42 protein-coding genes and 5 pseudogenes are annotated in these 44,924 nt (G+C 69.1%); all 47 read right to left on the bottom strand.

Going from position 1 to position 44,924, the window contains the following annotated elements; genetic code table 11:
* Positions 1-699: Hpt domain-containing protein (locus ABB22_RS16345; RefSeq protein ID WP_211264519.1), on the bottom strand; the 699-nt coding region annotated here is incomplete at its 3' end.
* Positions 700-703: 4 nt separating this feature from the next.
* On the bottom strand, positions 704-1,330 hold the full coding sequence (locus ABB22_RS16350) for a protein phosphatase CheZ (RefSeq protein ID WP_055768954.1): 627 nt from the start codon (positions 1,328-1,330) through the stop codon (positions 704-706).
* On the bottom strand, positions 1,330-1,722 hold the full coding sequence (gene cheY / locus ABB22_RS16355) for a chemotaxis response regulator CheY (RefSeq protein ID WP_055768958.1): 393 nt from the start codon (positions 1,720-1,722) through the stop codon (positions 1,330-1,332). Before cheY ends, ABB22_RS16350 begins: the two co-directional genes overlap by 1 nt.
* A 13-nt stretch (positions 1,723-1,735) precedes the next feature.
* Entirely contained in the window at positions 1,736-2,488 is a 753-nt protein-coding gene (locus ABB22_RS16360) for an RNA polymerase sigma factor FliA (protein WP_055768962.1), read from the bottom strand.
* The gene (locus tag ABB22_RS16365; protein WP_055768965.1) at positions 2,485-3,369 is read right to left on the bottom strand and encodes a MinD/ParA family protein; all 885 of its coding nucleotides are present in this window, start codon (positions 3,367-3,369) and stop codon (positions 2,485-2,487) included. The genes ABB22_RS16360 and ABB22_RS16365 overlap by 4 nt, the downstream gene beginning before the upstream one ends.
* On the bottom strand, positions 3,356-5,059 hold the full coding sequence (flhF, locus tag ABB22_RS16370; protein ID WP_055768967.1) for a flagellar biosynthesis GTPase FlhF: 1,704 nt from the start codon (positions 5,057-5,059) through the stop codon (positions 3,356-3,358). The genes ABB22_RS16365 and flhF overlap by 14 nt, the downstream gene beginning before the upstream one ends.
* 160 nt (positions 5,060-5,219) lie before the next feature.
* Positions 5,220-7,328 carry a flagellar biosynthesis protein FlhA gene (gene flhA / locus ABB22_RS16375; RefSeq protein WP_055768970.1) on the bottom strand — a complete coding sequence of 703 codons (2,109 nt, stop codon included), beginning with the start codon at positions 7,326-7,328 and terminating at the stop codon, positions 5,220-5,222.
* Positions 7,325-8,455 carry a flagellar biosynthesis protein FlhB gene (gene flhB, locus ABB22_RS16380; protein WP_055768973.1) on the bottom strand — a complete coding sequence of 377 codons (1,131 nt, stop codon included), beginning with the start codon at positions 8,453-8,455 and terminating at the stop codon, positions 7,325-7,327. Before flhB ends, flhA begins: the two co-directional genes overlap by 4 nt.
* Before the next feature lie 80 nt (positions 8,456-8,535).
* Positions 8,536-10,608: a putative bifunctional diguanylate cyclase/phosphodiesterase gene (locus ABB22_RS16385; RefSeq protein WP_055768976.1), complete on the bottom strand. Its 2,073-nt coding sequence runs from the start codon at positions 10,606-10,608 to the stop codon at positions 8,536-8,538.
* A gap of 170 nt (positions 10,609-10,778) precedes the next feature.
* A complete protein-coding gene (gene fliR / locus ABB22_RS16390; RefSeq protein ID WP_055768979.1) occupies positions 10,779-11,570 on the bottom strand; it encodes a flagellar biosynthetic protein FliR in 792 nt (263 codons plus the stop codon).
* An 8-nt stretch (positions 11,571-11,578) separates the two neighbouring features.
* Positions 11,579-11,848: a flagellar biosynthetic protein FliQ gene (locus ABB22_RS16395; RefSeq protein ID WP_055768984.1), complete on the bottom strand. Its 270-nt coding sequence runs from the start codon at positions 11,846-11,848 to the stop codon at positions 11,579-11,581.
* Positions 11,849-11,965: 117 nt separating this feature from the next.
* The gene (fliP, locus tag ABB22_RS16400) at positions 11,966-12,748 is read right to left on the bottom strand and encodes a flagellar type III secretion system pore protein FliP (RefSeq protein WP_055768987.1); all 783 of its coding nucleotides are present in this window, start codon (positions 12,746-12,748) and stop codon (positions 11,966-11,968) included.
* A gap of 2 nt (positions 12,749-12,750) precedes the next feature.
* On the bottom strand, positions 12,751-13,191 hold the full coding sequence (gene fliO, locus ABB22_RS16405) for a flagellar biosynthetic protein FliO (RefSeq protein WP_200911368.1): 441 nt from the start codon (positions 13,189-13,191) through the stop codon (positions 12,751-12,753).
* Positions 13,188-13,541 carry a flagellar motor switch protein FliN gene (gene fliN / locus ABB22_RS16410; protein ID WP_055768990.1) on the bottom strand — a complete coding sequence of 118 codons (354 nt, stop codon included), beginning with the start codon at positions 13,539-13,541 and terminating at the stop codon, positions 13,188-13,190. The genes fliO and fliN overlap by 4 nt, the downstream gene beginning before the upstream one ends.
* Positions 13,534-14,550 carry a flagellar motor switch protein FliM gene (gene fliM, locus ABB22_RS16415; protein ID WP_055768994.1) on the bottom strand — a complete coding sequence of 339 codons (1,017 nt, stop codon included), beginning with the start codon at positions 14,548-14,550 and terminating at the stop codon, positions 13,534-13,536. The genes fliN and fliM overlap by 8 nt, the downstream gene beginning before the upstream one ends.
* A gap of 10 nt (positions 14,551-14,560) precedes the next feature.
* Complete coding sequence (locus ABB22_RS16420) at positions 14,561-15,094, bottom strand: flagellar basal body-associated FliL family protein (protein ID WP_055768997.1); 534 nt, start codon at positions 15,092-15,094, stop codon at positions 14,561-14,563.
* A gap of 366 nt (positions 15,095-15,460) precedes the next feature.
* On the bottom strand, positions 15,461-16,585 hold the full coding sequence (locus tag ABB22_RS16425; RefSeq protein WP_055769002.1) for a flagellar hook-length control protein FliK: 1,125 nt from the start codon (positions 16,583-16,585) through the stop codon (positions 15,461-15,463).
* Positions 16,582-17,034 carry a flagellar export protein FliJ gene (gene fliJ / locus ABB22_RS16430; RefSeq protein WP_055769005.1) on the bottom strand — a complete coding sequence of 151 codons (453 nt, stop codon included), beginning with the start codon at positions 17,032-17,034 and terminating at the stop codon, positions 16,582-16,584. The genes ABB22_RS16425 and fliJ overlap by 4 nt, the downstream gene beginning before the upstream one ends.
* Positions 17,031-18,440, bottom strand: coding sequence for a FliI/YscN family ATPase (locus ABB22_RS16435; RefSeq protein WP_055769008.1), 1,410 nt, complete (start codon positions 18,438-18,440; stop codon positions 17,031-17,033). Before ABB22_RS16435 ends, fliJ begins: the two co-directional genes overlap by 4 nt.
* Complete coding sequence (locus ABB22_RS16440) at positions 18,437-19,084, bottom strand: FliH/SctL family protein (protein ID WP_055769011.1); 648 nt, start codon at positions 19,082-19,084, stop codon at positions 18,437-18,439. The genes ABB22_RS16435 and ABB22_RS16440 overlap by 4 nt, the downstream gene beginning before the upstream one ends.
* Entirely contained in the window at positions 19,081-20,067 is a 987-nt protein-coding gene (fliG, locus tag ABB22_RS16445) for a flagellar motor switch protein FliG (protein WP_055769013.1), read from the bottom strand. Before fliG ends, ABB22_RS16440 begins: the two co-directional genes overlap by 4 nt.
* Positions 20,068-20,080: 13 nt before the next feature.
* Positions 20,081-21,721, bottom strand: coding sequence for a flagellar basal-body MS-ring/collar protein FliF (fliF, locus tag ABB22_RS16450; protein ID WP_055769016.1), 1,641 nt, complete (start codon positions 21,719-21,721; stop codon positions 20,081-20,083).
* A 13-nt stretch (positions 21,722-21,734) separates the two neighbouring features.
* Positions 21,735-22,097 (bottom strand): flagellar hook-basal body complex protein FliE, encoded by a 363-nt coding sequence (fliE, locus tag ABB22_RS16455; RefSeq protein ID WP_055769019.1) that lies wholly within the window; start codon positions 22,095-22,097, stop codon positions 21,735-21,737.
* A 233-nt stretch (positions 22,098-22,330) separates the two neighbouring features.
* Positions 22,331-23,800 carry a sigma-54 dependent transcriptional regulator gene (locus ABB22_RS16460; protein ID WP_055769022.1) on the bottom strand — a complete coding sequence of 490 codons (1,470 nt, stop codon included), beginning with the start codon at positions 23,798-23,800 and terminating at the stop codon, positions 22,331-22,333.
* Positions 23,793-24,176, bottom strand: a complete 384-nt coding sequence (locus ABB22_RS16465) for a response regulator (RefSeq protein ID WP_055769024.1) — start codon at positions 24,174-24,176, stop codon at positions 23,793-23,795. Before ABB22_RS16465 ends, ABB22_RS16460 begins: the two co-directional genes overlap by 8 nt.
* A 13-nt stretch (positions 24,177-24,189) precedes the next feature.
* Positions 24,190-25,596: an RNA polymerase factor sigma-54 gene (gene rpoN / locus ABB22_RS16470; RefSeq protein WP_055769027.1), complete on the bottom strand. Its 1,407-nt coding sequence runs from the start codon at positions 25,594-25,596 to the stop codon at positions 24,190-24,192.
* A gap of 270 nt (positions 25,597-25,866) precedes the next feature.
* Positions 25,867-26,499, bottom strand: coding sequence for a response regulator (locus ABB22_RS16475; RefSeq protein ID WP_055770273.1), 633 nt, complete (start codon positions 26,497-26,499; stop codon positions 25,867-25,869).
* Positions 26,500-26,584: 85 nt separating this feature from the next.
* Positions 26,585-27,169 carry a PilZ domain-containing protein gene (locus ABB22_RS16480; RefSeq protein WP_055769030.1) on the bottom strand — a complete coding sequence of 195 codons (585 nt, stop codon included), beginning with the start codon at positions 27,167-27,169 and terminating at the stop codon, positions 26,585-26,587.
* Positions 27,166-27,474, bottom strand: coding sequence for a hypothetical protein (locus ABB22_RS16485; RefSeq protein ID WP_055769033.1), 309 nt, complete (start codon positions 27,472-27,474; stop codon positions 27,166-27,168). The genes ABB22_RS16480 and ABB22_RS16485 overlap by 4 nt, the downstream gene beginning before the upstream one ends.
* 5 nt (positions 27,475-27,479) lie before the next feature.
* A complete protein-coding gene (gene fliS, locus ABB22_RS16490; protein ID WP_055769037.1) occupies positions 27,480-27,899 on the bottom strand; it encodes a flagellar export chaperone FliS in 420 nt (139 codons plus the stop codon).
* A gap of 100 nt (positions 27,900-27,999) precedes the next feature.
* Positions 28,000-29,370: a flagellar filament capping protein FliD gene (fliD, locus tag ABB22_RS16495; protein WP_055769041.1), complete on the bottom strand. Its 1,371-nt coding sequence runs from the start codon at positions 29,368-29,370 to the stop codon at positions 28,000-28,002.
* Positions 29,371-29,753: 383 nt separating this feature from the next.
* Positions 29,754-30,053, bottom strand: a pseudogene (locus ABB22_RS19050) (flagellin); the annotation flags it as partial.
* 144 nt (positions 30,054-30,197) lie between these two features.
* Positions 30,198-30,743, bottom strand: a pseudogene (locus ABB22_RS19055) (flagellin hook IN motif-containing protein); the annotation flags it as partial.
* Positions 30,744-31,016: 273 nt separating this feature from the next.
* Positions 31,017-31,646: pseudogene (locus ABB22_RS18820) on the bottom strand (flagellin N-terminal helical domain-containing protein); the annotation flags it as partial.
* A 474-nt stretch (positions 31,647-32,120) separates the two neighbouring features.
* A pseudogene (locus ABB22_RS19060) lies at positions 32,121-32,768 on the bottom strand (flagellin); the annotation flags it as partial.
* A gap of 791 nt (positions 32,769-33,559) precedes the next feature.
* A pseudogene (locus ABB22_RS18645) lies at positions 33,560-34,037 on the bottom strand (flagellin N-terminal helical domain-containing protein); the annotation flags it as partial.
* Between the two features lie 66 nt (positions 34,038-34,103).
* Positions 34,104-35,306 (bottom strand): flagellar hook-associated protein FlgL, encoded by a 1,203-nt coding sequence (gene flgL, locus ABB22_RS16510; protein WP_055769050.1) that lies wholly within the window; start codon positions 35,304-35,306, stop codon positions 34,104-34,106.
* Entirely contained in the window at positions 35,306-37,189 is a 1,884-nt protein-coding gene (gene flgK, locus ABB22_RS16515) for a flagellar hook-associated protein FlgK (protein WP_055769053.1), read from the bottom strand. Before flgK ends, flgL begins: the two co-directional genes overlap by 1 nt.
* 11 nt (positions 37,190-37,200) lie before the next feature.
* Positions 37,201-38,379 carry a flagellar assembly peptidoglycan hydrolase FlgJ gene (flgJ, locus tag ABB22_RS16520; protein WP_055769057.1) on the bottom strand — a complete coding sequence of 393 codons (1,179 nt, stop codon included), beginning with the start codon at positions 38,377-38,379 and terminating at the stop codon, positions 37,201-37,203.
* 2 nt (positions 38,380-38,381) lie between these two features.
* The gene (locus tag ABB22_RS16525; protein ID WP_235504293.1) at positions 38,382-39,497 is read right to left on the bottom strand and encodes a flagellar basal body P-ring protein FlgI; all 1,116 of its coding nucleotides are present in this window, start codon (positions 39,495-39,497) and stop codon (positions 38,382-38,384) included.
* 8 nt (positions 39,498-39,505) lie between these two features.
* Complete coding sequence (gene flgH, locus ABB22_RS16530; RefSeq protein ID WP_055769061.1) at positions 39,506-40,198, bottom strand: flagellar basal body L-ring protein FlgH; 693 nt, start codon at positions 40,196-40,198, stop codon at positions 39,506-39,508.
* Between the two features lie 23 nt (positions 40,199-40,221).
* Entirely contained in the window at positions 40,222-41,007 is a 786-nt protein-coding gene (flgG, locus tag ABB22_RS16535) for a flagellar basal-body rod protein FlgG (RefSeq protein ID WP_055769066.1), read from the bottom strand.
* A 100-nt stretch (positions 41,008-41,107) separates the two neighbouring features.
* Positions 41,108-41,857, bottom strand: coding sequence for a flagellar basal body rod protein FlgF (locus tag ABB22_RS16540; RefSeq protein ID WP_055769069.1), 750 nt, complete (start codon positions 41,855-41,857; stop codon positions 41,108-41,110).
* Positions 41,858-41,980: 123 nt separating this feature from the next.
* Positions 41,981-43,258 carry a flagellar hook protein FlgE gene (flgE, locus tag ABB22_RS16545; RefSeq protein WP_055769071.1) on the bottom strand — a complete coding sequence of 426 codons (1,278 nt, stop codon included), beginning with the start codon at positions 43,256-43,258 and terminating at the stop codon, positions 41,981-41,983.
* A 34-nt stretch (positions 43,259-43,292) separates the two neighbouring features.
* A complete protein-coding gene (locus ABB22_RS16550) occupies positions 43,293-43,967 on the bottom strand; it encodes a flagellar hook capping FlgD N-terminal domain-containing protein (protein WP_055769074.1) in 675 nt (224 codons plus the stop codon).
* Positions 43,968-43,990: 23 nt separating this feature from the next.
* Positions 43,991-44,398 (bottom strand): flagellar basal body rod protein FlgC, encoded by a 408-nt coding sequence (gene flgC, locus ABB22_RS16555; RefSeq protein ID WP_055769077.1) that lies wholly within the window; start codon positions 44,396-44,398, stop codon positions 43,991-43,993.
* Positions 44,399-44,409: 11 nt separating this feature from the next.
* Positions 44,410-44,808, bottom strand: coding sequence for a flagellar basal body rod protein FlgB (gene flgB, locus ABB22_RS16560; protein ID WP_055769080.1), 399 nt, complete (start codon positions 44,806-44,808; stop codon positions 44,410-44,412).
* Positions 44,809-44,924 lie beyond the last annotated feature (116 nt).

Genomic DNA, 44,924 nt, shown 5'->3' on the forward strand with positions numbered 1-44,924 from the left:
GTCGAGCAGGGCTTCGAACTCGTCCTCGGTGATGAGATCGTCGCCGCCCTTGCATGCCGCGGCGGGCTTGGCGGAGGCCACGACGGGCATGGCACCGGGGGCTGCGGCGCCATGCAGCTGGTCGAGCAGGGCTTCGAACTCGTCCTCGCTGATCAGGTCGCTGCCGGCCTCGGGCGCTCCGACGGCCGCCACCGGCTTGGCGCCTGGCGCGCCGCCGCCATGCAGCTGGTCGAGCAGGTCCTCGAATTCGTCTTCGGTGATGAGGTCGCCGCCGGAGGCCGCGACCGGTGCCGCCGCCACGGGAACCGGAGCGGCCGGCGCCACGTCGACGTCGAACAGCGCGATCAGCGCCGGCGGCGCGTGCTGCGGGTCGGTGCCGGCCGAGACCGCGTCGAGCATGGCCTGCAGCCAGTCCAGCGACTGCTGCGCGGCATCGAAGTGGTGCGCCTGCAGCACCGCCTTGCCCGAACGCGCCATGCCCAGGGTTTCCTCGGCGGCGTGGCACAACTCGACCATCGCGTTGATGCCGAGGAAACCGGCGCCGCCCTTGAGCGTATGGAAGCCGCGGAACACCGCGTTGAGCTGGTCGTTGTCCTGGGGCGACTGCTCCAGCGCGACCAGCTGTTCGCCGAGGCGGTCCAGGATTTCCTGGGCCTCGAGGATGAAGTCGGCGGCGATGTCGTCGGCGAAGGCGCTCATGGCGTCACAGCCCCAGGTCGGAAAGCAGGTCGTCGGCGTCGTTCTGGCTGACGGCGTGGCGGTCGATGCCTTCCAGCGCCGGGCCGGCGAGCCCGTTGCCGCGCGCCTCCTCCTCGGGCGGCGGCAGGCCGAGCGCGCCGAAGCCCTCGTGCACGCGGCGCACGATGCCGACCACGCGGCGGATGATCTGCCCGGTCAGGTCCTGGTAGCTCTGGGTCAGGGCGATCTCGGTGAGGTTGTGGCGGATGCGGTCCAGGGCCTGCTCATGCTCGACCGCCGGCAGGCTGCCCTCACGCAGGCCGGTGACCAGTTCGCGGCACTGTTCGGCCAGGTCCAGGGTGCGATGGGTGGCCTTCTCGGTCATCTCCACCACGTGGTCCAGGCGCGCGCAGGCGTCGTCCAGCTCGCCGGCATCGCTGGGAATCGTAGGCAGTTCGCCCAGCGCCTGGCCCAGCTCGCGCGCGAGCCGGCCCAGGCCGGCCATCATCGGCTGCGTGCGCAGTGCCGCCAGGGCGTCGATTTCCCGGCGCCAGCCGGTTTCATCGCCGCTTTCCAGCGCCGCCAGCGCATCCTGCAGGCGTTGCACCAGGGCCGATTTCTCGCTCGGGGTCCCGCTGGAGATGATCGTCATCAGGCGCTCGCCGCCAGCCGTTCGAAGATCTTGCCCAGCTTCTCCTCCAGGGTCTGCGCGGTGAACGGCTTGATGATGTAGCCGTTCACGCCGCTCTGCGCGGCTTCGATGATCTGCTCGCGCTTGGCCTCGGCGGTGACCATCAGCACCGGCAACGTCTTGAGCTTGGCATCGGCGCGGATCACCTTGAGCAGTTCGATACCGGTCATCACCGGCATGTTCCAGTCGGTGACCACGAAGTCGAACGGCTGGCTGTTCAACAGGGCCAATGCGGCATGTCCGTCCTCGGCTTCGGCGGTGTTGGTGAAGCCCAGGTCGCCCAGCAGGTTCTTGACGATGCGCCGCATGGTCGAGAAGTCGTCGACGATCAGGATCCGCATGTTCTTGTTCAAAAGCTGTTCCTCTTCATGGTTCGACGAGGCCGGCGTCGGCCGCCTCGAAAATCTTCAGCCGGCCGCGCAGGCGCAGCATGGCCTGGCCGTGGATCTGGCAGACCCGCGACTCGCTCACCCCGAGCACCGCGCCGATCTCCTTCAGGTTCAGTTCCTGCTCGTAGTACAGCGACAGCACCATTTGTTCGCGCTCGGGCAGTTGGCCGATGGCCTTGCCCAGTTCCTCGCCGAACTGGCTGCGCTCGAGCACCTGCTGCGGGGTCGGCCCGCCGGTGGCCGGGGTATCCAGCTCGCCCTGGTCCTCGATGCGCGACTCCAGGCTCAGCACCTGGCCGCGCGCGGCGTCCTCGATCAGCCGCAGGTACTCGGGCAGCGGCATCTCCATCGCTTCGGCCACCTCGGTGGCGCTGGCGGCACGGCCGGTGGCCTGCTCGATGCGGCGGATGGTGGCGGCGGCGTCGCGGGCGCGGCGGTGCACCGAGCGCGGCACCCAGTCGCCGCGGCGGATCTCGTCGATCATCGAGCCGCGGATGCGGATCGAGGCGTAGGTCTCGAACGAGGCGCCCTGTTCGGCGTCGTAACTGCGCGACGCCTCGATCAGCCCCATCATCCCGGCCTGGATCAGGTCGTCGATCTCGACGCTGGCCGGCAGCCGCGCCGCCAGGTGATGGGCGATGCGCCGCACCAGGTCCGAATGGCGGGCGATGCAGTCGTTGGCGCTGGCGCGCTGCACCTCGCGGTATTGGGCGGCAGCGGCGGGCTTCATGTGGCCATCCCGCGCTGGATGATGCGCTCAAGGAAGAACTCGACGCCGCCGCGCGGCTCGGTGGGCGCCTGCCAGCGGGCGGTGCGGCGGGCGATTTCCTGCAGCGCCAGCGCGGCCGGCGCCGACGGGTACAGCTTGACCACCGGCTGCTGGCGCTGCACCGACAGGCGCAGCCAATCGTCCTGCGGTACGCAGCCCAGGTAGTTGAGCGAAACGTCGGCCAGGAATTTCTCGCACACCCGCACCAGCTTCTCGTACAGCACGCGGCCTTCGTTGGGGTCGCGCGCCATGTTGGCCACGACCTGGATGCGGTCCACCCCGCGCTCGCGCGAGAGCACCTTGATCAGCGCATAGGCGTCGGTGATCGATGCCGGCTCGTCGCAGACCACCACCACGGTGTCCTGCGCGGCCTGGCAGAAGGTCAGCACGCTGTCGGTGATGCCGGCGGCGGTGTCGATGATCATCACGTCCAGGTCGCGCTCCAGCTCGGAGAACACGTTGACCAGGCCGACGTGCTCGGCCGGTTGCAGCTCGGCCATGTGCCGGCGCCCGGACGCGGCCGGCACCACCAGCAGGCCGTCGGGACCTTCGATGATGACGTCCTCCAGCGTGCAGCGCCCGGCGACCAGGTCGGCCAGGGTGTGCTTGGGCTGCAGGCCGAGGATCACGTCGATGTTGGCCAGGCCCAGGTCGGCGTCCAGCAGCAGCGTGCGCTTGCCCATGCCGGCCAGCGCCACGGCCAGGTTGGCCGAGACGTTGGTCTTGCCCACGCCGCCCTTGCCGCCGGTCACCGCGATGGTGCGCACGGGGCCGGCAGGCTGGCGGCGGGTGGCCGACAGCGGGAAGGCATTGGTCAGCTTGGCGTACTCACGCGACGGCATGGTTCAACTCCGGGTTGCAGGGCATATCGGCCGCGCGGCGCAAATCTTCAAGGCGAAGCACGAGATTGGCCGCCGAGGCCCGGTGCAGATCTTCGGGCACATCCTGCCCATCCGTCACCCATGTGATCGGCAAACGGTGATCCACGGCCACAGAAAGGGCCGAACCGAAGCGGCCGGTCTCGTCCAGCTTGGTCAATACCAGACCCTGCGGATTGGCCGCGCCGAAGCGGCGCACCACCTCGTCCATGTCCTGGAAACTGGTGTTGGCCGGCAGCACCAGCAGGGTACGGATCTGGCCGGCGGCGCGCAGCCACTGCAGCTGGGCGGTCAGGGCGCGGTCGCGCTGGCCCAGCCCGGCGGTGTCGATCAGCACCAGCTTGTAATCGGCCAGGCGCTCCAGCAGCTGGTTGAGGTTGGTGCCGCTGCTGGCTTCGTGCACGGCGATGCCGAGCTGGCGGCCGAAGCCGTACAGCTGTTCGCGCGCGCCGATGCGCTGGGTGTCGGTGGTGACCAGGGCGACGTCGCGGGCCGCATGCGCTTCGGCGAAGCGCGAGGCCAGCTTGGCGATGGTGGTGGTCTTGCCGGCGCCGGTCGGACCGACCAGCGCGATCACGCCGCCAGCCTCGATCGGATCGACCGGGGCGATCGGCAGCTTCTTGGAGATCAGGCCCAGCATCAGCCCGCGGGCGCGCGCCGGATCGGTCTCCGCCGGCATCTGCACCGCCACGTCGCGGGCCAGGCCGGCATCGAAGCCGTATTCGTCCATCAGGTCCAGCGCGTTGGCGCGCACCGGGCTGCCGCGCAGGCGCTCGTCGGTGAAACGGTTCATCTCGCGCTCGATCAGCTGGCGCATCCCGGCCACTTCCTGGCGCAGCTCGGCGAGCTGGCGGTCGTCGCGCGGCGCCGTGGCGACCACGCTCAGCGCGGGCGCGGCGACAGCGGTTTCAGGAGCGGGCGCCGGAACATTGACGGTAGCGGCGACAGCCGGGGCGACGGGCAGGATCGGCTCGACCGGCGCCTCGCGGAGCGGCGCCGTTTCAAGCGGCGCCGGCGGCGCCATCGGCGGCTCGATCCGCGGTGCCGGCGCCGGTGCCGGTTCCAGAGCGACCGGCTCCTGCAGCGGCGGATCGATCACGAAGCGGGCGCGGTTGACCGGTGCCGCGGCGGGCGGGGCCGGCTCGACCGGGGCGAAGCCTTCGGGACGGAATGCGGGCACCACCGGGGTGTCGTCCAGCGCTGCCGGGAAGGTCGCGAAGATCTGCTCCGGAAGTTCGGGCAGGCGTTCGGCGGCGGGCCGGGGCTGCGGCTTGAGCAGCGAGGAAAAGCGGCTGCCCGGGGCCAGTTCGACGCTGCTGTCGATGGAACGGCCGGTGGCGCCGACCGCCGAGCGGGCGAGGGCGGCCACGGCCGAGGCGGTGGCCACCACCGGTTCCGGCTCCGGAGTCCTGCGGCGGGTCACCGCGGCGATGATCGCCTCGGCGGCGCTGCGCGGCTTGGGTGCCGGCGGCGCCGGGCGGGCGGCCTCCAGGGCACGCTGCACGGCGGTCTCGTCGTAGTGGGCGGCCGCCACGATCTCGACGCCTTCCTCGATCCGGCGGTTGGACAGGATGACGGCGTCGGGGCCATGTTCCTTGCGCACCAGGTTCATGGCGGTGCGCATGTCGGCGGCGACGAAACGTTTGATCTTCATGCTGGAGTACCGGGAATTCGTGTGCGGGTGCGACGCGGGAGCAGTGGCGTTGGCGGTGTCGTGCATGGCGGTGCGTGCTCCTCGTCCTTCGTTTGTGGCGGTGGCCCGCCAGGTGTCCGTTCTTTGACGTCGTCCTGCGCCGCCGGTTTCCAGGCTGTCCTCAGCTGATCGTGCCGACCAGCTTCAGGCGCTTGTCTTCCGGGACCTCGCTGTAGGCCAGCACCGACAGCGAGGGGACGCTGTGGCGGACCATCCGGGCGAGGGCGGCGCGGACCGGGCCCGGTACCAGCACCACGGCCGGCTCGTTGCGCGCCTCCTGCTTGCCGACGCATTCGGCAAGGCTCTGGTGGAGACGTTCGGCGAGACCGGGTTCCAGTGCGGCACCGTTGCCCTGCGTGGATTCCTGCAAGACCCGTTCCAGTTGCGGGTTCAGGGTGAACACCGGCAGTTCCGGCGACATGCCGGCGATCTCCTGCACGATGAAGCGGCCCAGCGCGTTGCGCACGGCAGCGGTCAGCGCGGCCGGGTCCTGGGCCAGCGGCGCGTTCTCCACCAGCGCCTCGGCGATCTTGCGCAGCTGGCGGATCGGGATGCGCTCGATCAGCAGGTTCTGCAGGACGCGGGCCACCACCGAGATCGGCAGCGCCTTCGGGGTCAGGTCCTCGACCAGCTTGGGCGCGCTCTTGGCCAGGGTGGCCAGCAGCTGCTGCACTTCCTCGTGGCCGAGCAGTTCCGGGGCGTGCTCGCGGATCAGGTGCGAGAGGTGGGTGGCGATCACCGTGGCCGGATCGACCACGGTGTAGCCCAGCGATTCGGCATGGGCGCGCTGGTGCGGCTGGATCCAGGTGGCGTCCAGGCCGAAGGCCGGATCCTTGCCGGGAATGCCCTCCAGCTGGCCCATCGCGCTGCCCGGGTCCAGCGCCAGTTCGCGGTCGGGATGGATCTCCGCGCTGGCCACCGGCACGCCATGGATCAGTACCCGGTAGGTGGTGGCGGGCAGCTCCAGGTTGTCGCGGATATGCACCGACGGGATCAGGAAGCCGACATCCTGGGTGAGTTTGCGGCGCACGCCCTTGATGCGCGCCATCAGTTCGCCGCCCTGGGCCGTGTCCACCAGCGGGATCAGCCGGTAGCCCACCTCCAGCCCCAGCGGATCGACCGGGCGCAGTTCGTCCCAGCTCAGTTCGGCGGTCGGCGCCGGCTGCGAGGAGAGCAGGCCGGGAATCTCGCCCGGCGCGCCGGCGCCGGCCTCGGCGCCGGGCTTCTCGGCGTTGGCCATGTCGCGCTTCCACAGCTTCCAGGCCAGGAAGCCGAGGATCGAGGCCAGGATCAGGAAGGCCAGGTTGGGCATGCCCGGCACCAGGCCGACCAGGCCGATGATGGCCGCAGCAATCGCCAGGGCGCGGTACTGGCCGAACACCTGGCCCATCATCGCCTCGCTCATGTCCTGCGAGCGCGAGGCGCGGGTGACCAGCATCGCCACCGCGCTGGATACCAGCAGCGCCGGCAGCTGCGCCACCAGGCCGTCGCCGATCGACAGCAGGGTATAGGTGGCGGCGGCCTGGCCGAACGGCATGCCGTGCTGCAGCACGCCCACCGCCAGGCCGCCGAGCAGGTTGATGAACAGGATCAGGATGCCGGCGATGGCGTCGCCGCGGATGAATTTGCTGGAGCCGTCCATCGCGCCGTAGAAGTCGGCTTCCTCGCGCACTTCCTCGCGCCGGACCTTGGCTTCCGCGGCCGTCAGCAGGCCGGCGTTGAGGTCGGCATCGATCGCCATCTGCTTGCCGGGCATGGCGTCCAGGGTGAAGCGCGCGGTCACTTCCGACACGCGCCCGGCGCCCTTGGTGATGACCACGAAGTTGATGATGGTCAGGATCGCGAACACCACGATGCCCACCGCGTAGTTGCCGCCGATCACGAATTCGCCGAACGAGGCGATGACCTTGCCGGCGGCCTCGTGGCCGTTCTGGCCGTTGAGCAGGATGACGCGGGTGGAGGCCACGTTCAGCGCCAGCCGCAGCATGGTGGTGATCAGCAGCACGATCGGGAAGATGGTGAAGTCCAGCGGCCGCTTCACGTACACCACCGCCAGCAGCACCATCAGCGAGATGGCGATGTTGAAGGTGAACAGCGCATCGAGCACCGGCGCGGCCAGCGGCACCACCACCATCGCCAGCAGCGCCAGCACGATCAGCGGCGCGCCGAATCCCTGGCGGATCGCGCCCAGCAGGCGGCGCGCGGTGGCCGGCATGGGCTGGGCGCTCATGGGCGGGCTCCCTTGCCGAATTCGTCGATGTCGATGGCCGGCTGCTGCGGCATCGGCCCGCCGCGCCAGGCGCGCAGCTGGTAGACGTAGGACAGGATCTGGGCGACGGCCGAATACAGTCTCACGGGGATTTCCTTGCCGAGTTGGCTTTCCCTATACAAGGCGCGTGCCAGCGGCGGCGCCGAGACGATAGCCACGCGGTTGCCGTCGGCGACCTGGCGGATGCGCAGGGCCATTTCGTCCACGCCGCGGGCCACCACGGTGGGGGCGTTCATGCGCCCGGCCTCGTACTTGAGCGCGACCGCGTAGTGGGTCGGGTTGACCACGATCACGTCGGCCGTGGGCACCGCCTCCATCATCCGTCGCTGCGACATCTGCATCTGCATCTGCCGGATGCGGCCCTTGACCTCCGGGCTGCCCTCGCTCTCCTTCATCTCGCGCTTGAGTTCCTCGCGGGTCATCTTCAGCTTGCGCATCCAGTTCCAGCGCTGGTAGGGCGCATCGATCGCCGCCAGCAGGGCCATCCCCCCGGCCGTGGCCAGCAGCAGGCGCAGGGTGAAGCCCAGCCCGTCCTGGACGGCGCGCTCCAGCGGCAACTGCAGCAGGGCGCGCAGGGCGTCGAAGCCGTGCCAGATGCACAGGCCGGCCGCGGTGCCGACGAACAGCACCCGCAGCAGCGACTTGGCCAGTTCGGCCAGCGACTGCGCGCCATAGATGCGCTTGAGCCCGCTCATCGGGTTCATGCGGTTCAGGTCGGGCATCATCGCCTTGGACGACACCCGCAACCCGCCCATCAGGAGCGGCGAGACGAAACTGGCGAGCAGGCAGGCCAGCAGCAGCGGCCAGGTCGCCAGCAGCAGCCGGAGCAGCAGCATGCCGGCATGGCCGAACAGCGCGCCGGGCGTCTCGAACAGCCCCGGATCCGGGGTCAGCGCGGCCCGCATCCATGCGCGCGTATTGGCGCCGATCACCCCGGACAGGGCGTATACGGCGAGTACGCCGGCGCCGAACACCGCGGCGGTGGCCAGTTCGCGCGAGCGCGGAATGTCGCCCTTCTCGCGGGCTTCGCGCAGTCGCTTTTCGGTAGGCTGTTCGGTTTTTTCGGTGCCGTCTTCGTTCTCGGCCATGTCCAGGCGCGGATGCGGGAGTCAGCGCCTGCCGTGCAAGAAACGGGCCAGGCGCCGTGGCAAGGAACCCGCTCCCGGCCTCAACCGTACAACCGCATGAAGCTCTCCGCGCTGACCGGGCGCCCCAGCTGGTGGCCCTGCAGGTGATCACAGCCCAGGCGCTCGGCATAGGTGCGCTGGCCCGAGGTCTCGATGCCCTTGGCGACGACTTCCATGTTCAATGCGTGGCCCAGCGCGACGATGGCCGAGACCACCACCACGTCCTCGTCGCTGTCTTCCAGCGCCACCACGAAAGCACGGTCGATCTTGATCTCGGTGGCCGGCAGCCGCCGCAGCTGCAGCAGGCTGGAGAAGCCGGTGCCGAAATCGTCGATCGAGATGCCCACGCCCAGCGCGGCGATGGCGCGCAGCATGCCGACCGCGGCGTCGGCATCGCGGGTGACCGCGTTTTCGCTGACTTCGAGCACCAGGCGCGAGGGCTCCAGCTCGTTGCGCTGCAGGACCTGGCGTACATCCTCGACCAGGCGCGGCGAATCCAGCTGCAGGCCCGACAGGTTGACCGACACCTGCCAGTCGGCGTGGCCGGCGTCGTGCCAGCAGCGGATCTGCCGGCATGCTTCGTCCAGCACCCACAGGCCGATCACATCCATCATCCCGTTCTGTTCGGCCAGGCGGATGACGCGTTCGCTGGGCACCGGCCCGTGCACGGGGTGGCGCCAGCGGATCAGCGCTTCGGCGCCGCTGACGCGGTCGCTGTCGGCGCGCACCCGCGGCTGGTAATGCAGGGTCAGCTGGGCCGTGCCGATGGCCTTGTGCAGATCCTCCAGCAGGCGCTGGTCCTGCTCGGCATCGACGCTCATCCATTCGGCGAACTGCGCATGGGTGTTGCGGCCGGCCAGCTTGGCGTGGCGGGTGGCGGTCTCGGCATGCACCACCAGCTGCGCGGTCGAATCGCCATGCGCCGGATACAGGGCCACGCCCAGGCTGCCGGTGACGCGCATGTCGCGCCCGCCCACGCGCACTGCGTTGAGCGCGATGAGGATGCGCTCGGCCAGCGGTGCGGCGGTGGCGTCGCCGGCCAAGGGGAGCGCGATCACGTACTGGTCGCCGCCGAGGCGGCCGACCAGACCCTCGTCCGGCAGCAGCCGGCGCAGCTGCTCGGCCACGTCGACCATCACCGCGTCGCCGGCCTGCGGGCCGAATGCGCTGTTGATGTGGCGGAATTCGTCCAGGTCCAGGGTCATCACCGCGCAGGCCAGGTCATCCCGGCTGCAGCGCTGCAGCAGCTGCTCCATGCGGTCGTGCGAGAGCTGGCGGTTGGGCAGGCCGGTCAGCGAATCGTGGCGGCTGGCATGGAACAGTTCCTTGCGCGCGTCGTCCAGCGAGGCCGACAGCGTCGAGTTGCGCAGGTGCAGCAGGCGCGCCTGCATGCGCTGCTCGAACAGCGAGATGACCAGCACCACCGCCATCACCGCCACGGTCAGCATCACCACGCAGGCCGCCAGCCATTCGACGCTGATCCCGCCGCTGGTCGCCGCGGCGCAGACCGAATCGGCCTGGAAGCGCGCCGCGGCCATGCCGGTGTAGTGCATGCCGACGATGGCCAGGCCCATCACCGCGGCGGCGGCCAGGCGCTGCGGCAGCGCCTGCTCCATCGCGCGCATGCGGAAGGCGATGTAGAGCGCGCTCCACGAGGCGCCCACCGCGATCAGGATGGAAAGCGCGAAACGCAGCGGATCGTAGTCGATGGCCGGCTGCATGCGCAGCGCGGCCATGCCGGCGTAGTGCATCCAGGCGATGCCCAGGCCCATCAGCAGCGCGCCCAGCGCCAGCCGCAGGTGCGGCAGGGTGGGGCGCGAGACCAGCCACAGCGCGAACAGCGAGGCGGCGATGGCGACCAGCAGCGATTCGACGGTGAGCCCGAGGTCGTAACCGAGCGGGATCGGCAGGCGGAAGGCGAGCATGCCGACGAAGTGCATCGACCAGATGCCGGCGCCCATGGCGATGCCGCCGGCCAGCAGCCAGCCGAGCGTCGCGCGGGAATGGCGCGAGGCCGATACGCGCGAGGCCATGTCCAGGGCGGTGAACGAGGCCAGGATCGCGACCAGGACCGACAGCACGACGAACAACGGGTTGTAGCTTCCTGCAAGCATCGCCCACTCCCTCCCCATTCCATGCACCACGCATCCGGCGTGGCGCGTTGCCGAGTGCGCCCGGCCATTCCCCGCCGGCGCGCGTTCCCGCGACTATCCCGGGCCTGTCCGCAGCAAGCAAGAGCAGCGTCCCGCGGAGGGCGCGGCGAACGCCGCGGATGTGCCCTGGATCACGAAGTCACCTGCCGCGCGGCGTCGAACGCGCTGTCGAACAGGCGTTGCACCGGAGGCGCCATTTCCCCAGCCAGCAGGGTCAGCAGCAACAACCCCAGCAGCAGCGACACCGGCAGGCCCAGCTGCATCGGGTTCAGCGCCGGCGCCGCGCGGGCCAGCGCGCCGAAGGCCAGGTTCACCGCCAGCATCGCCACGGTAAGCGGCAGGGCAAGGCTCAAGGCGCCGCGGAACACCTGCAGGAACAGGGTGGGGACCAGCGACGCCATGGCATGCGGATCGGGCAGCGCCGTGCCGATCGGCAGGGTCCGGTAGCTCTCCACCAGCAGCGAGATCAGCGCCAAGTGCCCGTTGCTGGCGAAAAACAGCAGGCCGAACAGCAGATAGAACCATTGCCCGACGACGCCGGAACTGCCGCCGCGCAAGGGATCGCTCATCTGCGCGAAGGCCAGGCCGGTGCCCTGGGCGACCAGCTCGCCAGCCATGGCGCCGGCCTCCAGGATCAGGCGCAGCAGGAAACCGATGGTCACCCCGACCGCCAGTTCGCGGGCGATGGTGAGCACGGTGGCCGCGTCGAAGCCGTTCCAGGCCGGCACCGGCGGCAGCACCGGCGCCAGCGCCACCGACAGCGCGACGGCCAGCATCCCCCGCACCCGCGCCGGTACCGCGCGCGTGCCCACCATCGGCATGGCCATCAGCATCGCGCCGATGCGCAGCATGACCCACAGGGTGGCGCCGATGATGGCGAAGGCCTGCTGGCCGTCGATCATCATGCCGGTGACAGGATCCATGCCGTCGTCTAGCCGATCAGGTGCGGAATGCGCTGGAACAGCAGGGTGGTGAATTCCACCAGGTTGCCGAGCAGCAGGCTGCCCAGCGCGAACAGCGCCGCGGTCAGCGCCGCGGCCTTGGCGACGAAGGCGATGGTCGGCTCGTTGAGCTGGGTGGCGGCCTGGATGATGCCGATCACCACGCCGACCACCAGCACGGTGACCAGCAGCGGACCGGCGATCCAGAGGGTGGTGACCAGGCCACCGCGCAGTTCGGTCAGGGCAAGTTCGGGACTCATGCGGACCTGCAATGCAAGGGCAGTGCCAACAGCGCGCCGGGATTCCGCCGCGCGCGCCAGCAATGGCGAAGCCGCGGACAGGCCGCGGCTCCGGGCGAATACGCAAGGCGGGGCGGGCTACACCGCGTTGAAACTGGCCGCCAGCGTGCCGACCACCAGCACCCAGCCATCCACCAGCACGAACAGCAGGATCTTGAACGGCGCGGAGATCAGCATCGGCGAGAGCATCATCATGCCCATCGACATCAGCACGCTGGACACCACCAGGTCGATGATCACGAACGGAATGAAGATCAGGAAGCCGATCTCGAACGCGGTCTTCAACTCGCTGGTGACGAAGGAGGCCACCAGCACCGGGAACGGGATGGCGTCCGGGCCGGCATAGGAACCGTGGCCGGCCAGGCCGGCGAAGGTCATCAGGTCGGTCTCGCGCACCTGCGCCAGCATGAAGGCGCGCAGCGGCTGGGTGGTCAGCGTCCACGCGGTCTGGAAGTCGATCTGCCCGTCCAGGTAGGGCGCCATGCCGGTGGACCAGGCCTTGTCCCAGACCGGCATCATGATCATCGCGGTCAGGAACAGGGACAGGCCGAGCAGCACCTGGTTGGAGGGCGTCTGCCCGGTACCCATCGCCTGGCGCAGCAGGCCCAGCACGATGATGATGCGGGTGAAGGCGGTCAGCACCAGCAACATCGACGGCAGCAGGGTGATCGCCGTCATCAGCAGCAGGGTCTGCAGCGGCAGGCTGACCGGGGCGCCGCCGATCCTGCCTACGTTCACGTCGGGCAGGGCCGGCAACGACGGCGCGGCGGGGGCCGCCCAGGCGAACAGCGGCAGGGCCAGCAGGGCGAACAGGATCGCCAGCTGCCAGCAGAAGCGGGAATGGAAGCGTTGCAGCGGCATGCTCAGGCGTCCTTGCGCAGCTTCTGTTGCAGCAGCTGCGCGAAATTCGGAAGGTGTTTGAGGTTCGGAAGCGTGGCCGGCGGTGCGGCCGGCAGCGGTTCGGGCAACTCGTGCAGGGTGGCGATGCCGCCGGCGGTGACGCCCAGCAGCAGTTGCCGGCCGTTGACCTCGACCACCACCACGCGCTCCTTGGCGCCGACATTGAGGCTGGCCACGAGCTTCAGCCCCTCGGCCTGGCGGAAGCCGCTGCCGGGCAGCCGCTTGAGCAGCCAGCCCAGGCCGACGATCAGCGCCAGCACCATCAGCAGCGCCAGCACCGCGCCGAACATGCCCGGCGCCGCGGCGGCGTGCTGGCCGACCGGCGCGGACGGTACGTGACCCGGGACGCTGCCGGCGACGGCGGCGGCGGCCACGGCCACGGCCGCGGACAGCGCCAGGCTCAACGCAGTCTCCGGATGCGCTCGCTGGGGCTGACCACGTCGGTCAGGCGCACGCCGAAGCGGTCGTTGATGACCACCACTTCGCCATGCGCGATCAGGGTGCCGTTGACGAACACGTCCAGCGACTCGCCGGCGCCGCGTTCCAGTTCCACCACCGAGCCCTGGTTGAGCTGCAGCAGGTTGCGGATCGGCACGCGCGCGCGGCCGACTTCCAGCGACAAGGTCACCGGCACGTCCAGGATCACGTCCAGGTTGAGGTCCGCGCCGCCATCGCCGTCGGCCTGCAGGTTGACGAACTGCGCCGGCGCGGCGGCCGACGCGGTGGCGGTTTCGTTGGAGTCGTTCTCAGTCATTGGGGTTTTCCTGGGACGCGGCCGGGCGGGGGCCCCGGCCCGGCGGATGGGTAGCGGTGATCTTGATGGCGTTGCGGTCGTGGGCGATGCCGAATTCGCCGGTGAACACCGGGATGCCTTCGACGCACAGCGGCACTTCCTTCAGCATGTCGATGGGCAGGATGTCGCCGACCTTCAGGCGACTGAGCTCGCGCAGGCTCATGCGCCGGCGCGCGATCACGCTGGACAGCTCGACCTCGGCGGTGTCCAGCTGCTCGCGCAGCATGACGGCCCAGCTCTCGTCGCGGTCGTTGCGGTCGCTCTGGATGCCGGCGTCGAGCAGTTCGCGGATCGGCTCGAGCATCGAATAGGGCAGGGTGATGTGGATGTCGCCGCCGCCGCTCTCCAGTTCGACATGGAAACGGCACACCACCACGTATTCGCGCGGGCTGACGATATTGGCGAAGTGCGGGTTGATCTCGGAGTTGATGTAGTCGAAATCGACGTTCATCACCGGGCTCCAGGCCTCGCGCAGGTCGGTGAAGGCCTGTTTGAGCATCAGCTGGATCACGCGCATCTCGGTGGCGGTGAACTCGCGGCCCTCGATGCGGGTGTGGTAGCGGCCGTCGCCGCCGAAGAAGTTGTCCACCACCGCGAACACCAGGGTGGGCTCGAACACAATCAGGCCGGTGCCGCGCAGCGGCTTGAAGCGCACCAAGTTGAGGTTGGTCGGCACGTACAGCGAATGCAGGTAGTCGCCGAACTTGATCAGCTCGATGCCGCGCACCGAGATCTCGGCCGAACGCCGGATCAGGTTGAACAGACCGATGCGCCACAGGCGCACGAAGCGCTCGTTGACCATCTCCAGCGTGGGCATGCGCCCGCGGATGATCCGGTCCTGGCTGGCGAAGTCGTAGGGACGCGCCTCGCCAGGCGGCAGCTCGGGTTCGACGGTGTCCACCGCTCCGGAATCGACGCCATGCAGCAGGGCGTCGATTTCATCCTGGGACAGCAGGTCGTTGATGCTCATCGGCGTCGCCTTACTGGGTGACGAAGCTGGTGAACAGCAGGTCGTCGGCGGCCTTCTTGCCGGTCTCGGCGGTCATCAGCTTCTGCACTTCGGCCAGCGCCGACGCCTGCAGGCGCTCCTTGCCGGCGCGATCGGCGATCTGCTCAGGCTCGACCTGGGAGAACAGCATCAGCAGCTTGGCGCGGATCGCCGGTGCATGGGTCTGCAGGGCCGGCAGCGCTTCCGGGTCGCGGGTCATCAGCTGCACTTCGACCTGCAGGTAGCGCGGACCATCCACGCTGCCGTTGAGATTGACAACGAAGGCCGGATCGAGCGCGAAGTACTGGGCAGGAGCCGGCGTCGCCGCCTTGGCGACCTTGGCCTTGGCCGGCGCCGCGTCGGCCTGGCCCTGGGTGAAATACCAGACCGCGCCACCGACGCCAGCGGCGGCGACGACCGCGACCAGGACGGTCGCCATCAGCGAACGGCGCGGCTTGCCGGCGGTTTCCTTGTCCTTGTCCTTGGATGTGTCTGGCTTGCGGGATTTGTCGGCGGCGGCTGCCACGTTGTGCTCCTCAGGGTTGCTGTCCCCGGATATGCAATACGCGTGCCGCGGCGCGGTCAATGCCCACGACGGGAAGTTGACGGGCTGCGTGGCGGAAACGCAGCGGGCGGAAACCGGAAACCGGCGAAAACCGGAGGGTGGAAGCCGGGCGCTGCCAGGCCTGTGCGCGGGCTGGCACCTGCCCCGATGTCGCGGCCGTGTGATCCCGGCCCATGCGGCGGCAGGGGCCGGGCTTTGGCGGCAGCCGGTTCAACCGGCGGACTCGCCGCCTGCGCGAGGTCCAGGGGCAAGCACGGCCTGCTCCCACGAAAGTCCGGGAGCGCCGACTTCAGCTTTCGCTGGCGGCTGCTCCCCGCGTTCCAGCTTTCAAGCGTAGGCGTCGAGCAGACCGCGCAGCTGCAGGGTGCGCACGTCGGTGGCCGGCATCGACGCGTCGTCGTCGGCATCCACGCCCGCGTTGGCGGCGGCGGTGCCGCTGGAAGAGCCAGAGTCGGATTGGCGGTGGCCGACATCGGCCTGCGCCAGCTGCAGCCCCTGTTCCCCGAGCATTTCGCGCAGCCTGGGCAGGCCGTTCTCCAGCGCCTGGCGGACCTCGGCATGCGAACTGGAGAAAGTGGCGTGGATGCGGTCGCCGTCCAGCTGCAGCTTCACTTCCACCGGCCCCAGGTCGTTCGGGGTTACGCGGATATGCGCATGGCCGATCTTCTGGTCGGCCAGCCAGCCGACGCGCGCGCCGATGGCCTCGTCCAGATCCGCGGCCTGCATGTCCACCGGCGCGGCCAGCGCCGGCGGGAAGGGCGCTGCCGGCCGGGCATCGGCCACGGCCGCCAGGTTCTGCAGCAGCGGGCCGAACAGCGCCGCGCCTGCCGACGGGTCCGTTGCCGGCAGGGAATTCTCGACGCCGGATCGTGGCAGGGCCACGGTTTCCAGAGTCGCCAGCTGCGCCATCGCATCGGCGGCGAGCTCGGGGGCGGCAGCGGCCGGCGCAGCCGCCGATGCCTGCGGGATTGCCGCCGCGATGGGCAGGGGAGTACCCGGCAGGGAAACCGCTGGCGCCGGCGGATCGCCGCTGGCGTCGGCAACCGGCGGCGCCGGTCCAACCGCCGCAGGCTCCGGCGCGGCGACGGGCAGCAGCCCGGAGAGCCCGGGCGGCGGCCAGGGCAAATCGCCCGGATCGGCCTCGTCCTGCCGGCTGTCGGCGGCGGCCGGCGGCGCTGGTTTCGCGGCGCCGCTGGCAGTGGATTCACCGGCGGTATCCGGGGCGTCCGCGGGCCTGGGCGAGGCGGCGGTGGAATCGTCGCGGCGCTGGCCCTGCGGTTCCGGCGATGGTTTCGCGCCGCTCTTGGCACGCGGTGCCGGCTGCGGCGAGGCCTGCAGCAGCGTGTCGAAACCGCCGGACTGCTTGCCGGCGCCGTTGCCGCCGGGAGCCGGGCCGCCAGTGCCCGCCGTCTGGCTGGCGGGCGCGCCGGCGCCGAGGGAGAGCGGCGTCATGGGGCGCCGTCCTCGCCCGACAGCTGGGCCTGGCGGGCGCGCCGGGCGCCGAGGTCGTCCATCTCGCGCTGGTCGCGGCGGTCTTCGACTTTCTGTTCCTGCGCGCGGTAGCTGGCGGCCAGCTGTTCCAGCACCTGCTTGTCGCGGCTGGCCAGCAGCAGCCGCGCGCGTTCGGCATCGACCCGCTCGCGGTTGCGGTCCACGGTCTGGCTCTGCTGCTCTACGGCGCTGTCCAGGCGGTCGAGGAAGGCGCGCCGGTTCATCAGCTGCGACGGGCTGGTGGCGGCCATCTGCGCGCCGGCGTATTCGTCGGCGTAGCGGCGCAGCTCCTCCAGGCGCGAGAGGTGCATGTCCAGCGCCTGCTGGCGTTCGGCCAGGGCGCGGGCGACCTCGTCTTCGTGATCCTGCGCACGGCGCAGCAGGGGGTCCAGGCGACGGGATTGCTTCATGGGACGTTCTCGCTTTCGACCAGGCGTTTCAACGCGGCAAGGCTGTGGGGTAGGTCGGCGGCCAGGCTGACGTCCTGGCCGAGGAATTCGAGGATTTCCGGCCAGCGCTCCAGCGCTTCGTCGGTGGCCGGGTCGTTGCCGCGCTGGTAGGCGCCGATGGCGATCAGGTCGCGGTTTGCAGAATACGCCGCCACCAGCCGCTTGAGCTTGCGGATACGCAGGCGCCAGGCGTCGTCGGCGATGTCCTGGACCACGCGGCTGACCGAGGATTCCACGTCGATGGCCGGGTACAGGCCCGAATCGGCGACCCGCCGCGAGAGCAGGATGTGGCCGTCGAGGATGGCCCGGGCCGCGTCGGCGATCGGGTCCTGCGGATCGTCGCCTTCGGTGAGCACGGTATAGAAGGCGGTGATCGAACCGCGTCCCTTGGCGCCGTTGCCGGCGCGCTCGACCAGCGCCGGCAGCTTGGCGAACACGCTGGGCGGGTAGCCGCGGGTGGTCGGCGGTTCGCCGACGGACAGGCCGATCTCGCGCTGCGCCTGGGCGAAGCGGGTCAGCGAATCCATCAGCAGCAATACGTTCAGGCCCTGGTCGCGGAACCACTCGGCGATGGCGGTGGCGCGGTAGGCACCGTGCAGGCGCGCCAGCGGCGGGCGGTCGGCCGGGGCGGCGACGACCACGGCGCGGCGCAGGCCTTCCTCGCCCAGGGTGGTCTCGACGAAGTCGCGCACTTCGCGGCCGCGTTCGCCGATCAGGCCCACGACAATGACGTCGGCCGAAGTGAAGCGGGTCATCATGCCGAGCAGCGTCGATTTGCCGACGCCGGAGCCGGCGAACAGGCCCACGCGCTGGCCGCGGCCGATCGGCAGCAGCGCGTTGATCGCGCGCACACCCACGTCCAGCGGCTGGGTGATGGGTTCGCGGGCCAGCGGGTTGATCGACACGCCGGCCATGCCGGCACTGCCTTCGGCGCGGATCGGCCCCTTGCCGTCCAGCGGCACGCCGTCGCTGTCGATGACGCGGCCGAGCAGGCCTTCGCCGACCTCGACGCCGCCGCGCCGGTACGAAGGCACCACGCGCGCGTTCGGCAACAGGCCATGCAGTTCGGCGCTGGGCATCAGGTAGGTGCGTTCGCCGGCAAAACCGACCACTTCGGCATCGACCCAGCCGCCGTCGACCTCGACCTTGCAGGTAGCGCCCATCGGCGCTTCGCAGCCGACCGCTTCCAGGGTCAGCCCGACCGCACGGCGCAGCACGCCCTCGCGGATCAGGCCGCGGCCGTGGCCCGGTTCGATGTCGATGGCATCCAGCCGTGCGGCCAGGCGCAGGTTGCGCGCGGCCGCCCAACCGGCGCGGGCCGGGGGCGGGCTGTCGGGCAGCGGGGTATCGGCGACCGCAGGATTCATTGCGTGGCTCCGGCCTTGCGCATCACCGTGGACAGGGCCGCGCGCAGGCGCGCGTCGAGCGTGCCATCGATGCGCACGCTCTCGGCATGCACGCGCAGGTCGCCGCGGCTCAGGCCCGGGTCCGGGCTCAGGCGCTGGCCGGGGGCCAGCTTCAGCAGCGGCGCCAGCGCGGCGATGTCGTCCGGATGCAGGCGCACTTCCACGTCGCGGCTGCTGCCGCCGACGGCGTCCAGCGCCTCGACGACCAGTTCCTGCAGCAACGCCGGCTCGGCTTCATAGGCACGGCCGAGCAGTTGCCCGGCCACGCGCACCGCCAGTTCGCCCAGCGCGGCCACCACTTCGCCTTCCAGGCGCAGCAGCGGGCGGCTGAAGTTGTCCACGATGCCCTCGATCTGCGCGACCAGCCGGCGCACTTCGGCCTGGCCCTGGGCCAGGCCCTCGGCATGCCCTTCGGCCTGTCCCTGTTCCAGCCCTTCCCTGTAGGCGGCGTCCTGGATGGCCTGGATTTCCTCCAGGGTCGGCGGCTGCGGCATGGGCTCGGCGGGCATTCCCGCGGCACCGGCCGGGCTGGCCTCCGGCGCCTCGCGCGACGAGCCCGGCAGGGCGCCGAGATCAGGGGCCGTCCAGCGCACGACCGGGCTCACAGCATGGTCTCCGCGTTGCCGCCGATGGTGACCGTGCCTTCATCGGCCATGCGCTTGACGATGGCCAGGATCTCGCGCTGCGCGGTCTCCACGTCGGACAGCTTGACCGGGCCGCGCGCTTCCATGTCCTCCAGCAGGATCTCGGCGGCGCGCTGGGACATGTTGCGGGTGATCTTGTCGCGCACCTTGATGTCCGCGCCGCGCAGGGCCAGGCCCAGGCGTTCGCCGCTGACCTCGCGCAGTACCAGCTGCATCTCGCGGTCGTCCAGGTCCACCAGGTCGTCGAACACGAACATCAGGTCCTGGATGCGGCTGCCCAGCGGCGCATCGACCTGCGCGATCGAACTGAGAATGGCCTGGTCCTGGCCGCCGTCCATGAAGTTGAGGATGTTGGCCGCGCACTGCACGCCGCCGATGTTGGACGACTTCAGGTTCTGGTTGCCGGCGAACTGGCGCTCCATGATCTCGTTGAGTTCGTTCAGCGCGTTGGGCGGAATGCCGTCGAGTGTGGCGATGCGCAGCAGCACGTCCACCCGGGTGCGCTCGGGCAGCAGCTTCAGCGCGTCGGCGGCCTGGTCGTTCTCCAGGTGCGACATGACGATGGCGATGATCTGCGGATGCTCGTTGCGCACCAGGTCGGCAACCGCGCGCGGATCCATCCACTTCAGCGTATCCAGGCCGGTGGTGTTGCGGCCCAGCAGGATGCGGTCGATCAGGTTGTTGGCCTTCTCGTTGCCAAGGGCCTGCACCAGCATGTTGCGGATGTAGTCGTCCGAGCCGACGCTGAGCGAGGTCTTGTTGCCCAGCTCGTTGCCGAACTCGTCCATGACCAGCTGCACCTGTTCGCGGCTGACGTCGGTCAGGGTGGCCATGGCGATGCCGATCTTCTGCACCTCCTTGGGCTCCATGTGGCGCAGCACCTCGGCAGCGTCGGATTCGCCCAGCGACAGCAGCAGCACGGCGGCGCGCTGCACGCCGGTCATCGCGGCAATGGACTCAGTCATTGGCCACCCATCCCTTCACCACCTGGGCCACGCGCTTGGAATCGGCCCTGACCGCTTCGCGCGCCATGCGCAGGCGTTCCTCGTAGGCGTCAAGCGGCAGCGCCAGCGGCGCGGCGCCGCCCAGCTTGAGGTGATCGTTCGGCAGGCCCGGCAGGCCTTCGTCCTCGACCAGGTGCACATCGGCCCTGAGCGGGTCCTGGCCCGGGCCGGGCAGGGACTTGGGCGGGCCGGCGATCTGGCGCAGCGCCGGGCGCAGCACGCCGAACAGCAGGGCCAGCACCACGATGGCGCCGAGCACCAGGCGCAGGCCGTCGCGCACCTGCGGGTTCTCCCACCACTTGGGCTGTTCCACCGGCAGCGTCTCGCGCACGAAGGGCGCATTCATCACCGACACCGTGTCGCCGCGTGCGGTATCGAAACCCACCGCCTGCTTCACCAGCGCTTCGACACGGGTCAGTTCGGCGGCGCTGAGCGCCTGGTCGCTGGTCTTGCCGTTGCTGCCGGTGCGCGGCACGTGGTCGACCAGCACCGCCACCGACACCCGCTTGACGCGTCCGGCCGGCTGCCGGGTGTGTTGCAGTGTGCGGTCCAGCTCGTAGTTGCGGGTGGCGTTCTTGCTGCTTTCGGTCGGCGTGGCGGCGGTGACCGGTGCGGCCTGCGGGCCGGGCGGGGTGTTGCTGGCCGCCCCCGGGACGCCCTGCGGGCCCTGGGTGCTGGTGGTGTTCTCGCTGATCTGCTCGCTGCGCACCTTCTGCGGCTCGCCGTTGTACAGCTCGCGCGCTTCCTCGGTGATGGAGAAATCCATGTCCACGCTGACTTCCGGATTGACCCGGCCCGGGCCGGTCATCGGCTCGAGCAGCTCGCGGATGCGCTGGTTGTAGGAAGTCTCCAGACGGCGCACCTGGTCGAACTGCGCCGCGTTCATCGCCGCTTCGCTGTTCGGGTCGGAGATGGTCAGCATGCGTCCGCTCTGGTCGACCACCGTGACCCGCTCCGGCGCCAGGTCCGGAATGCTGGAAGCGACCATGTGCACGATCGCATCGACCTGGTTGCGCTCCAGCTGCTGGCCCGAACGCAGTTCCAGCACCACCGAGGCGCTGGCGACATCGCGCTGGCGGGTGAAGGCGCTGGGCTTGGGAATGGCCAGGTGCACGCGCGCGTCGCGCACCGGGCGCAGGGTGCTGATGGTGCGCACCAGTTCGGTTTCCAGCGCGTGCTGGTAGCGGGCGTTCTCCATGAACTGGCTGACGCCGAAGCCAGGGTCGCGCTCCATCAGCTCGAAGCCGAGCCGGCCGTTGTCGGCCAGGCCGGAGCCGGCCAGCTTGAGGCGGGCGTCGTGGATGTTCTTCTCCGGCACGCTGATCGCGCCGGTGGCCGCGTCCAGCTCGAAGGGAATCTGCGCGGCGCGCAGCAGGTCGGTGGCCTCGGCGGTCGCCTTCTGGTCCAGGCCGGTGTAGAGCGGCGCCATCGGCGTCTTCTGCGCCCAGAAGAACACGAACAGGCCGGCCGCCACCGCGATGGCGATCATCGCCATCAGGCCCAGCCGCCGGGTGATCTGCAGGCTCTGCAGCCGGTCGAACCAGACGCCGGCCTTTTCCGAATTGAGTGAATCCTTGGACAGCGCGAGTGCCATGGCGACCGGTTCCTTACAGCGGCATGTTCATCACGTCCTGGTAAGCCTGGACGAGACGGTTGCGGACTTCCACGGTGGCGCGGAACGCCAGCTGGGACTGCTGGGAGGCGATCATGACCTTGGCCAGGTCGGCGCCGGAATCGCCGCGCTCGAAGGCGGCGGCCAGGGCGCCGGAAACCTGCTGGCTGCGGTTGACGTCGGCCAGGGCGCCCTGCAGCGTGTCGGTGAAGCTGGGGGCCGGCGCGCTGGCGGGCCGGATTCCGGCCAGTCCCTCGATGGCGTTGCTGCGCGCGACGTCGGCGGCCGGCAACGGCTGGCTCACCTGGGTCTGGTAGCTGCGGATCTGGGAAAGGATGGAATTGACGGAGTGGGACATCGACACGTTTCCAGACAGGGGTTGCTGCCCGTTCATCTGCAAGCTCCGTGCCGGAAGCGGCTGACGGATTTCCGCCGCTTTCATGCGCCTGCGGGGGCGGTTGCGCCCGCGATTGCCATCGCGCCAATTACCCGCCGGCGTCCGCGGGCTCGTCTCGAATCCTTCCGGTCCGGCCCGCGCGACGGCACCGGCAGGGCCCGCGTCCGCCGGAGCGGGATCGGGCCCTGTCAGGCTCAGTTGCTGCCGGCGTCGCTCGGTTCCCGCTCGATCCCGTACTTGCGCAGCTTCTCCACCAAGGTGGTGCGGCGCAGGCCGAGCAGCTGCGCGGCGTGGGCGACCACGCCCTGGGTGCGCTCCAGCGCCTCGTTGATCAGTTTCAGTTCGATGCCGGCCATGTGGTCGCGCAGGTCCAGGCCGTCATCGGGCAGATGCGCCGGCACGGACGTCGCGGTGGCGGCGGCTGGCAGCCGCGGGGCTGACGGCGCGACGGCGGACAGGCTGGCCAGCGGCCGCTCATCGTCCAGCGCAACGGCCGGCGCCGGCACCGCCTCGCTGCGGTAGCGCGCGGGCAGGTCCTGGACCCGCACCAGCCCGCCCGGATGCAGCACCGCCAGACGCTCGACCAGGTTGGTCAGCTCGCGCACGTTGCCCGGCCAGCGGTAGGCGGCCAGCGCCTGCAGCGCTTCGGCGGCGAAGCGGACTTCGCCGCGGCCGGTGCGCGCCAGCTGCGCGGCGATGGTTTCCACCAGCGCCGGAATGTCGGCGATGCGTTCGCGCAGCGCCGGCACCTCGATGGGAAATACGTTCAGGCGATAGAACAGGTCCTCGCGGAACCCGCCTTCGGCGATGCGCGTTTCCAGGTTGCGGTGGGTCGCGGCGATCACCCGCACGTTGCAGCGGATGGTCTGGTTGCCGCCGACGCGCTCGAAGCTGCGCTCCTGCAGCACGCGCAGCAGCTTGACCTGCATCGGCAGGCTCATGTCGCCGATCTCGTCCAGCAGCAGGGTGCCGCCTTCGGCCATCTCGAAACGGCCCTTGCGTGCGCTCAGCGCACCGGTGAAGGCGCCTTTCTCGTGGCCGAACAGTTCGCTTTCCAACAGGTCCGGCGGGATCGCGCCGCAGTTGATGGCCACGAACGGGCCGTCGCGGCGCGGCGAGCGCTGGTGGATGGCGCGCGAGACCACTTCCTTGCCGGTACCCGATTCGCCCAGCACCAGCACGGTGGTGTCGAAACCGGCCACCTGTTCGATCAGCTGGCGCAGCTCGGTCACCGCCGGGCTGGCGCCGGTGGGGCCGTCGTCCTCATTGCCACCGGCATGATGCTCGGCATCCAGCCGCTTGAGGCTGGCGCGGCGCAGCAGCGCTTCCATCTGCGCGTGGCGCATGGGTTGTTCGAGCGGCCAGACGTTGGCTTCGTGCAGGCCATGGTGGCGCGCGAAGGCCAGCGGGTCGCCCTCGGCCAGCAGCACCGGCGGCGGCATGCCGGTGCCGGCCAGCCAGTGGAAGAACGGCTCGGCGCGCGCCGGATCCTCGATGGTGCCCACCACCAGCGCCATCCAGTCGTTGACCCGGTGGCGGGCGATGTCGATGTCGCCCACGTCGGTGACCCAGCGCGGGTTCAGATCCATGAACTCCAGCAGCGCCACCGTGCGCTCGGCACGGACGCCCTCGCTGTCGATCACGAGGATGCGCGATTCACTCATGGCCCTCTTCCTGCCGGACGCTATCCAGGATCGGCATGACTTCCTGGATATAGGACAGCTTGCTGACGAAATTATCCGCGCCGGCACGCTGGGCGTGCTCGCGGTGCTCGGCATCGTCGAAATGGCTGGCGATCACGATGTAGGGGGGCTCGTCCTGGGTCTTGATCAGGCGCGTGGCCTGCAGGCCGCCCATCTCCGGCATCGCCAGGTCCATCAGCACCACCCGCGGGCGCAGCGCCTCGGAGCGCTCGATGGCCTCCAGGCCGTTGGCCGCGCTGCCGACGATCTCCAGCCAGTCGACCTTGCGGAAATGGCGCATGGCCGCGTTGATGAAGCCTTCGTGGTCGTCGACCAGCAGAACGGTGAGCTTGCTCATGGAATTCCTCGGATCAGCCTGCGCGGGCCAGCAACGGACGCGCATTGTGCCGCTTCCGCTCGCGTGCGGGGGCGATGTCCAGCTGTTCGCGGTACTTGGCCACCGTACGGCGGGCGATGTTGACGCCCTGACGCGACAGCAGCACGGCGATGGCCTCGTCGGCCAGCGGCCGCGCCGCCGGCTCGGATTCGATCAGGCGCCGCACCATGGCCTTGACCGCCTGTCCGGAAATGCTGGCCCCGTCCAGGCGCACGGCGAAGAAATGCTTCAGTTCGAACGTGCCGCGCGGGGTCTGCATGTATTTGCCGGAGGTGATGCGCGAGACGGTGGACTCGTGCATGCCGATGGCGTCGGCCACTTCCTTCAGGGTCAGCGGCGCCATGGCCTCCTCGCCCTCGGCCAGGAACGCGGCCTGGCGCTCGACGATGACCCGCGCGGTGCGCAGCAGGGTGTCGTAGCGCATGGACAGGCCGCGGGTGAACCAGCGCGCTTCCTGCAGCATCTCGCGCATGGGCTGGGCGGCGCTGCCCTCGGTGGCGGCCAGGGCGCGTTCGTAGGTGGGGTTGAGGGTCACCCGCGGCGCCGTGGCCGGGTTCAGCGCCACCCGCCACTGGCCGTCCGCGCGCCAGGCCACCACTTCCGGGATGACCGCCGATTCTTCCTGCGGCTGCAGGGTGTCGGCGGGGCGGGGCTGCAGCGACAGAATGAGGCGGATCGCCTCCAGCACGTCGGCCTGCTCGGCATCCAGCTGCCGGGCGATCGCCGCATAGTCATGGCTGGCGAGCAACTGCAGGTCCTCACCCAGCAGCCTTGCCGCCAGGTGCCGGGCGGGCACGGCGCCGGGCAGGGCGGCCAGCTGCACCTGCAGGCATTCGCGCAGGTCGCGGGCGGCCATGCCGGCCGGCTCGCCCTGCAGCAGGCGCTGGCGGATGCTTTCCACGTGCGCGCCGTCGCGGTCGAAGCGGGCACTGGCGAGCAGGGTCAGCTGCGGCAGCGGCGCCTGCAGGTAGCCGGCGTCGTCGCAGTGCTCCAGCCAGAAGGCGGCGATGGACAGGTCGCCCTCGTCCAGGTCCAGAGCCAACGCCTGCAGGATGCGCAGGTGCGGGTCGCTGGATTCGCCCATGGCCAGCCGCGCGGTGCGGTCTTCCTCGGCGTCGTTCCAGCTGGCGCCAGCCACGTCCCACATCGAGCTCTCCGGGAGCTCGTCGAACGCCGCCGTCTCCGCCTGCGCATCGCCGCCGGAAGCGTCCGCCGCGGGAGTGGCTTCTTCCTCGAGTTCGAGCAGCGGGTTGTTCTCCAGCGCCTGGCGGATCTCCTGCTCCAGCTGCATGCCGTTGAGCTGCAGCAGGCGGATGGATTGCAGCAGGGCGGGCGTGAGGTGGAGCTGCTGGCCGAGCTGGGTGGCGAGCGTGGTCTTCATTTCGTCTGATCCCCGGGGGCGCCATGTGAAGCGACCGTTATGGAACGCATCTTGCGTAGGGGGTGTCAGGGAATGAATAGGAAAAAACCCTCATGCACATGGGTTTATCCCTACGCCATGTAGGGATTTTCCTTACTTTGCGCCATTAATCCGTCGCCACAGTCGGGGCGGGGATTTGCCCATCAATGACTTACGGAATTCTGACGCCGCACGCGACGGATTTCCGAATCTGTGACACGGTTCCTGAGAGCGAAGGGCCGCCCTGCGCGCTCAGGCAAGCTCCTGCTGGTGGCGTACCGCAAGCAGAAGCAGGTCGTTGGCGCGGCGGCAGCCCAGGGCTTCCATCATGCGCGCGCGGTGGGTTTCCACCGTCTTGACGCTGATCCCCAGTTCCGCGGCGATTTCCTTGGTGGTCTGGCCATTGCCGAGCTGGCGCAGGATCTGCCGCTGGCGCGGCGACAGCGCGGCGATGCCGGTGGGGCGTTCGCGCCCGAGCATGGGCGCGAGCATGCGCGCGGAGATCTGCGGGCTGAGGAACACCTGCCCGGAGTGGGCCGCACGCAGGGCGATTTCCAGCTCCTGCGGCGCGGCGTCCTTGACCACGAAGCCCACCGCCCCGCGGTCCAGTGCGTCGCGCACATGCGCGGTGTCGTCGTGCATGGACATCATCACCACGCGCGCCTGCGGCACCTTGCGACGGATGTCGGACAAAGCCTCCAGGCCGCTGCGGCCGGGCAGGGAAAGGTCCATCAGCACCACGTCCGGATGCTGCTGCACGGCCAGTTCCAGCGCCTGTTCCGCGTTGCTGGCCTCGCCGGTCACCAGCACGCCGCCGAACGTCTGCAGCAGGCGGCACAGTCCGGCACGGACCAGCGTATGGTCATCGACAATCAGGACACGCACGGTAACGGGCATCGCTTGGGAATGGCCGCACCTTAGCCGAGCGCGCGCGTGCGCGCCAAGCGGCGAAGGTCATGGACGGGCGGGTTCAACGCGGACGCCGGCTGTCGGCGATCTGGCGCCGGTGCAGGCGGAACAGATGCCGTTCCAGCGCGGTTTCCAGCGCATCGCCGGTACTCTGCAGGCGCAGCCAGAGATAGAGGCTGCCGTTGCCGGACGTCGCTTCGCCCAGTACCTGCACCGGCAGTTCGATGTGGTCGGGCAGCCAGTCGGCCGGCTGCAGGCGCACGATGCCGGCGCTGCCCTGGACCGCACCGGTACGCTGGCCCAGTTCCAGCCGCAGCCCACGGCGCGACCAGCGCACCGGACGCAGCGGCAATGCCTGTGTGGACTGGCGCAGCAGGCGGCCCAGCAGCACCAGGGCCAGGTCCATGCGCGCTTCCAGCCGCTGCAACTGCTGGCTGCCTTCGCCACCGCGCTCGTCGGCATCGTCGGTACCGCGCGAATCCTCCACCAGCGCCACGCTGCGCAACAGCATTTCCGCCGCGCCGGCGCGGATGACCGCGCTGCCGGGCTCGAATGCCGCCGGCAAGGCGACATCGCAGCTCAGCGTATCGTCGAACAGCTCGGTTTCCGCCGGGTGGTGGACGACGCTGGCGCCGGGCTCGTTCATGCCAGCGATTCTGCCTGCTGGTAGGCGTGGGCGGCGCGGACCGACTGGCGGCCGGCACGCAGGCGGGCCGAGGCGATGTCGCGCCGGACCAGCATGTCGGCCATCAGCGACTGCTGCAGGACAAGCAGGTTGCGCAGGCCAGTGGCTGCGGCCTGCACGCCGCAGGCCTCGACGAACTCGCGCAGGCGGCGGTCGTGACCGCTGGCGATGCGCTCGGCTTCGGCGTGGTCTTCCTGCTCCACCGCGACACGCAGCGCCTCGAGGTCGTCATGCAGTGCCTGCAGGGTATGGTCGGTATCCATCATGCTTTTCAGGTTCCTGCGATGGCGGGACGTTGGCGCTGGTCGGACGGGATCGCGTTCCACGCCGATTCGATCTCGCCCATCACCGCGAGGGAATCATGCAGTGCGCGCGTGTCATTGTTGAGGTTAGCTTCGGTCAGGCGCTGGATGACGAAGTCGTACAGCGCCGAAAGATTGCCGGCGATCTCGCCGCCGGCCTCGTGGTCGAGCGAACCGTTGAGATGGCCGATGATGGCGCAGGCCTCGCCGATCGCCTTGCCCTTCATGGCATGGTCGCCCTGGGCGAGAAACGCCTCGGCGCGCCGGATACGCTCACTGGCGCCCTCGAACAACAAGGCCACCAGTTTGTGCGGATCGGCATCCGCAACCCGGGAGGAAACGCCGACCTTGCGGTACTGATCGGCGTAATTGCGGCTGGGACCATACATCGGGGGAATCTCCTGATGTCCAGCGGGCGGGGGAAGGCCGCTGGACGATTGAGTGATGATCTGTTTATCGGCAGGCAGGGCGCTTGACTTGAGCCGATCGTCAACGCGACGAACTGCTCAGCGCCGAAAGCTGCTGGGCCAGGTAATTGCTGGTGCTCTGCATCTGCGCCACCAGCGAATCCATGGCGGTGAACTGCGCGGTATAGCGGGCGGACACCTTTTCCATGCGCAGATCCAGGTCGTCCAGGTCCTTTTCCAGCTTCTTGATCTGCTTGTTGAGGGCGTCGGTGCGCTGGGTAAGGGTGCCCGTGCTGTCCAGGTTGCTCTTGAGCAGGGTGGAAAGGCTGCTGGAAAGCGCGCCGTCCTTGCCCAGCAGGTTGGCCGCGGCATTGGGGCTTTCCGCCATGGTCTTGTCGAACGTCCCGGCGTCGAATGCCAGGGTGCCGTCCTTGTTGATCACCAGCCCCAGCCCCTTGAGGTCGATGACGTTGGCGCTGAGCTGGCTGCGCAGCTGCTGCTGCAGGCCGCGCACCAGCGCATCGCCGGTCAGCACCGAGGCCGCGTCCTTCTCCGCGTCGTACGCGCTGGAGTTCCGGAGCAGGCTGACCGAGGCGTTGTAGGCGCTGACGAAGGCCTGCATATCGATCTTCAGCGGCGAGTTGTCGCGGCTGATCGTCAAGGTCTTGGTGCTGCCTTCCTCGGCCTTGTCCAGGTTCAGGGTGACGCCCGGGATCAGGTCGCTGATGCTGTTGGTGCTGGACTCGCGTTCGAACCCGTCAACCCGTACCCGCGCATTGGTGGCGGGCACGGTCTGGCTGAGGCCGCCCTGGCTGCCATCCCAGGTCAAGGCCGCGAGCGTGCCCCCGCCGCCGCTGGCGGTGATTGTCAGTGCACCGGCGCTGCCGGCGCCGACCGCGTTCAGCACCAGGTGCTGGCCGTCATCTGCGGTGATGATGGTGGCGCTGACGCCCTTGCCGTCGGCCGCCAGGTTGATCGCCTTGGCGATGTCGGCCAGCGTGTCGCCTTCGCCGGTGGCGACGTCGATGGAACCCTCGCCCCACTCGATGCTCAACGTGCCAGGCCCGTCGGTCACCGCGCCGGCGGGAAATGCGCCGGAGGTGAGTTTCTGGTTGCGCGCCAAGCTCAGCACCTCCACGTCGTAGCTGCCCGGCGTGGCCACGCTCTTGCCGGTGGCCGGATCGGTGACGATGGTGGCGGAAAAACCGCTTTTCTCCGGCACGCTGGTCCTGAACGCCGGTGCCTCGGCGCTCTTGCCCAGCGCCTCCAGGGTCGTCTGCAGGCTGCTCAGCGAACTCTTGATGCTGCCCAGCGCCGAAAGTTTGGCGGTGGCCGCCGTGCCCTGGCTGTTGATGCGGGTGGCTGCGGGCTTGCGTTCGGCTGCCACCAACTGCGAAACGACGGCGGCGATGTCCAGGCCGGAACCGACGGCGGAGAGGGAAGAGGTAGCCATGCGAAATCCTTCAGCGGCAAGGAGATGCCAGCAGCGGCACCTCGGTTATCGGCACATGCCATCGGGACTTTAGTCCCTGGCGGGGGAATGCCCCCGTGCAAAGGCAATTTCCGTGCCGCGGGCGGGGAAAGGGTGCCGTGCATGCATGCAGGCAGGCTTGAGCCGGGCCCACCCAGGCACGCAGAAGGCCTCCATGACGACAGGTGCAACCGCCGCGGATGGGCCTTGCCTGCGAATGCCTCTGCCCGGCGGCCGGGCAACTCCCATGCGCAGGGCCACTCCCGCGCACACGGCCACCCCTCGGCGCGCGCCTGCCGGCGGAACGAAAAAACCCGCCACCGTTGCCGGTGGCGGGCTGGGTCACGGCGATGGCGCCAGCGGTATCAGCGCAGCAGGCTGAGCACGTTCTGGCTGGTCTGGTTGGCCTGGGCCAGCATCGCGGTACCGGCCTGCTGCAGGATCTGCGTGCGGGTCAGTTCGGCGGTTTCCGAAGCGTAATCCGTGTCGCGGATACGGCTGCGGGCGGCCGAGAGGTTTTCCGACGAGCTGTTCAGGTTGGCCACGGTCGAGGTGAAGCGGTTCTGGATGGCACCCAGGTCGGCGCGGGCGGAGTTGACCGTCTGCAGTGCCGCATCCATCGCCGCCAGCGCGTTGTCGGCACCCAGCGTGGTGGAGATGTCCAGGCTGGCAAAACCGGTGTCGGCGGCGCCAGCCACCCAGTTGCTGGTCGCGCCGGCGGTCAGGCCGGTAGCTTTCAGCAGGTCGGCATCGGCGGTGGCGCCGGTGCCGCTGGCGGCGACGGTGAAGTTGCCCAGCGACGAGGACAGGGCCAGGTTGCCGTTCTGATCCAGCGAGGCGCTGACGCCGGTGTTGTAGCTCTGGTTGTTGATGGCCTTGACCAGGTCGCTGGCGCGCTGGGCGGCATTGCTGGCCTTGCCGAAGTTGATGGTGGCCGAACCCTTGTCGCCGGTCAGCACCAGGCTGCCCGAACCAAAGTTCTGCACCGGCACGTCGGTGACCGTGTCCATGCCGGCCTTGTTGGCAGCGGTACCGCCGATGTTGACGGCCGCGCCGGTGGAATCCACCAGCTGCAGGCGACCATTGACGTTGGAGGCGGTGAGGTTGCCCAGCGCGGTGGCATTGGCCGGAAGCGCCTTGGCGGCATTGAACGCGGTGACCAGCGCATCGACACCGGCCGAGGCGGTAGCGCCGCCCGCGCTGGCAATGCCGACACCGTTGATGGTGAATTCGGCAGCGGTCGTAGTGCCGAAGGTGGTGGTGCCCGCAGCGCCCGGAATGAGATCCGCGCCCACGGCCGCCGTGGCCGTCGGCAGGGCCGAGACGCCGCTGGTGCCGGCGACGAGGTTGCCCATGGTAATGGCCGGGGATGCGAGGCCAGTGGTGCTGTTGGTGATGACGATGTTGCCGCTGTTATTCGCGGCGGTCGCACCGGCAGTGGCGGCGGTGAGCTGGGTATTGATCGCGGTCGCCACCGCGTCGGCATCAGCATAGTTGCCGTCGAGGGTGATTGTCGTTGGCGTTCCAGTGCCGACGGTTACGTCAAACTTGACCTCCTTGCCGGTCGTGAAATCACCAACAAAGCTCGCGGCAGAAAACGTCAGCGTGCTGCCGGTTGCCGGGGTATCGGCACCTCCGCCGGTGACTGCGCTGCTCAGGGCGGCGCCGGTCACCGTACGCGAGGTGACGGCGGCCTGCGGAGCCACGGCCGCCGCGCTGGCGGCGGTGTCGACGCGGTTCCAGTTGCCCAGCGACTTGATGTTGGCGTTGGCGATCTGGGCGATGTCGATCGTCTGGCCCTGGTCGGCACCGATCTGGAAGGCCTGCGCCTGGAACGTACCGTCCAGCAGCTTGGTGCCGTTGAAGTTGGTCTGCTCGGCCACGCGCTGGATCTCGGCCTTCAGCAGCTGCACTTCGGCGTTCAGCGCCTGGCGGTCGGAATCGGAGTTGGTGGCGTTGCGCGACTGCACCGACAGTTCGCGGATGCGCTGCAGGTTGTTGCCGATTTCGGTCAGCGCGCCTTCGGCGGTCTGCGCCAGCGAGATGCCGTCGTTGGCGTTGCGCGCAGCCTGGTTCATGCCGCGGATCTGGGTGCTGAAGCGCTCGGAGATCGCCAGACCGGCGGCATCGTCCTTGGCGCTGTTGATGCGCAGGCCCGAGGACAGGCGCTGGATGCTGGTGGCCAGGTTGGTGCCGCTCGTGTTCAGGTTGCGCTGAGCATTGAGCGACATGATGTTGGTGTTGATGACTTGTGCCATGATTCGGGCTTCCTGTTTGGCGTTGGAACCGGCAGTTCACCTGACCGGTACTGGGTGCAGTGGGGCGGGGTGTAGGAGCCGTAGCACCGCTGCTGATACCAATAACGGCCGGATGCCGGGCAGCTTTAGCGTGTCGTTGCACGGCACCGTGGCGACCGCGGGCATCCAACAGGAAACGGCGCGTTGGGGCAGGCCCCCAACGCGCCGTTTTTGTAGTTGTCCCGCCCGGGTGCGATCAACGCACGCCGCGGGCGGGAAGCATGCGAACCAATCGACACGTCTCGCCGCCTCCTGCTTCGGCCTGGAAGGGTAGACAGGCGAGCAGGGACATCTGCGCTGCCACGGGCGCTGTTTACATGGCGCGGCGGCCGCGCGCCGCCTGCTTGGATTCCCCTGCCATGACGGAATGTTTTCCGCCCTGAAAACGCGAAGGCCCTGGACAAGCCAGGGCCTTCGCGGCGGAACTGCGGTGCCTTACTTGAGCAGGCTGAGCACGCTCTGCGGCACCTGGTTGGCCTGGGCCAGCATCGCGGTACCGGCCTGTTGCAGGATCTGCGTGCGGGTCAGCTCGGCGGTTTCCACCGCGTAGTCGGTATCGCGGATGCGGCTGCGGGCGGCCGTCAGGTTTTCCGACGAAGTGTTCAGGTTCGCGATGGTGGAGGTGAAGCGGTTCTGGACCGCGCCCAGATCCGCGCGGGCCGAGTTGATGGACTGCAGGGCAGCGTCCATGGCCGCCAGCGCGTTGTCCGCGCCCAGCGCGCTGGTCACATCCAGGTCGGCAAAACCGGTTTCGGCGGCGCCGGCTACCCAGCTGGTACCCACGGTCACCACCGGCGGCAATGCCGGATCCATGACGCCGGTGAGCCCCTCGGTCAAGCCGGTGTTGGCGAGCAGGTCGGCGGCGGTGCCGGTGCCAGCCGGGGCTACCGAGAAATTCCCGCTCAACGAGGCCAGCTGCAGCTTGCCGGTGGCATCCAGCGAGGCGGTGACGCCGGTGTTGTAACTCTGGTTGTTGATGGCCTTGACCAGATCGCTGGCGCGCTGGCCGGCGCCGCCGGCGGCGGGGAAGTCGATGGTGGCGGTGCCCTTGGAACCGGCGATGACGAAGCTGCCGGCACCGAGCGTGCTGGTGTTGACCGGCGTGATGTTGAGCATGCCGGCGTTGCCGGGCGTGGTACCGCCGATGGTGACGGCCGCGCCGGTGGAATCCACCAGCTGCAGGCGGCCATTGACGTTGGAGGCGGTGATGTTGCCCAGCGCGGCGGCGTTGGCCGGAAGCGCCTTGGCGGCGTTGAACGCGGTGATCAGCGCATCGACACCGTCGGAGGCGGTAGCGCCGCCGGCGCTGACGATACCGACTCCATTGATGCTGAACTCGCCGGCCGCAACCGTACCGAACGTGGGGGTACCCGGGACTCCCGGAGCGTAATCCGTGCCGGCAGTCTGGGTGACGGTCGGCAGGGCGGTGACGGTGGTGTTGCTGCCTGCAGCGAAGTTGTTCACGGTAATGGCCCCGGATGCGGCGCCCGTGATGTCGTTGGTGATGACGATGCTGCCACCGGAGTCCATGGCGGTAGCGCCGGTGAGCTGGCCATTGATTGCATCCCTCAGCGCGCCGATATCGGTGTAGTTGCCGTCGAGGGTAATCGTCTGCGCCGTTCCGCTGCCGATGGTCACGTCAAACGTGACGGTGCCATCGGTCGCGAAATCCGCAATGAAGGTGGAGGCGGCGAACGTGGCCTTGCTGCCGGTTGCCGGGGTTGGGGTGCCGACACCGGACGCTGCGGCCAGGACCGTGCCGGTCATCGTGGTGGTACCGCCCGATGCGGTCGCGGCGACGCCCGCCATGCCCGCCGGCGTATCCACGCGGTTCCAGTTGCCCAGCGCCTTGATGTTGGCGTTGGCGATCTGGGCGATGTTGATGACCTGGCCCTGGTCGGCGCCGACCTGGAACGCCTGGTTCATGAAGCTGCCGTTGAGCAACGGGGTGCCATTGAAATTGGTCTCTTCGGCCACGCGCTGGATTTCGGCCTTCAGCAGCTGCACTTCGGCGTCCAGCGCCATGCGGTCGGAACTGGAATTGGTGGCGTTGCGCGACTGCACCGCCAGTTCGCGGATGCGCTGCAGGTTGTTGCTGATCTCGCCAAGCGCGCCTTCGGCGGTCTGCGCCAGCGAGATGCCGTCGTTGGCATTGCGCGCGGCCTGGTTCATGCCGCGGATCTGGGTGGTGAAGCGTTCGGAAATGGCCAGCCCGGCGGCGTCATCCTTGGCGCTGTTGATGCGCAGGCCCGAGGACAGACGCTGGATGCTGGTGGCCAGTGCGCCGCCGCTGGTGTTCAAGTTGCGCTGGGCGTTCAGCGACATGATGTTGGTGTTGATGATCTGTGCCATGGGACTTCTCCGTTGTGCTCGGGTCTTGCCTGATAAGGGAAAGCAGTGCTTCTGCGTTGGTCTGGATCAGCGGATCATGTTGAACAGCGACATGGACTGCATCTGCGTGAAAAGGGTCTGTGCGGCCTGCAGGGCGGCGCTCTCGAGCTTGTACTGGCCGATGGCCTCGGCGTAGTCGAGGTCGCGCAGCTGCGAGAGCGAATCTTTCAGGGTGATGGCATTGGCCTCGCGCAGCGAGGCGGCGTTGTCGATGGCGCCCAGTTGCGCGCCGCCGGATGCGCGCGAATCGATCAGCTTTTCCGATGCGCGGGCCACGTCGCGCAGGCTGGACTGCAGCAGGTTCTGCTGCGCGGTGCGCCCGGCGAGAGTGGAGGCATCCATTTCCAGGGCCTGCGCCAGACGTTCGAGAGTGGCGAACACATCGCGGTTGCCGGCCGTACCGACGTTGAATTCGTCGTTGGCGTCCGGGGTGCCGTTCAGGCGCACGCGCAGGCCCTGGAACACGATGTCCTCGCCCGGGACATAGGTGCCGCCGCCGACCACGTTGCTGCCGGCATCGACGATTTCATAGGTATCCGGCGCGGTGAAACGCAGGGTCCATGATTCTCCGTTCCAGTTGGCCGAGCCGTCGCGGCCGATGTCGGTCAGCACTGCCTGGCCGGTATTGCCGCTGGCGGCATTGCCGTCGACGATGCCGTCCCCGGTACGGACGCGCATGAATATTTCGCTTCCTGGCAATGCGTCCTGGACGAAGGTGCCCGGCGCGATTTCCACCTGGCGCTGGGTCTGGTCGCCGTTGTAGGCGACGCTGCCGCCTGCCGCAATGAACGGCGCCGCTCCGTCGGCGGCGCCGCCGAACAGGAAGCGCCCGTTGCCGTCGGTGCTGTTGGCCAGCGACAGCAGCGAATCACGGATCGAGCGCAGCTCGGCGGCCGAGCTCTTGCGGTCGGCCGCCGACAGCGCGGCGTTGTTGGCCTGGATCGTCAGTTCGGATACGCGCTGCAGCAGTTCGCCGGCCTGGGCCAGTGCGTTTTCCTGCAGCCCGAGCCGGTTCTGCGCGGTTGCCGCGTTCGAACCCAGCTGGGTCAGTTCGGCCAGGATGCGGTCCATGCCCACCGCCGTGCCCGAAGCGACCGGATCGTCCTTGGCCGAGACGATCTTCTGCCCGGTGGCGAGCTGGCGTTCCAGATGATTGAGCTTGCTCTGCCGGGCGAGCATCAGGAACACCGACTGGTCGTACATCATGCCGCTGGAGATACGGTTGTTCATCAGCCCACCGCCCGCAGGATCGACTGGAACATGGTGTCGGCCGTGGATATCAGCTGCGAGGCGGCCTGGTAGGCCTGTTGCAGGCGGAGCATGTCCGCCGCTTCCTCGTCCAGGTTCACGCCGGAGATCGAGTCGCGCGTGGCCTGCGCGTTCTCGTTGATGGCCTGCTGCGCCTGCAGCGAATAGTCGGCCGCACGCGCGGCCGCGCCGATCTGCGTGGTCAGGCCGCCACGCGCACCGTTGAGGGTGACCGTGCCGCCGTTGAAGGCCTTTGCGTCCTCGACCTGGGCCATGCGCGAGGCGTTGCCGTTGTCGCTGGAACCGGCCGGCGTGCGCGATACGGCGAAGGTGTCGCCCGCGGCCGGCTTGCCGTCGAGCACCAGGCTCCAGCCATTGACGCTGATGGTCTGGCCGGGCGTGTAGGGAAGGGGAGCGCCGCCATTGATGGTGTAGTGGTCGGCATCGATGAAGTCGATGCTGACCGGATCGAGCAGGGCGCCATCGGCGGCATCGGTGACGTCGAGCTTGCCGGCCACGCCGGTACCGATGTTGCCCAGGTCGGCCTTGACCCGCACCGGGTTGGCGGCGGCGATGCGCGACGGATCGGTGATCGCCACGGCCAGGCCGCCGGGAGCCGCGGCGGTGGGCTGCACCAGGAAGCGGTCATTCATGGCCGGCGTGCCGCTGACCACCAGTTCGATGCCGTTGACCACGAACGGGTCGGCGGCGGTGCCGCTGCCGGCCAGCGGTACCTGGACGCCGGTGTCCGGGCGCGTGGCCACCCAGTTGCTGCCGTCGAAGCGCAGCTGCAGGTTCTGGCCATCCAGCGCCGAGAGATCGCCATAGCTGGCGGCGATGCTGGCCGTGCTGGTGTTGCTGTTGCCGCTGTGCGCGGAGACCTTCGGCGGGGCCAGGGTGAAGAAGTCCACGCCCATGTCGCCATACAGGTCCACGCCTTCGCGATGGCTTTCGTTGAACGCCTGCGCCAACCCCACCGCGATGCGGCCGAGTTCGGCCTGCGCCGGGGTCAGCACGGTGTCGCGGAATTCGAGCAGGCCGCCGATGCTGCCGCCCAGCGCCTTGCCGTCCAGGACGATGGTCTGGCCCTGGGTCCGGAGCGCCAGCTGCAGGCGCTCGGGCTGGTAGGGATCGGCCACGGTGGTGACCTGCGAGGCGGTGCCGCCCACCACCAGCGCCTGGCCGCCGGCCGAGTACACGTTCATGATGCCGCCGTCCTGGATGACGGCGGTGCCACCGGTGAAGCCCACCAGTTGCGTGATCAACTGGTCGCGGCGGTCGAGCAGGTCCGGCGCGGCACGATTGGCGTCGCTGCCGATGGCGATGTTGAGCTGCGCGATCTCCCGGGTCAGGCGGTTGATCTCGCCGGTGCCGGCGACCAGGCCGTTGTTGACCTCATGGCCGAGGGAATCCAGGTTGCCGGCCAGCTGCCTGAAGCGATTGACCAGGTCGTTGGCGTTGTCGAGCATGCTGCGCCGGTCGGCGGTTCCGGCGGCATTGGCCGACAGGCCGCTGACGGAATCGAAGAAGTTGGACCAGATGCCGTTGAGGTTGGTCGCACTGTCGGAAAACAGCGCATCCACCCGGTCGGCCAGCCCCGACAGCTGCTGCAGGCGCGCCAGTTCGCCATTGCTGTCGAGCAGGCGCGAGATCGCCAGTTGGTCGGCGACACGGCGGATGTCGGTGATCCTGGTGCCGTTGCCGACGTCGCCGTACCCCATGTCGGTGGGATTGCGCGTGGCGAAATCGACCTTCTGCCGGCTGTAGCCGTCGGTCTTGATGTTGGCCACGTTGTGGCTGACGGTCGCCAGCGCCCGCTGGAAGGCGATGAGGGCACTGCTACCGGTGGAGAGGACGCTGGACATCGGGATCTATCTCAACGGCGGGTGATGCCGGACAGGCCGGCGGCTTGGGCGAAGCTCTGGCCGAGGCGGGCGCCGGCCTGGCCGATGGCGGCCACGGCGCGGTCGATGGTCGGACCTGCGGCGATGGCGGCGATCTTGGCGGCGTAGCCCGGATCGGTGGCGTAACCGGCACGTTGCAAGCCCTGTGCAAAACCGCGCACGTCGCTGCCGGCCTTGAGCGCGGCCTGGTAGCGCGGGCTGTTCTTGAGCATGCGCACGTAGTCGCCGAAGCTCTCGGCCGCCGAGCCATAGGCGCGGAACCGCGCGGTCTGGCTCTGGCGCTGCCCATCGACGTATTCGTGGGTCGCGGCGGTGGCGCTCTCGCCCTTCCAGCCGCTGGCCTTGATGCCGAACAGGTTGTGGCTGCTGGCGCCGTTGTCGCGCTTGATGTGGCGGCGGCCCCAGCCGGTCTCCAGCGCCGCCTGCGCGACCAGGGCGCGCGGATCGACGCCGAGTTCGCGCGCGGCCCGCTCGGCATGCGGCCAGATGCTGGCGACGAAGCCTTCCGGTGTGTGCTTGCCGAACTGGTCGGCGGCGGCATCGGCCGAGGCCATTTCCACGGCGCCGTTGCCGGCGCTGGCCGGGCCGACGCCGCTCCAGCGGTCGTTGCCCATGGCCCAGTCGGCCGCCGGCGCCGGCCCGGGGCTTGCGCCACGGCCGCCGATCGCCGCATGCAGGCTGCCGCTGTCGCGGCCGGCGATCAGGTCCAGCAGCGGTTGCTCCGGGATGGCCGGCTCGTCGCCGGTCATGGCCGCCAGCGGATCGGCTGCCATCGCCGCCGCCGGCAATGCCGATGGCGCCGGAGCCGGCGCCAGCAACCGGTAGGCCTGCGCGGCCTGGGCCGCCGGGCGCAGCGAGGTGTCCACCGGCGGCGGCGCGGTCTGTTCGCTGCCCCCCAGCTGGCGCGCGATCATCGCCGACAGCCCCAGCCCACGGCCCTTGGTCATCGCCTCGGCGATGCGCTGGTCGTACATCTCGCGGAACATCTGGTTCTCGCCGGGAAACAGCGAATCGCCGAAGCTGGCCGCGCGCATGCTCTTGATCAGCATCTGCGCGAACTGGCCTTCGAGCTGGCGCGAGACCTTGTCGATCTTCGCCGGGTCGTTGGCTACGACCGCGTTCAGCTCCAGCGACGGGGCGGCGATGCGCATGATCAGATCACCTCCAGCTCGGCGCCCAGCGCGCCGGCCTGCTTGAGGGCTTCCAGGATCGCGATCAGGTCGCCGGGTGCGGCGCCGACCTCGTTCACCGCACGCACGATCTCGTCCAGCGTGGTGCCGCCGTCGAAACGGAACATGCGGCTGCCTTCGTTGGTCGCGGTGATGGTGGACTGCGGCGCGGCCACGGTCTGGCCGCCGCCGAAGGCATTGGGCTGGCTGATCTGGGTGGCCTCGCTGACGGTCACCGTCAGCGATCCGTGCGCGATCGCGGCCGGGCTGACCCGTACCTGCGAACCGATCACCACGGTGCCGGTGCGCGAATTGACCACCACCCGCGCCGGCGCGGTGCCGGGCGACAGTTCGATGTTCTCGATGCGCGCCAGCAGGCCGATGCGCGCGCCCTGGTCGCTCGGCGCCTGCACCGCCACGGTGACGCCGTCGACGGCGCGCGCGGCGCCCTCGCCGAAGGCGTTGTTCACCGCCGCGACCATGCGCGCGACGGTGGTGAAATCGTTCTGGTGCAGGTTCAGGGTGATCTCGCCGCTGGCGCCGAACACGTCGGGCAGGGCGCGCTCGACCGTCGCGCCGCCGGGAATGCGGCCGACGCTGGGCACGTTCACCGACACCCGCGAACCGTCCTTGCCCTGCGCGCCGAAACCGCCCACCACCAGGTTGCCCTGGGCGAGGGCATAGACCTGCCCGTCGGCGCCCTTGAGCGGTGCCATCAGCAGCGAACCGCCGCGCAGCGAGATCGCGTTGCCGATGGAGGAGACGGTGATGTCGATGGTCTGGCCGGGCTTGGCGAACGGCGGCAGTTCGGCATGGATCGCCACCGCGGCCACGTTCTTGAGCTGCGGATTGACGTTCGGCGGAACATTGACGCCCAGTTCGCCGAGCATGTTCTTCAGGCTCTGCACGGTGAACGGCGCCTGGCTGGTGCGGTCGCCGCTGCCGTCCAGGCCGACGACAAGGCCGTAGCCCACCAGCGCGTTGCCGCGCACGCCGCCGACCTGGGCCAGGTCCTTGATGCGCTCGGCCTGCGCCGGCAGGGCACAGGCGGCCACCAGCAGCAGGGCGGTGGCGTGGCGCAGGAATGCGGGAATCGTCATGGCCATGCTCAGAACGGCGCCAGCGCCGAGTTGAAGAAGCGGCCCAGCCAGCCCATCGCGTTGGACTGCGCCACCGCGCCGCGGCCGCCGTAGGCGATGCGCGCGTCGGCGACCTTGCTGGAGGGGATGGTGTTGTCGGTGGCGATGTCGGCCGAGCGCACGACGCCCTGGATCTGCACCAGCTCGTCGCCCTGGTTCAGGCGCAGGTCCTTCTGGCCCTGCACCACCAGGTTGCCGTTGGGCAGGCGCTGGACCACGGTCACGGTCACGCTGCCCTGCAGGCGGTTGCTCTGCGCGCTGCTGCCCTTGCCGTTGAAGTCGCGTTCGCCGCTGGCGCTGGCGGCCAGCACGTCCTTGCCGCCCAGGGTCACCGGCGCACCGAACAGGCTCGGCGAGCCGATGTTCATGCTCGACTTCTTGCCGATGGCGGTGTTGGCGCTGGTGGTGGCCGAGGTGCTTTCGACCAGGGTGATGGTCAGCAGGTCGCCGACGTCGCGGGCGCGGCGGTCGCCATAGAGATTCAGCCCCGGGCCGGCGGCGTAGATCGCGCCGGCGCTGGGTTCGGCCGAGGGCGCGACCACCGGCACCACCGGCGCCATGGCCGGATAGGGGCGTACGTCGCCGGCGACCACGCAGCCGGCCAGCAGCACCAGGCTGCCGGCGGCGCAGGAGAGACGAAGGGCGTTGGACAGGCGGGCCATGGCGGGTTCCGTAATCGGCACGATCAGACGTTGTTGTTGAGGTAGCCGAGCATCGAGTCGGTGGTGGAGATGGCCTTGGCGTTCATCTCGTAGGCGCGCTGGGTCTCGATCATCGACACCAGCTCTTCCACCACGTTGACGTTGCTGCCTTCCAGCGCGCCCTGCACGATGCCGCCCAGGCCGTTGAGGCCGGGGGTGCCGTTCTGCGCGGGACCGGAGGCCGTGGTCTCCAGGTAAAGGTTCTCGCCCTTGGCCTGCAGGCCGGCGGGATTGATGAAGTCGGTCAGGGTCAGCGAGCCGATCTCGACCGACGCCGCATCGCCTGCCATCTTCACGCTGACCGTGCCGTCCGCGCCGATGGTCAGCGACTGCGCGCCTTCGGGGATCTGGATGCCGGGCTGCACCGGGTAACCGCTGTTGGTGACCAGTTCGCCCTGCGGGCTCATCTGGAAACTGCCGTCGCGGGTATAGGCCGAACTGCCGTCGGGCAGCATCACCTCGAAGAAGCCGCGGCCGTTGACCATCACGTCCAGGGCACGGCCGGTCTGCTGCTGGCCGCCCTGCTGGAAGTTCTTGGAAGTCGCCACCACGCGCACGCCGGTACCCAGCTGCAGGCCGGTCGGCAACTGCGTCTGCGCCGAGGACGAACCGCCGGGCTGCCGCACCTGCTGGTACAGCAGGTCCTCGAAACTGGCGCGGTCCTGCTTGAAGCCGGTGGTGTTGGTGTTGGCCAGGTTGTTGGAGACGACGGACATGCGCGTCTGCTGCGCATCCAGGCCGGTCTTGGCGACCCACAATGCCTGATTCATGAGCGGTTCCTCTGCTGCTGGTGCCGGCCTTCAGGGCCTTTGCAGGATGTAATGCATGCGGTGTGCCAGAACCGCGCGCCAATCGGCCGGCGCGGCGGCATCAGCCGTTCAGGCGCAGCAGCGTGTTGGCGCTGCGCGCGTTCTCGTCGCCGTGCTTGATGACCTTCACCTGCATCTCGAACTGGCGCTGCAGCTGGATCATCTGCACCAGCGCGCCGGCGGCGTCGACGTTGCTGGACTCGAGCATGCCGCTGTCCAGCGCCTTGCCCTGGACCTGGGCGAAGGGCTGCAGCGGATCGGTATTGCGCATCAATCCGTCCAGCCCGCGCTGCAGCCTGTCGTCAGGCGCCTGCACCACGCGCAGCCGCCCGACCATGGCCATGGTCTGCGGGCCTTCGCCCAGCGGGATGACCGACAGGGTGCCGTCGTGGCCGATCTCGATGGCCTGGTGCGGCGGCACCGCCACCGGGTTGCCGTTCTCGTCGAGCACGGCATTGCCCTCGGCGGTGACGAGCATGCCGTTGGGGGTAAGCGTCAATGCGCCGGCGCGGGTATAGGCCTCCCCGCCCTCGCGCGACTGCACGGCCAGCCAACTGCCCGGCTGCAGCGACAGGTCCAGCGCATTGCCGGTGATCTGCTGCGCGCCGACGCGGCGGTTGAAGCCGGCGTCCACGTGCAGGGCGTCGATGCGCGAGGCATATCCCTGGCCCTGGACCGGGAAGGCCTCGGTGTTGGCCAGCGCTTCCTTGAAACCGGGCGTATCGGAGTTGGCCAGGTTGTGGGAAACGGTGGCCTGCGCCTGCAGCGAGGCGCGGGCGCCGGTCATGGCGACATAGAGGGCTTTGTCCATCGGGGGCGGGGACCAGGGAAAGGGAAGTCGGGAACGAGCTGGTGCCGGGAGTGGCAGAAGCGGGGCCGGGGCAGGGCGGGGAAAGCCCCCGCTGCTTCATTCCCCGCTCCCGCCTTCTCCGGCTCAGCGGATGTTGATCACCGTCTGGGTGATCTGGTCCTGGGTCGAGAGCATCTGCGCGTTGGCCTGGAAGTTGCGCTGCGCGGTGATCATGTTCACCAGCTGCTGGGTCAGGTCGACGGTGGAGGCTTCCAGCGAACCGGCCTGGACCTGGCCCAGATCCGAACTGCCCGGCGCACCGACGCGCGGCGTGCCGGAGGCGTAGGTTTCCGACCACAGGTTGTTGCCCTGGCTCAGCAGCCCCTGCGGGTTGTTGAAGTTGGTCAGCGCGACCTGGCCCAACGCGGTGTCCACGCCGTTGGAATAGCGCGCGTAGACCACGCCCTGTTCGGAGATGTTGATCTCGTTGAGCTTGCCCGAGGCGTAGCCGTCCTGCCCGGTGTTGTACTGGTTGAACTTCTCGCCGTACTGGGTCGAGCCGGAGATGTCCAGGTTCATGGTCAGCTGGCCGGCGCCGGTGCTCGGCGTGAAGGTGCCCAGATTGATCTTGCCGTCGGTCGGCGAGACCAGCGCGCCGCTGTCGGAGAACTGCAGCAGGGTGGGAGCGCCGATCACCGCCGGGACCGGCGGCGTGGCATCGGGGTCGGCCGGCACGCTGCCGTTGTTGACCGGCACGCCGTCCACGAAGTTGTAGACCTCCCATTCGTTGGGGGTGGCGGTCTTGACGAAATACGAGGTCTGCACGTGGCCGACGCCCAGCGAGTCGAACACGGTGATGCCGCCGCTGGAGAAGTTGTAGCTGTTGCTGCTGGCCGGGTCGAACGGGGTGATCGTCGGCTCCTTGGTGTTGGCCGGCAGGGTGAAGGCAAGCTCGAGGCGGCTGGTCGGACGCGGCGGGCTGTCGCTGCTGAGCAGGCGCAGATCGGCCAGCGCACCGTCAAAGCGCGTGCCATCGGCGCTGGGAGAGTAGACCTGCAGGCGCGCGCCCTGCGGGTTGGTCACGTAGCCGTTCTTGTCGGGCTGGAAGTTGCCGGCGCGCGAATAGACACGCGTGCCGTTCATGTTGAGGGTGAAGAAACCCTCGCCCTCGATGGCCAGGTCCAGGCTGCGGCCGGTCTGGTCGATGTTGCCCTGCGAGAACTGCTGGGCGACGTTGGTCAGGCGCACGCCCGAACCGATGGCGTTGTTGCGCAGGCCGTAGCCGGTGGAGTTGAGCACGTCGGCGAACTCGGCGCGCGACTCCTTGAAGCCGACGGTGTTGACGTTGGCGATGTTGTTGGCGGTGACGTTCAGGTCAGCGTTGGCGGCGCTGATGCCGGACAGGGAAGTATTGAAGCCCATGGCGAAACTCCTGGGAAATCCGTGTAAGAGGGGCTCAGCTGACGCGGAGCACGTAGTCGAGCGGGGCCGTGCCCAGCCCCTTGAGGTTCAGGTAGAGCCCATCCGAACCGACGGTCACGCTCTCCACGCCGGCCTGCACATAGGTGCCGAGCTTGCTCTGCTTGCCGCTGGCATCGGTGTAGGTGGCGGCGATGCTGTAGGTGCCAGCCGGCATGCGCTTGCCGTTGGCGTCGGTGCCGTCCCACTGGAAGGATTTTTCGCCGGCCGCCTCGGCCGGGACGCTCAGTTGGGTGACCTTGTTGCCGTTGGCGTCGGTGATGTCGACGGTGATGCTGCCGGCGCCCGGCGCCGCCACGGTACCGCCGGTTTCGCCCTCGTCGCCGAGCACGAACTTGGCCGATGGCACCAGCACGTCGTGGCCGATCATGGCCGCGCCCCGCAGGATCTGGTCGCCGGCCATCGACTCCTGGAAACCGCTGACGGTCTTGTTCAGGTCGCTGAGGCCCTGCACCGTGGACAGCTGCGCCATCTGCGCGACCATCTGGCTGTTGTCCATCGGCTTGAGCGGATCCTGGTGCTGCAGCTGGGTGGTCATCAGCCGCAGGAAATCGGCTTGGTCCAGCGCGTCCTTCTTCTTGGTGTTCTGCGCGGCCGGGGCAGTGAGGCCCAGCGCGCCGAACAGGTCGCTATTGGTGTTGATGCTGCTCATGACGGAGTCCTGTGGCGGCCGGCTCAGCGGCCCATGGTCAGGGTGGCCAGGGTGAGTTCCTTGGCGGTGTTGAGCATCTCCACGCCGGCCTGGTAATTGCGCGAGGTGGAAATGAGGTTGACCATCTGCGCCACCGGGTCGATGTCCGGCGAGTAGACATAGCCCTCGCCGTCGGCCAGCGGATGGTTGGGCTCGTAGCGTTTGATCGGCGCCGCCTCGCTCTGGACGATCTGCTTGACCTCCACCCCAGTCAGGCGCGGGTCTTCGCGGCTGGTGACCGCCTGGAAAATCGGCTCCAGCGGTTTGTAGACCGCCTCCGCCGAACCGGCGACGGTGTCCGCGTTGGACAGGTTGGAGGCGATGGTGCTCATGCGCACCGACTGCGCCTGCAGCGCCGAACCGGCGATGTCGAAGATGGGCAGGTTGCTCACGGCGTTCTCCCTTACTGGCCGGTGATCGCGGTGGTCAGGGTGCGCACCTTCGATTCGACGAAGCTCAGCGAGGCGCGGTACTCCAGCGCGGCGCGGCCATAGGCGGCGCGCTCGGCATCCGGATCAACGGTGTTGCCATCCAGGCTCGGCTGCACGCCGGGGCGCAGCACCTGGAACGGATTGAGGCCGTCGCCGCCGATGCGGTAATGCTGTTCGGCGGTGGTCGCCAGCAGGCCGTTGCCGTCCAGCCCCTGGGCATTGCGCAGGGCGGCATCGAAGTCCAGGTCGCGGGCCTTGTAGCCCGGCGTGTCGGCATTGGCCAGATTGCCGGCGATCAGCTTCATGCGCTGTTCGCGCAACGGCATGGCCTGGGCATGGACGCCCAGATAGTTGGAAATCAGATTGGGCATGGCGCGCCTCCCCGGGGGAACGATGCCCGGGAGGCTGCAAGCGGTGTGCCAGAACCGCAGGAACGGGGGAGGGGGGCCGGGAACGCCCGCATGCGGGGCGGTCCCTGGATCTATGA

The sequence above is a fragment of the Stenotrophomonas nitritireducens genome, from assembly GCF_001431425.1.
In the GTDB taxonomy this organism is placed as follows: Bacteria; Pseudomonadota; Gammaproteobacteria; order Xanthomonadales; family Xanthomonadaceae; genus Stenotrophomonas; species Stenotrophomonas nitritireducens.

Bases quoted from the DNA above. Each gene is read 5' to 3' on its own strand.
- ABB22_RS16350 (WP_055768954.1), bottom strand. From the start codon at position 1,330: ATGACGATCATCTCCAGCGGGACCCCGAGCGAGAAATCGGCCCTGGTG.
- ABB22_RS16360 (WP_055768962.1), bottom strand. From the start codon at position 2,488: ATGAAGCCCGCCGCTGCCGCCCAATACCGCGAGGTGCAGCGCGCCAGC.
- ABB22_RS16365 (WP_055768965.1), bottom strand. From the start codon at position 3,369: ATGCCGTCGCGTGAGTACGCCAAGCTGACCAATGCCTTCCCGCTGTCG.
- flhF (WP_055768967.1), bottom strand. From the start codon at position 5,059: ATGAAGATCAAACGTTTCGTCGCCGCCGACATGCGCACCGCCATGAAC.
- flhA (WP_055768970.1), bottom strand. From the start codon at position 7,328: ATGAGCGCCCAGCCCATGCCGGCCACCGCGCGCCGCCTGCTGGGCGCG.
- flhB (WP_055768973.1), bottom strand. From the start codon at position 8,455: ATGGCCGAGAACGAAGACGGCACCGAAAAAACCGAACAGCCTACCGAA.
- ABB22_RS16385 (WP_055768976.1), bottom strand. From the start codon at position 10,608: ATGCTTGCAGGAAGCTACAACCCGTTGTTCGTCGTGCTGTCGGTCCTG.
- fliR (WP_055768979.1), bottom strand. From the start codon at position 11,570: ATGGATCCTGTCACCGGCATGATGATCGACGGCCAGCAGGCCTTCGCC.
- ABB22_RS16395 (WP_055768984.1), bottom strand. From the start codon at position 11,848: ATGAGTCCCGAACTTGCCCTGACCGAACTGCGCGGTGGCCTGGTCACC.
- fliP (WP_055768987.1), bottom strand. From the start codon at position 12,748: ATGCCGCTGCAACGCTTCCATTCCCGCTTCTGCTGGCAGCTGGCGATC.
- fliN (WP_055768990.1), bottom strand. From the start codon at position 13,541: ATGACTGAGAACGACTCCAACGAAACCGCCACCGCGTCGGCCGCCGCG.
- fliM (WP_055768994.1), bottom strand. From the start codon at position 14,550: ATGAGCATCAACGACCTGCTGTCCCAGGATGAAATCGACGCCCTGCTG.
- ABB22_RS16425 (WP_055769002.1), bottom strand. From the start codon at position 16,585: ATGACGCCGCTCTCCCTCGGCGCCGGCGCGCCCGCCAGCCAGACGGCG.
- fliJ (WP_055769005.1), bottom strand. From the start codon at position 17,034: ATGAAGCAATCCCGTCGCCTGGACCCCCTGCTGCGCCGTGCGCAGGAT.
- ABB22_RS16435 (WP_055769008.1), bottom strand. From the start codon at position 18,440: ATGAATCCTGCGGTCGCCGATACCCCGCTGCCCGACAGCCCGCCCCCG.
- fliG (WP_055769013.1), bottom strand. From the start codon at position 20,067: ATGACCGGCGTGCAGCGCGCCGCCGTGCTGCTGCTGTCGCTGGGCGAA.
- fliF (WP_055769016.1), bottom strand. From the start codon at position 21,721: ATGGCACTCGCGCTGTCCAAGGATTCACTCAATTCGGAAAAGGCCGGC.
- fliE (WP_055769019.1), bottom strand. From the start codon at position 22,097: ATGTCCCACTCCGTCAATTCCATCCTTTCCCAGATCCGCAGCTACCAG.
- ABB22_RS16460 (WP_055769022.1), bottom strand. From the start codon at position 23,800: ATGAGTGAATCGCGCATCCTCGTGATCGACAGCGAGGGCGTCCGTGCC.
- ABB22_RS16465 (WP_055769024.1), bottom strand. From the start codon at position 24,176: ATGAGCAAGCTCACCGTTCTGCTGGTCGACGACCACGAAGGCTTCATC.
- rpoN (WP_055769027.1), bottom strand. From the start codon at position 25,596: ATGAAGACCACGCTCGCCACCCAGCTCGGCCAGCAGCTCCACCTCACG.
- ABB22_RS16480 (WP_055769030.1), bottom strand. From the start codon at position 27,169: ATGAACGAGCCCGGCGCCAGCGTCGTCCACCACCCGGCGGAAACCGAG.
- ABB22_RS16485 (WP_055769033.1), bottom strand. From the start codon at position 27,474: ATGATGGATACCGACCATACCCTGCAGGCACTGCATGACGACCTCGAG.
- fliS (WP_055769037.1), bottom strand. From the start codon at position 27,899: ATGTATGGTCCCAGCCGCAATTACGCCGATCAGTACCGCAAGGTCGGC.
- fliD (WP_055769041.1), bottom strand. From the start codon at position 29,370: ATGGCTACCTCTTCCCTCTCCGCCGTCGGTTCCGGCCTGGACATCGCC.
- flgL (WP_055769050.1), bottom strand. From the start codon at position 35,306: ATGAACAACCGTATCTCCAGCGGCATGATGTACGACCAGTCGGTGTTC.
- flgK (WP_055769053.1), bottom strand. From the start codon at position 37,189: ATGTCCAGCGTCCTCTCCACCGGTAGCAGTGCCCTCATCGCCTTCCAG.
- flgJ (WP_055769057.1), bottom strand. From the start codon at position 38,379: ATGCGCATCGCCGCCCCGTCGCTGGAGCTGAACGCGGTCGTAGCCAAC.
- ABB22_RS16525 (WP_235504293.1), bottom strand. From the start codon at position 39,497: ATGACGATTCCCGCATTCCTGCGCCACGCCACCGCCCTGCTGCTGGTG.
- flgH (WP_055769061.1), bottom strand. From the start codon at position 40,198: ATGGCCCGCCTGTCCAACGCCCTTCGTCTCTCCTGCGCCGCCGGCAGC.
- flgG (WP_055769066.1), bottom strand. From the start codon at position 41,007: ATGAATCAGGCATTGTGGGTCGCCAAGACCGGCCTGGATGCGCAGCAG.
- ABB22_RS16540 (WP_055769069.1), bottom strand. From the start codon at position 41,857: ATGGACAAAGCCCTCTATGTCGCCATGACCGGCGCCCGCGCCTCGCTG.
- flgE (WP_055769071.1), bottom strand. From the start codon at position 43,258: ATGGGCTTCAATACTTCCCTGTCCGGCATCAGCGCCGCCAACGCTGAC.
- ABB22_RS16550 (WP_055769074.1), bottom strand. From the start codon at position 43,967: ATGAGCAGCATCAACACCAATAGCGACCTGTTCGGCGCGCTGGGCCTC.
- flgB (WP_055769080.1), bottom strand. From the start codon at position 44,808: ATGCCCAATCTGATTTCCAACTATCTGGGCGTCCATGCCCAGGCCATG.